This is a genomic window from Rhodonellum psychrophilum GCM71 = DSM 17998 (assembly GCF_000381545.1).
GTDB lineage: Bacteria > Bacteroidota > Bacteroidia > Cytophagales > Cyclobacteriaceae > Rhodonellum > Rhodonellum psychrophilum.
Genome location: NZ_KB906689.1, coordinates 57,672 through 115,342 on the forward strand (window position 1 = coordinate 57,672; position 57,671 = coordinate 115,342).

The window sequence follows — 57,671 nt, forward strand, 5'->3', positions numbered from 1 at the left end:
ATACACAAGGGATGGATCAACATCGTCAACCCCTTTCGGGGAACGCTCCTGATCGGGACACCCGGAAGCGGGAAATCCTATGGGGTGGTCAATCCCTTTATCCGACAGATGATCGCCAAAGGATATACGATGTGTCTTTACGATTTCAAATTCCCGGACTTGGGGCAGATCGCATACTATCATTACCTGCTTGCCAAGCAACACGGAAGCAACAGGGGATTTTCCTTCCATGTGATCAACCTGGATCATGTGGAACATTCCAGAAGAATCAATCCTTTAAAAAGGGAATACATCCAAACCCTTGCGGATGCCTCAGAAACCGCTGAAGCCATCGTGGAATCGCTGCAAAAATCGGAATCCTCGGGAGGATCTGACAAATTCTTTACACAGTCAGCCGTTAATTTTCTGGCCTCCTGCATTTACTTTATTTCCCGACATGATCATGGCGCTTGTTCCACATTTGCCCATCTGCTGGCCTTTCTGAACAGGACCTACGTGGAGATATTCACCTGTCTTTCGGCTTATCCAGAACTGGAATCTTTGCTGAGTCCCTTCCGAAGTGCCTTGGAAAAAAGGGCTTATGAACAATTGGAAGGACAGATCGGCACCTTGAAAATCTTCATCTCAAGGCTGAATACCAAGGAAACGGCTTGGGTATTTTCCGGAGATGACTTTAACCTTAAAATCTCCGATCCGCTCTCCCCTTCCCTATTGGTATTGGCAAACAGTCCTGCCACACAAAACATCAATTCTACCTGCTATTCCGTGATCGTAAACAGGTTGACCCGGCTGATCAATGACAAGGGCAATCTGCCGGTGGCCATTATCGCAGATGAAGCCCCAACGCTGTATATCCACAGGGTCGAAAATCTGATTTCCACAGCCAGGAGCAACAAAGTCGCGGTGCTTCTGGGGCTGCAGGAATTGCCGCAGTTGAAGCAGCTCCAGGGAAAAGACACTGCCGCAACCATGACAGCGGTCATTGGCAACGTGTTGAGTGGTTCGGTCAGGAACAAGGAAACACTGGAGTGGCTGGAAAGAATGTTTGGCAAGAGAAAGCAGTTGGGGGAAAGTGTTTCCATCGACCGTACCAGGACCTCCGTCTCCCTGAACGAGAGGTATGAGCCCTTGATCCCTGCCGGAAAAATCGCAGGTATGCAGACAGGGGAAATGGTAGGTCTTCTGGCTTTTGAGGCAGACAAATTTGATGGGAAGTACAAGACGGCCAATCTCCATTGCAGGATAAACCTTGATGGGAAAGCGCTAAAAAGAGAGGCGGAAAATTACCGGCCGCTTCCTAAATTCTTTGATTTCAATGGAGACAAGGAAAATATTCTAAACCAGAACTTTATGAAAATAAGGAATGAGGTCGAGCAGATGGTAATCGCATACTCCACGATGGAGTAATGAAGAGAAATTCGCCACACCACCATAGGAGACAAGGATGAAAGCATTGACAATTTTTTTCTGCCTGTTAGCAGGCCTTTCGGAAACCAAGGCCCAGGAATTCCATACTGTTGATCGTGGCTTCAACCCAAAGAAAGTCAATCTCCATCGGTCCGAATTTGTTTCTGAAACAACTGAAACCCCTGTGATCAATCCAATTGTCCTTGCAGATTCAGAGTCAGATTCAGGCATGGCCGTTTTGTTCAGCCCGCCATTAGATAGGATGGTTGCCACTTCGGGTTTTGGATACAGAAAAGACCCATTTGTGGGTTCAAGGCAATTCCATTCAGGCATTGACCTTCAGTCCAACAAAAGTGAGGTGTATGGGATGCTTCCTGGAAAAGTTATTGAAACCGGATATGACTCCAAGCTTGGCCGATATATCAAAATCCGGCACGGCCAATACTTGGCGATCTATGGCCATCTGAATTCCATTTTTGTTTCTCCGGAGGATTTCGTGAGACCCGGAATGTTGATCGGGATTACCGGCAGTACCGGAAGATCCACGGGAGACCATCTGCACCTCAGCATCAAAAAAGGGGACCAACCCATTCACCCCCTCCTGTTTTTAAAGGCCATCCACATGGTCAAGTCCAAAGAAGATTTACTTAACCTTTTAACCCCATAAACATGAAAACAACTGCAGAAAAAACGATGAAATCCCTGATGCAAAAACTCGATCAGGCCGAATCCGGGATGGAGGTTCAACTTTCCAAAGAGGAAGGAGAACTGTATAGGATCGATACGATGGACGAACTGCCCTTGGAAGATCTGATCGATAAGGACCATGCTGATGACTTAAAGGACAACTGAGATGGCAGCGGAACAGAAGAAAATGCACGAAATCGTGGCTGAGAAAATCATTGATCAGCTGAAAGAAGGCACTGCTCCCTGGCAGCTGCCATGGGAAAAATCGACCTCGGCTTCTACAAAGCCCTACAATGCGGTGACCAATCAGGCCTATAAAGGATTGAATTCCCTGTACCTCCAGATGTTTACCCCTTTCGAGGATCCAAGATGGGCAACCTTCAAACAGGCACAGTCCCAGGGTTGGCAGGTAGAAAAAGGAGCCAAGGGGATGTTTATCAATTTTGTGAAAACCCATGAATATTATCCCAAAAGAGATGAAAAAGGAAGACCTGTCCTGGATGAAAAAGGCATGCCGGTTAAGGTCAGAACCGAACTCACCAGTCCCATTATCACCAAAGCCTGGGTATTCAATGCCGAACAGATCAAAGGAATTGCCCCATTGGCCAATAAAGAAGAAGTAAGCACCTGGGAAAAAATCAGCAGGGCGGAAAACCTGATTCAGCATTCGGGGGCAAGGATAGAGCATGTTCAGGGAAACAATGCCTACTACTCTCCTATGGCGGACAAAATACGAATGCCTGAAAGAAGCCAATTTAAATCCTCTGACAGGTACTATTCCACGCTCTTGCATGAACTGGGACATTGGACGGGCCACAAAGAAAGATTGGACAGAAGTATGATGAACACCTTTGGCACTGCGGATTACGCAAGGGAAGAATTGCGGGCTGAAATCGCCAGCATGATGATCGGGTCTGAGCTGGAAATCGGCCACGATCCCAAGCAGCATGTGGCTTATGTGGACAATTGGATCCAAATACTGAAAGAAAAGCCATTTGAAATCCACCTGGCCGCAGCGGATTCCCAAAAAATATTTGATTTCCTGATGACCTATAACCGGAAAAGGGAACTGAATCAAAAGGGAGAAATAAAGCCTGTAGAAGGAACGGAAATGCAGAAAGAACAGGAATTGAACACGATTGAAACAGAACAAACCCTAAAAAGAGGACGATGAAGACAGACAACATATTGCCCATGAAGGATTTGAAAATCTTCGGGATTTATAAAAATGGTCAATTCACCATCCCGGAAGAGCAGGTAACGGCATTGAAAAACGGGAAAATGACTGATGTGGTGGAATTGAAAAACCTCAAGGGAAAGGACATGGAAATTGAGTCCCTCCCGGCAAGGCTTTCCATCGTAAAGGGTGAGGACGGCTTGCCTGCCTTGCGCATTGATCCTGTCTATCGGGAACCCAATTCCCACCCCAAACTCTCCATGGAGGAAAGGCAAAAACTTATCCGGTCTGAATTGGCCAATCTCAGGAAAAGTTATGTAGACAATAACGGCAATGTCCAAACCGAAATCATAGAATATGACCAGGACACAAGGCAGTTTATGAGCTATAATCCAAGGGCAGTAAAAGCACCGGAGGCAGTTGATGGCCAAACTTTGTCCCCCGAACAAAAGAAGAAATTCAGGGAGGGTGAAAAGGTACAGCTAGAGGACGGGACGGAATTCCAACTCCATACCAGCAGCAAAAGCGGATTGAGATCCAATCGCTCCGGCTTGGTATTGTCAGTCATCCTCGATGGGGGAATATCCTATCTGTTGATTACGGGTTTGAAAACGATGCTGGGAAAGAAAAGCGAAGTGGAGCAATCCTATTCCAAGGGGTATCAGGATGGAATCAGGGAGGTCCAAAAACAGATCGAAAGAAGGATCGCCTCAAACCCCAGGGACAAAGATGCCATTCGGGACATGAACGTAGTCAGGCAGGAATTATCCAAATTGGTCCCCAACCAATCCATCCATTACAAAAGGATGGATTACGATGATGCCAAACGGTTCAATTCCATTGATACCGAGGAAGGCCGAAACCCAAAACTGAATCAGGAAAGGGATGAAAACCGTCAAAGAAGGATTTGACCTGCTGGATTTCAAGGGTGTTGACAGGGAGGTTCAACACCTTTTTTCAAATGTCTGGACGGAAGATGAATTTGGAAGATTGAAGGCAGACTATCTGGATGCAAAGGGAGAAAAAGTGGACGAAGAAATCCTTTATGTATCGGGCTTGAAGTTTTCCGCCCAGGGCATTCTACATTTTGCAACAGCAGACCCGAGCATGGTGAAAACCGTTTTGATCTCGGATGCAGTTGCCAATCTGGTGTTTTTTGCCAAGGCCTTCCATCAGCGCCTGCGGCTGGACTACTGCAGCTTTATTGCTACCGGCTGCCTTCCGGACAAAAACATGTTCTTGAAAACCCTAAATCATTATCCATTTGCGAATAAATTCCATTCCATTTTCGGAAACTCCCTTTTCGGAAAAGTCAGGGACTGCAAGATCCAACATTGGATTCAGGGGAAAGATTGTTCATTCAGGATTGATGGTGAAAAGGTGATCGCGCAATACCTAAACCGGGAGTATAGCCTTCCAATAAAGGAATTTTCATTGCGGAATCATTTGCGACAGCTTTCGGTAAGACAAAGCCTGTCCACATATAAGCCCGGGAAATCAAGTTTGGAAAATTATTGGGAAATAAATCTATAAAAAAGGGAATAAAAATTTACATAAATAAAACGGTTTTGCTATTTTTATGTATATAAAAATATACAGTTTAACAAGCTAGGGTTTTGACTACCTGAATCTTAACCAGTTTTTGCAAGATGGAAATTTAAACTACACCCCCTTTGTCATCATATTTTTAACCTAAAACCTTTTTTAACCATGAAAAACCTAACTCCTTTATTCGTGCTTGCATTTACGCTCCTCCTGTTTTCATGTGGCGAAGACGCTGATGAGCCTACCCTTGTTGAAAAAGACGTTCGGATTGAAATAGATTTTGAAGGCAGCGCAGACAAGTACCTCATCACTTTTGGTATTCATACCCTGAACAGGGGCATCAACGGATTTGTCACCCCCATCATCACGCAACCCGCCAACTTGCAATGGACCCAGATCATCCCGCAAGCAAATGGTTACAACCTCACCAGCGATGGGAGCATCGGAAACCTGATCGTCACATCCGACCAGCCCGCCCATACCGTCGGTTTTATTTTCAATGCCACATATAAAGGAGGAATTCCCGACACAAATTTCCAGGTATTAAAAGCATCCATTAGGTTATTTGGAAACAATACCGAGGTGAAACGCTACAATTTTCAGGCAAGACCGATTGGGGAGGTTTCGGTGCCGATAAGTGAAGTGGTGAGGTTTTGAGTGGTGGGGGTATTTATATCTAAACACCCTAATCATAGCAAAAATTAATTTCAAATATATTGGGTTAATACCGAAGTCGTAGTATTTCAACTATGCCTGATGGAGATTTCACAGGAATAGATATCGACCTATTTACTTGGTTAATAACCTCAAAGATCAAGGAAATGCATGAAAATTTGGGGAATTTAATTCATTTTAAAATCCACCAACGAGCTTTCGCGTCTTCACAAATGAGGGCCAGGAATTAAGCATTTCAACTACTTTTATTTTGAATGAGGAATAGAAAAAAGTATCTTTAAACAATTAGGTAAACATAGGATCCTTTTTAAAACATTGTCAGACAACTTTTGTCATTATTTCTATTCCTTTCCTTTTTTAGATTAACTTACTTCATTGAGACAACAATGGAAAAGAACGAAAAATAAATAATGCTATTTCAAACTTTCTTCATCAACTCCATCACTTCCCAAAAAACAGAATAAAAAGTTGAATCCATAATGGCTTGTTATAAACCTCCAAAATTTTTACCCTAATTATCACTCTATATTTATATGAACATTTACAAAATCAAATCATTATTATCGGGAATTCGAGAAATAAAAAAAAAATCAGAGGAACTGTGCAAACTTAAAGGAGAGAATTTTAATATTTTTAAACTTTTGAATCTTGGATGGTCTGAAAACTTCCATTCAAAATTTATAGCAGAACTTCTTGACCCAAATGGGTCTCATGGACATGGGGATCTTTTTCTAAAAGCTTTTATAAAACAGTTGAATGAAGAAATTGGGCAAGATCTGCCTAGCACCTTTTTAGTTGTTGGCGACGGAGTAAAGACTGAAAAATACATTAGCCCTATCAATTTCGATTCTGCAGATGGAGGTCGGTTAGATATTCTCATCCAAACAGACAAATTTGTCATTGGTATTGAAAATAAGATCTACGCCGGAGATGGTTACCTTCAGCTTGAAAGGTACAAGAAATTTATGACGACCTTTTTAAACTCCAGAACTCTACTACTTTACCTAACCCTTGATGGAAGATTGCCCAAATCAAGTGAATTAAGAATCAATGAAGATTACCATTGCATATCCTATGAAAATCTTATTGGTAAATGGATTATGGATTGTCAGGCAATCGCAAATGACTCACCTATCCTTCGGGAAACCATTAAACAATACTTAATCAATTTAAAATCTCTCTCCAAACTTTTGACTACCCAACAAATGGAAAAAGACCTTATTTTACTGCTCAATGAATATTATGATGAAGCCCACCTTGTTGCCAGTCATATCGGAAAACTGCAAAACAGGAAGCTCATAGAACTTTACGGCCTCATCAAGGAAAAAGTCAAGCAGAAACTCCCTGCAGGTTGGATCATGAACATGAGCCTGGAAATTCTTGAAAATGAGTGGCATCAGTTCTCTTTCAGGCAAGATTGGATTGAAGGACTTAGTGTTTCCTTTGAGGGAACAAGTCGATTTGTTGACGGAATTGGACATGGGATTCTCTTTTCATCAGACAAACATGATAAAAATCAAATTAAAAGAGACCTTGCTAAGAAGTTCAAAATGAGCAAGAGAACAAACAGCTGGATGACATATTCTTCAGGAAGATATACTAAACTAGCAACCCACTTGAATGGATCAATTGAACTTGATCAACTTGCAGAAGAAATAAGCGACTACATGATTCAGGTATTAGAAAGAGAAAAGCTTTCCTGTCAAATTATCAATCAGCACTTGAATTCGAAAGGGATGACCAATGGGAAATAAGGTGATGAATTACATTTGTTGACTACATGCCTTGAATTAAAGAATAATATAATTCTTCCATTTATAATTTTTGAAAAACTCTACAAAGAAAAAATTGTGTTATTAATTTATTAGTCTTATCTTGCGGAGGCTATGAATCAAAATATAATGACGGTAAGACTTGAGGAAATATCAGATTTACGCTTTGGCTATTACACCAAACCAAAGGAAAAAGGGGAAATCGCCTATTTACAGGCAAAAAATTTTGATGAAGTAGGAAACTCTAAGCAGGATTTAGATAATTTTTTAGATCCGGACCCGAAAAATCGATTGCATCTTTTAAATGAAGGAGACATTTTATTGATTGGAAAAGGAAATAAAAATTCAGCTTGGGTTTATAAAAACGAGTTTGGCCCTGCGATAGCGTCTTCCATTTTTTTTGTTATCAGGCCCAATCAAAAAAAAGTGCTTCCTGAATATCTTACCATTATATTCAATACCATACAAACTCAAACCTATTTCCAAGCATTGGGAGCAGGAAGTTCTATTCCCTCCATCAGGAAGTCCGAACTAGAGGCATTTACTTTTATCCTCCCTCCTTTGGCGCTACAGGAAAAAATTGTAGGCATCAAAAGGTTACAGAACAAAGAACTGCAGCTATGCAAAATAATTATAGCCGAAAAAGAAAAGCGCAACAGTGCAGTAATTAATAAATTAATCAACGAAGAAATTAAATAAATATACATACAGCATCATGTCTACTAAACCAATCACCCAGAGCGAAATCAACAATATTGTTTGGAAAGCCTGTGATACTTTCCGTGGCGTCATAGACCCCTCCCAATATAAGGACTATATCCTAACCATGCTTTTCGTCAAATATGTTTCAGATGTATGGAAAGACAAGCAGAACGTGTATATGGAAAAGTACAATCAGGATGAAATCCGAGTTGACCGTGCTTTACGTAATGAGCGGTTTCAGGTACCGGCTTCCTGTACCTTCGAGCATTTGTTTGAAAACAGGAACGAGGCAAACCTTGGTGAACTGATCAACACAGCTTTGGAAGACCTGGAGGACGCTAACAGAAGCAAACTGGAAAGGGTGTTTCGTAATATTGATTTCAATTCAGAAGCCAATCTTGGCCAGACCAAAGACCGTAATAGAAGACTGAAGAATTTACTGGTAGATTTTTCCGCACTGGATCTTCAGCCTTCCCATCTGGCGGGCAATGATATAATTGGAGATGCTTATGAGTATCTTATTGAACGTTTTGCCAGTGATGCAGGCAAGAAAGCAGGAGAATTTTATACACCTTCCGGAGTATCCACGCTTTTAGCCAAGTTAATAGATCCACAACCTGGAAATCGGATCATCGACCCCACTTGCGGATCAGGCTCTTTATTGATCAAAACAGCAAGGGAAGTGGGGAGCAATAACTTTTCACTTTACGGACAGGAAATCAACGGCAGTACTTGGGCACTGGCAAGAATGAATATGTTCCTGCATGAAATGGATAACGCCAATATAGAATGGGGGGATACCTTAAACAACCCTAAGTTATTGGAGGGAGACAGTTTACTGAAAGCCCATATCGTGGTGGCCAATCCTCCCTTTTCCCTGGACAAGTGGGGAGCAGACAATGCCGCTGCTGACCAGTTCAACCGTTTCCACAGGGGTATTCCGCCAAAGAGCAAGGGAGATTATGCCTTCGTTACCCATATGATCGAATCCACTTATGAGGATATAGGTAAAGTAGGGGTGATACTGCCGCACGGTGCTTTGTTTCGTGGCAGCAGCGAAGGCAAAATCAGAAAGCAATTGATTGAAGAAAACCTATTAGAAGCTGTGATTGGCCTGCCGGCAAACCTTTTCTTCGGCACGGGAATTCCGGCTTGTATCATGATATTCAACCGGGCCAAAGGGGAAAATAGAGATATACTTTTTATCGATGCTAATAAAGGCTACGATTCAGGAAAAAACCAGAACCGTCTTAGCGATACCCATATTAAAAAAATCGTCAACACCTACCAGAGTTTCAGAAACGACGCTCCACTTACAGCCACAGAAGGCAAGGTACTGGAAGAAAAATACGCCTATCGGGCCACCATTCAGGAACTGGAGGAAAATGAATACAACCTGAACGTTCCCCGCTATGTGGATACTTTTGAGGAAGAGGAGCCAGTTGACATTACCGCTACGCAGACTGAAATCAATAGGCTCAAGGGAGAGCTGTCAGATGTAGAAAAGCAAATGGAAAATTATTTAAAAGATTTGGGGTTTTAGGATGAACACTTCAGACATTATATTTTACTCAGATCCGGATGGCCATGTCAAGGTCGAGGTCTATTTTGAGGAGGAGAGTTTTTGGCTGTCACAAAAGCGGATGGCAGAATTATTTGGTAAGGATGTACGCACAATCAATGAGCACCTAAAAAATATATTTGATAGTGGTGAGCTGAATCCTGATCCAACTATCCGGAAATTCCGGATAGTTCAAAACGAAGGAAACAGAGAAGTTTCCAGGGAAGTAGACTTCTACAATTTGGATGCTGTCATCTCGGTGGGTTATCGGGTCAATAGTTTTCAGGCTACACAATTTAGAATCTGGGCGACCAAGACCTTAAAAGAATATATCATCAAGGGTTTTGTGATGGACGATGAAAGGCTAAAACAGGGAAGCCGTTTCGGTAAAGATTACTTTGATGAGCTTCTTGAAAGGATCAGGGAGATCCGGGCAAGTGAAAGGCGTTTTTATCAAAAAATTACCGACATCTATGCACAGTGCAGCATCGATTATAATCCTAAATCAGAGGTCACTAGAGAATTTTATCAGACTGTGCAGAATAAGCTTCACTGGGCCATCACGGGCCATACAGCAGCTGAACTGATCGCGCAGCGGTCAGATGCTTCCAAACCGAAGATGGGTTTAACCAACTGGAAAAACTCCCCTGAGGGAAAGATCATAAAATCGGATATAGCCATAGCCAAAAACTACCTTTCTGAAAAAGAAATTTCAGAACTGAACAGGGTGGTGACCATGTATCTGGATTATGCGGAAAATCAGGCAGCTCGGCAGGTCCCAATGAAAATGACCGATTGGATTGGTAAGTTGGACGCATTTTTACAGTTCAACGAATACAACCTGCTCACAGATGCAGGCAAGATGTCCCACAAGGTGGCATTAAAACTGGCCAACAAGGAATTTGACGAGTACCGCGTTACACAGGATAAGCATTACGAAAGCGATTTTGACAAGGAAGCGAAAAAGCTTAAAAAGAAGAAACCATGAGTATAAGTCAGAGTGGATTGATGGAAGAAAAAGAAAAGGTTCCGGCTGGATATAAGAAATCTTCTGTTGGAATTATCCCGAAGGAATGGGAGGTTGTCAAATTGGATCAAATTGGAAGCTTTTTAAAGGGAAAAGGAGTTCCAAAAAGTGAGATTATCGACAATGGTCTGCCGTGTTTAACTTACGGTGAACTTTACACAAAGCACCATGATATAATACAAAAATTTAATTCCTATATAAACACGCAATCTTCAAAAAACAGCAGGGGTTTACATTATGGAGATATTCTATTTGCAGGATCAGGTGAAACTTTAAAAGAGATTGGTAAAAGTGTAGCATTTGTTAATGATCATGAAGCATATGCAGGAGGAGACATAATAATATTAAGACAAGTAAAGAATAATCCACACTTTTTAGGGTACTTTTTAAACCATCAAATTGTAAATAGACAAAAATATCGATTAGGTCAAGGGCATTCGGTTGTACATATTTATGCCAGTGGTCTAAAAGATTTGAAAATCCCTCTTCCCCCCCTTCCCCAGCAGCAAAAGATAGCGGAAATCCTCAGCACCTGGGACAGGGCAATCGAGCATACCCAAGGGATAATCGACCAATTGAAGGTCAGGAACAAGGGTCTTGCCCAGCAGTTGCTGACTGGGAAGAAAAGGCTGAAGGGGTTTGAGGGGGAGTGGAATGAAAGCACTCTAGACTCCATAGCTCAACGGGTCACTAGGAAAAATGAAGAATTAGATGATACCGTCGTTACAATTTCCGCACAAAGGGGGCTTGTACTTCAAGAGGATTTTTTCAAAAAACGGGTAGCTAGTGAAACACTCTCAAACTACTATCTAATCCATAAAGGTGAATTTGCTTACAATAAAAGCTATTCAAAAGGATATCCGATGGGAGCATTTAAGCGTCTTGATAAATTTGATAAAGCCGTCGTGACCACTCTGTATATTTGTTTCAAATTGCGAACAAATGTCAATTCAGATTATATGACTTATTGTTTCGAAGCAGGATTAATGATTCCTGGCTTGATGCGAATAGCTCAAGAAGGGGGGAGAGCCCATGGTCTTTTGAATATTGGAATCCAAGACTTCCTAAACTTAAAATTAAATCTCCCAAATCTTGAAGAGCAAGAAAAAATCACCAAAGTACTTGGAAGTGCTTATCAGGAGCAAAAATCTTTTGAAATCAAATTGGCCACTTTAAAAGACCAGAAAAAAGGGTTGATGCAGCAGTTGTTGACGGGAAAAATGAGAGTAAAAACAGACTTGCAAGGAGACAATTAAATTTTAGCTATATGAGGTGTAGGAATATTTATATTGACGAAAGCTGCCATTTGGAACATGACGGAATGCCAGTAATGTGCCTGGGATATACCAAAATTAATACCGCGTCTTATGAAGTTTTAAAAGAAGGAATCAAGGCCATTAAATTAAAACACCATTCTCCTACTGAGATTAAATGGAACAAGGTTTCAAAGTCTAGGATTCCTTTATACTTTGAACTCATTGATTTCTTCTTCAAGCAGCCTATCCAGTTCAGATGTATCCTTGTGAAATACAAGGAGAGGTTAGATCACGAGGCCTTCAACAAAGGGGATCATGACAGCTTTTATTATAAACTCGTTTACTTTTTACTTAAATCAGCAACCAATCCGCCAGACATATTTTATCGGAGTTATATGGATATTAAGGATACCAGGGGTCAAGAAAGATTAGCGCAGATTAAGAAGGTATTCAACTCTAAATATAAAGGGAATTCTCCTTTCACCCATTTTCAGCATATCCGGTCCGAAGAAAATGAATTCCTTCAGTTGACGGATATGTTTATCGGTGCCATTACCTATAAGTCCAGAAAAGAACACCTAAAACCTGGTGCCTCCGAAGTCAAAAACCAGATCCTAAACTACCTGGAGGGAAGATCAGGCTATCAATTGGACGAAGGTACCGAGCCCTGGGAGGAAAAATTCAATATTTTCGATCATCAACCAAAAGCAAAATAATGTTGGAGTTGGATGAGTTAGAAGACCTATTTGATGATCTTGATATTGACGGGCCAACCCCAGATCAGCTTTATAAAATATATGGCATATTTCTCCGAGACTTTGACCAAAAGCCTCTAATAATTAAAGGCAAACAGCTTACTTTCAACAGAAATAGGTCCAATCACCCGCTATGTAAAGGTAAGTTTCAGTGCTTTGAGCATATCATTACACGTGAGAGTAAAATTGCAGGGAGGAGAAATTTTGACAGAGAAAGATCCAACAAGCTCCATTGGATTAGACCAATTCTGTCAAATGTTACCGATTCCAGAATTAAATGTTTTGAAAAAATAAATGACAAAAGAGAAAACCAACATTTTTATTGGTATGAGGAAAAATCGTTTATAGTTATTTTACGGGAGATAAATTCTAACTTAATGCTTATTACATCATTTTCAGTTGATAAGTATGAAAAGAATAAATTCAGAAAATGGTATGAGGAATCGAATAAAAAATAAAAAACCTCGCTTCGAAAGCGAGGAACGCAACTTAAGGCATTGCGATGTAGTGAACATGTCACTAGCCACGTCCTTTACCCTTTGGGCAATGACTTTACAAAAGTAATAATATTATTACCAAATACAAAAAACAATTGGCAACGATTTAAAGACTAATTAATACATTTTAATTCATTTAACATGCAAAAGGTCTTAAAACACATCGGTTTGAGAAGGTTCCAAAAAAACAGAGGCTTGGAAAATAAAGGAATAAACTAGGGAATAAAAAAAGCCACAATGGATATACCTTCATTTACAGAAGATCGCATTAGCCAAATCCAAACCTCAAGCTGCTGATGCAAGTGGGATGGAAAAGTTCAGAGATAGATTTTCTGATAATTAGGAGGTGAAAAAATAGTACCCTCAAAAATTGGCAAGAATGCAACGAAAATTTTGGATATGACCTAAAACAATCGGTTTGTTCCTCTACAGGAAAAGGCAAAGGAAAAAATATTAAAAGTTAAAAGGGAAAGGGATTATAACCCGAAAAGAGGGAGATAGAACTGGATATTGTGAAATAATATTAGATTAAAGATAAATCAATGGAAGCACCATCATTTAAAGAAGATCACATTAGCCAACTTTCAGCGCTAAAACTACTGATGAACATGGGCTGGAAATACCTCAGTCCAGAACAGGCATTGGAAGCTCGGGGAGGAAGGACTTCCAATGTTTTGATGGAAACCATCCTAAAAAATCAGCTCCAGGAAATTAACAAGATCGAATACAAGCAAAAAGAATTTTCTTTTTCTGAAAACAATATCAATAATTCCATATTGGCTTTACGAGATCTGCCGATACAGGATGGTTTTTTGGTAGCCAATAAGACTTTTTATGAACTCATCACTTTGGGCAAAAGCTTTGAACAATCGGTTTTGGGGGACAAGAAAAGTTTTTCGTTTCATTATATAGACTGGAAAAATTCTGATAATAATGTTTATCATGTAACCGAGGAGTACAGCGTCCTTCGCAGCGGAAAAAGCGAATCCTCTCCAAGTAGTCATTACCGTCCCGACATCGTGCTTTTCATCAATGGGATACCTGTGGTGGTAATCGAATGCAAAAGCCCCAAAATAAAGCAGCCATTGGATAAATCCATCGAACAGCACCTGCGTAATCAGCAGGAAGATGGCATCAGGGCACTATATCAGTATTCCAATATGGTAATGGGCCTTGCCTGTAATACAGCAAGCTATGCCACTACCGCCACTCCAAAAGAGTTTTGGAGTGTATGGAAGGAATTGTTTTCTAATCAAACTAAAGAGACAGCCTGGTTGGAAGAATTAAAATCCACCAAGAATAAACCTTTGCCAAACGATGAGCGGACCGTACTATTTAAGGAGCGTTTTAAAAATGTATGGACTTTATTTGAAAATCTTGAAAAAGAAGAGCAATTCATTACAGAACAGGATAAGCTCCTATTCAACCTTTGCAATCAAGATCGGCTATTGGACATCATGTACAATTTTACCCTCTTTGACGATGGGATAAAGAAAGTCACCCGATACCAGCAGTATTTTGCTGTAAGAAATACCCTTAATAAAATAGCCCAAAAAGGTCCTCAGGGAAAAAGAGAAGGCGGAGTCATCTGGCACACCCAAGGAAGCGGTAAATCCCTGACCATGGTCATGCTGGCACAACTCATAGCGACCCATCCCCTTATCAAAAACCCTAAGATTGTGCTGGTAACGGATAGGGTGGATCTGGATGACCAGATTACCCAAACCTTTCAAAAGTGTCAATTGCCAGTAGAAAACGCTTCTACCGGAACTGACCTCGTCGATCTTTTATCAAGCAGCGCTGATACTGTCATCACTACCTTGATACACAAATTTGAGGCGGCAGTCAAACAGAGTAAAAAACCTTTTACATCTTCTGAAATTTTTGTCCTGGTAGATGAAGGCCATAGAAGCCAATACGGCACTTTTAACATCAAGATGCAAAAGGTCTTTCCAAATGCCTGCTTCCTCGCCTTCACAGGTACGCCATTGATGAAAAAAGAAAAGAGTACCGCCAATAAATTTGGTGGACTCATAGATGTCTATTCCATTACTGATGCTGTTGCAGATGGTGCCGTAGTACCTCTTTTATATGAAGGGAGACATAACCTTATTGAGGTTAATGAAAAACCCTTGGACAATTATTTTGAAAAGGTATCGGAACCGCTCACTCCCTACGGCAAGGCTTCTTTAAAACGAAAATTCAGTTCCACCAATCAGCTTAATAAAGCAGATCAGGTAATCTATGCCAGGGCCTGGGATATTTCTGATCACTATGAGCAACATGTTCAAGGAATTACTTTTGGCACCCTGAAAGCAAAAGGGCAGCTGGTGGCCCCTAATAAAACTACAGCTATACGTTACCGACAATATTTGAAGGAAATCAATAAGGTTTCCTGTGAAGTACTGATCTCTGCACCTGATGTAAGGGAAAACCATGATGATGCTTTTGAGGAGAGTGATGATCTTGTCTTGAAGTTCTGGAAAAGTATGATCGACAAATATGGTAAAACAGAAACCTATGAAAAGTCTCTGATCAATGGATTTAAGAAGCAAAATGATCCGGAGATCATCATCGTAGTGGATAAATTGCTGACAGGTTTTGATGCACCAAACAACTACGTCCTGTACCTGACACGACCTCTAAAAGAACATACATTATTACAAGCCATTGCTAGGGTCAATAGATTGGCTCCCGGAAAAGAGCACGGCCTTATAATTGATTACTACGGAAATTTGGAAAACCTTGATCTGGCACTCAAAACCTATTCGGGAGATCTGAATTTTGACAAAACGGACTTGGAAGGCACGATGACCAATATTGCTGAAGAAATTAAGAAATTGCCACAGGCCCATTCAGAAGTGTGGGATATTTTCAAAACCGTTAAGAACAAATATGATGAAGCGGCTTACGAAGAGCTACTTCGGGATGAGGCTATCAGACATCAGTTTTATGAGAAGGTTTCCGTTTTTGCCCGATTATTAAAGCTTGCACTTTCAAGTATCGAGTTCATTAATAATTATACAGAAAAACATATTAAGAAGTATAAAGATGACATCAAGTTTTTCCTGGGATTGAGAATATCGGTAAAGCGTAGGTATTTTGATGATCTGGAATACAAAGAATATGAATCCCAAGTACAAAAGCTAATTGACAAGCACATCACAACAGAAGGGGATGTGCTTAGAATTACTGATCAGGTAAATATTTTTGACAAGGAACTTAGGGAAAAGGAAGTTGAAAAACTGACCAGCAAAGCTGCCAAGGCTGACCATATTGCCAGCAGGACGATCAAGGCTATCAATATAAAGATGAATGAGGATCCCGTCTTCTTCAAGAAGCTTTCCCGACTGATCAGGGATACCATAGAAGATTATCACCAAAAGAGGATTTCCGAAGTAGAGTTCCTAAACAGAGCAAAGGATTACGAAGGCCAGTTTCACAATGGGCAGAAAGATAACGTTCCGGATAATCTAAAAGGTAATGACACAGCGATTGCCATATATAATCTGGTACAGGAAATAATGGGTAAGCACATTTTAGATGAGAGTTTATCAGCCACCATAGCAGAAGGAATCGATAAACGTATCCGTTTAGGTGTGTTTGAAAATGGTACACCAATCATTGATTGGGCGAACAAAACTGATATTGAAGGCCAGATCAGAATTGATATAGATGATTATCTATTTGATATAAAAGCAAAGGAGGGAATCGATTTACCCTTTGATAAAATAGACCAGTTGGTGGAAGAGGGATTGAAGATAGCGAAAGTGAAATATGTCTAAAGTTAAAGAGGAAAGGATATTTACATTTGGTTCGAGGGAAATTACCTATGAACTGATTTATAAGGACAGAAAGTCTCTTGGGATCAGGGTTTATCCGGATTGTAAGGTTCAGGTAATAGCTCCTTCACAAACCTCAGAATCAACATTGGCAATTAAGTTGAAAAGCAAAGCCCCATGGATCCTTAAGCAGCAGAACGAGTTTCTATCCTACCATCCCCTTACCCCTCCCCGCAGATATGTGAATGGCGAAACGCATTTGTACTTAGGAAGACAATACAGATTGACTATAACTACAGAGGAAGAGGAAAAGGAAGATGTTGTAAAGCTGAAAAGAGGTCGCATGGTAATTTATACATCAAATCAGACTAAAGACCATCTGGAAGTAATATTGGAAAAATGGTACCGCATCAAAGCACAGGAGTGGTTTGAAAAGCTATTACCGATCTGTCAGGAAAAATTTTCTCAAAAACATCAGTTGGCCATTTCCAACTGCAAACTTTCCCTTCACAAAATGGCAACCAGGTGGGGAAGCTGTACACCCAAAGGAAAAATAATCCTTAACCCTGAATTAATAAAAGCCCCCAAAGGAAGTATCGAATATGTCATTATTCATGAACTCTGCCACCTCATCCACCACAACCACACAAAAACTTTTTACGAGCTTCAGGACATCATCATGCCAGATTGGAAGAAGTGGAAGGAGAGGTTGGAGAGGGAACTAGTGTAAGGCAAAAAACAATCATTCGTGAAAAATTTATTTATTTGCTAAAAACAATATGAATGCAGGTCAATTACTTCTTGATTTCTAATCCACTTCCGCAGTACCCCCCTAAATCTGATGGGCAATTCATGACTTTTTATGGGGTACACTGTTAGGTATTTAACGTTTAGTCCCTGATATTTAAAATTCTGCGGATGGACTTGCTACATTTGAAAGGACATATAGGTTAGCTCTTTTTTCAAATATGAAACAATGAGTAAAGGATAATGGAGAAATTTGAATAGACATTTAATACAGTGACCGTAGAGTAAGAATTGAGGAGTAAATTCAATACTGAAAACGGAAAGGAATTGGGGTTTGGAAACGATTTTGTCGGAAATCAGCCAGTGAAACATAAGGTGGGTGAATCAAAAGCTTTTCTGGAAACGAAAACCTGAATTTGTCATTGTAACAAATTGGGTAACCACCTAAAAATCCAAAAACCAAAATTCTCTATTCGGTTTGTATCTCCCCTCACCCTCCCATGTGCCTCCAGAAGGTTCATTCCGTTCGCTTGTGCCTCACTCATTCACCACCTTCCGGCACCGCACTGCAAGAGTAACCCACTATTCCATTCCGCCCTGCTGCATTCCATAGTGGGCTACACTTGCTTTTGCCTGCCCTCAAACACATCCGATAGCAGATTTCTTCATTGATTCTGTTTGTAGTACATTAACAGAGATGCAATAGTAAAGTGAATTTTAAAAATCGCCCTTACTTAGATCAAGGAAAACAAGCGTTTGGGAATAGCAAGATCATAGGTAAAGGAATCCGTTAATACGTTTCATTAAATTTTCAACAATGAGGAAAGATCCTTGGATACCCCTATCCTGAACCATGTAATGTTTCCAGAATCCGGATATTTCAATTTCACGGATAAAAGATTCATTTCGAGGACAAAACCAATTTTTGTGATTTCACAGCTATAATACTTTGTCCATTGTAGGAGGAGTTATTCCAGCCTGTTTTTGATGACGATTCCCTGCTCTTCAAGCTTTTTCAAACACTTTTTTAACTCAAGCTTTCCTCAATGTTGGATGGCAATTTCTACCAATTCCGCCAGTTCAATTCCTTTGGCAAGGCGCTCATGAGGGACTTTGGGAGTTTTCTGAAATATAAATACTACATTGAATTACTTAATATTTTAATAATCGATTTAATTTTTTACTGTTTTTTAAAAGCCTTAGGATTGTATAAGGTAAATAGATGAAATGGATGAAAAATTTACAAGACAATGTGTTGATTGAATTGATCAAAGAATCTAATCATTTAGCATTCCATGCATTTTATCAAAGGCATTGGGAGCATCTATACTTAAAAGCTTTTTCAATTTTGCAGGATTCGGATGTTTCGGAGGATATTGTTCAGGATATTTTTTTAGAATTATGGAACAAAAGGAACGGATTGAAAATCGAAAAACCAAGCCATTACCTTTTCACCTGTGTCAAGCATGCTGTTTTTAAGATTCTTCAAAAGCAAAAAATATCGGATAGACACCTTCAATCAATCAGTGCTATAGATTTACTTATACAGGCCGAAGCCAGTATGGATACCCATGAAATGGAACAGATGATTTTAAACCACCTCGATCGCCTACCAGGCCGTTGTAAAGAAATTTTTTACTTGAGCAGATTTGAAAATCTGGGTAACAAAGAAATCGCGCTGCAACTTGGCATTAGTACCAAAACAGTCGAAAACCAAATTTACAGGGCGATGAAATCCCTCAAAACATTGTATCCACAAATGCTATCCATGTATTTCATGTTCATTTTTAGTACCTCTCAGGTTATGGTTTCGGGTCCAGTTTTATCATATTGTTAAATCAAAGGATTCTACTTTTTTTATGTGAGTGATCGCCGTCCGATAATGCTCTTAACTGTAAATACAGCAAAAGAAGCATGGACAAAAAAAATCCATTTTACAGGTACTCTAAAAACCTACTTTCAGATTCAGAACGGAAGAGACTGGATCTATTTTTTGAAAAAGAATCATTTCGGACAAAGGAGTGGGACGAAAAGTCAATGGGTAAAAAGGATGAGGTCTCTACCAGGATATGGTCTTCTTTAAAAGTATCACAAAAGGAAAAACCAAAAAACAAATCCTTTAAAAGAATTCCTTTGGAATTTGCAGCTGTATTCATGCTGATGATAGTGGCAGGCTTATACAGTTGGATAAATGTTGGGAATCAATTGGAAACAGGTTCTGGTAACGGGAAAGAATACCATACTGTTGCTGGTCAGCGATCCACGATCATATTACCCGACGGAAGTACGGTTATTCTCAACTCGATGAGTAAGCTTTCCTATTCCAAGAATTTCAATGGAAATAACCGTCAGGTGGTCTTGGAGGGAGAAGCTTATTTTGAAATAACCCATGACAGCGGACGTCCATTTATTGTAGTCAGCGATCAATTAACGACTCAGGTTCTTGGAACTGAATTTCTTGTTAAATCCTTCGCCAATGAGGCCAGATCGGTATCTGTGAAGTCGGGAAAGGTATTGGTTCAAAATCGGAATGACAACAATAATGAAGGAGTATCAGAACAAATTCTTTATGCAGAGGAAACTGTTTCACTTGATTTCGAAAAAGGAATACTAAGGAAAAAACCGGCAGATCTAAAAAAAGCGCTTGCTTGGATAAGTGGGGAGATTTTCATGGATAACATGTCCTTAGGGGAACTTGCTTTACTATTGGAAAGAACTTATGCCGTTAAAATCATTTTTAAAGATCCCTTATTAAAGTCCTGCAGTATTTCAGGCAAACTTGGTAAAATGAATATCTCCGAAGTCATGGATGTCATCAGCAGTACCATGGCATTGAAATACAACATTGTACATCGCAATATTTTCATTGAAGGAAATTCCTGTAAAACAAAAATGCCTATGTAATAACAACCAATTAAAAAACCGGGTGTGTTGGAGCACACCCGGAGGATGGAATTATTCAAATCCCATTTTCTAAATGTTACCATTTAAAAACAATCAAAAATATGATTTTATTTACAAAACCCGTTACAAGAATAATTTTTCTTTGTTGCACCACTTTGATTTTTGGAATGCATCAAAGTCAGTCGTTTGGTCAGGTAGCCACCAATCCAGTGAATCCATTAGACAAAACCATATCATTTGCGTCCAACAACCAACCCTTGGAAAGGGTCATTTCGCAATTGACAGAAAAATTGGCTATTGGTTTTTCCTACGATAATGCATTGAAGCCAAAACTCCAGCAAACAATATCCTTGAACTCAAGTCATCGACCTGTAAAAGCTATTTTGGATGAAGTTCTTCTTCCCAATGGACTCACCTTTCGGATAGTCTCAAACCAACTTATCATTACCGAATCCAAGCCACCGTCAGAAAAAGCAGCAAAAGGGAGCATTTCCGGATTATTATTAGGGATGCCTGAAAACATCCCTTTAGGTTTTGTGGTGGTAAATCTTCCGGAACAAAAAAAGAGTGTTCTTTCAAAAGAAGATGGTAGTTTCTATTTTGGAGACCTAGATGCCGGAGAAATCACAATTCAGGTGACATGTATGGGTTATGTACCTGTTAACTTGCGCTATTTAGTCAGTGAAGGAAACAATCCGCCATTAAGGATTCAACTTGAATCCAGTTTGAGTGAACTGGAAGGAGTTACCATAACGGGTATCAGGTTGGGAGAGGTAAAGGCACTTAGCCAGATGCAAAATGCAGAGAACATTAAATATGTAATGTCTCAGGAGCAGATTGAGCGTTTCCCTGATCTTACCGTTGGTGAGTCATTGCAAAGAGTTCCGGGAGTTGCCGTCGGTTATAGCTATGGACTTCCCAGAGATGTAATCATCAGGGGTTTGGGACAGGGATTAAGCAGTGTGACAATGAATGGCAACAGGCTTCCCTCAACCGGTGCCGGCAGTAGGTCAACCGACCTCAACGGGATATTGGCAAATTCCATAGAAAGTATAGAAGTCATAAAAACCCTCACTCCCGACAGGGATGCGGACGGTACCGGAGGGGCAGTGAACATCGTCACAAAATCGCCAAAAATGAACGAAAAGATGATTGATGCTAAACTTGCTGGGGGCTACAATGGGCTTCTTGGAAAAGGAACCTATGATTTGGGATTGACTTTTGGAGATAGAAAAAGCAAGTGGAGCTACCTGGTTGGCGCCAGCTATTCAAGAAACTGGAGAGCAGAAGACCGTGTTGACAAAAGCTATTCTAACTATTCCATCAATGGGGAAAACAGGTTGATGCTAAGCAATCTTGACCTGGATGGATATGAAATCAAAAGAGATAATCTTGCGCTGAATGGGGAACTGAAATACTATGCTTCCGAACGCTCCTCTTTTTATTTCAGAGCCTCTTACAACAAATATTATGAGATCCAGAATAGATTGGAACGCATCATTAACATCCGATCCTACGAAAACGAAAGCCAGTTGAAAGATGTGAGGATCACGCAATCGGGAAACTGGAGAGATTATCACCGGGATCTTTTTCAGGCCTCTATAGGAGGGTTGCAGTTCTTTAAGGACTGGAAACTGGATTACGATTTGACTTATTCATTGGGGAAATATGACCAACCTACATATTACAGTGCTGCTTTTGTAAGAAATGGTTTACAAGGAACACTTGATTTGAACGACCCCAGGGCTCCCCAATTTAATTTCGAACAGGAAAACCCCTTCGATCCTTCACTTTATACCACAAATCGATATATCAACAGACATGACACCTCAACGGATAGAGATGGCCAATACTCCATTAACCTTCAAAAAGGTATCAGAATCGGAGAAATCATTGGCAACTTAAAATTTGGCAGTAGGGGAAAATATAAATATAATGACCGTTTTAGGAATTATTTCCTGCACGATCTGAAATCAGGTCAATTCTTACTTTCCGACCACCTTTCTTCTTACCAAAAGGACGACCATTACCAAGGGGCTTATCAGATGTTTAATTTTCCTGAGGCAAAATCCTTGGAAAGATATTATCAGGAAAACAAAGGATTGTTTTCAGTCAACGACACATACACCAGGCAAAACACAGATCCGGATTCTTTCACTGGAAATGAGTATTTGCTTGCCTATTATGCCATGTCTGAATTAAACTACAAAAAACTGAAAATAATCGGTGGGTTAAGATATGAAACTACAGGTTTTAAATACAATGGAAACCAAGTGAACTTTGACGACAGAGGCCAATATGTCAATACGGTTCCGGTAAATACCGATAAATCCTTTAATGGATTTTTTCCATCAATAAACTTAAAGGTTGCCATGACGCCTCATACCAATTTTAGGGCAGCAATAACCCGTTCTTTGGCAAGGCCAAGCTATTATGATTTGGTTCCATGGGAAGAAATAGAGACCAACAGATTGCGGATATCAAAGGGAAACCCTGATTTGGTTCAGGCGACTTCTGTCAATTACGATTTACTGTTTGAACATTATTTCAAGTCTGTTGGCCTACTTTCAGGTGGGGTATTTCAGAAAAACCTCCGAAACTACCTCTATAACACTTCTTTTACGCAGGAAGGTGGAACTTATGATGGTTATTTGGTTCGGCAGACCATCAATGGTGCAGATGCACTGGTTAGAGGTTTTGAGTTTGCCTGGCAGCAGCAGTTGACCTTTCTTCCCGGTGCATGGAACGGTTTAGGGGTGTATGCCAATTTCACATATGTTCTAAGCAAATTTGAGGTTCCCGGAGAAAACTCACCTAGGACTGCAAGTCTTCCTGATATGAGGCCACACGTGGGTAACATGTCCCTATCTTATGAAAAATATGGATTTTCAGGAAGGCTATCCATGTACTTCTATGGCACTTTCAACTCGGAACTCAGTGAAGACCCTAACAATGACCTTTTAGAAAAAGGACGTCACCAGTTGGATTTTTCAGCATCCCAGAAATTAACCGGCAGGTTAAGTCTTTTTGTTGGTGTCAATAACATCACCAACCAACCCATCTCTGATGTATTCAGAGATGGACGGCCTCAAAATGACGCCTATTATTCAAGATGGGGAAATTTAGGATTAAGATTTAAAACTTACTAACATATCAAATTATGAAGAAATACCTTTTCTATATCCTAATTCCTTTCTCAGGATTCCTTAGTATCCAGTATGTAAATGCTCAAGACTATGCTCCAAAGCAAACGCCCGATAGAATTACCCTACATCTTGGAGAAAATCCGGCAACATCCTTCTCTATAAACTATAGAACTTCTTCTGAAATGGAGGAATCCTACATTCAGGTCAGTTTGGAAAATAGCAGCCCTGACTTGGAAAAGTACCTGATTACCAAAAAAGCGGATAAAAAGGTGCTTGATTCCGATGGTAGTTTGGCTAATTATTTTACTGTAAGTGTGGATGGTTTGGATCCTGAAACGCTATATGTTTACCGTATCGGAAACGATGACTCCTGGAGCGAATGGAACCAGGTAACAACTGCCTCCAGTAACTTAGATACATTCTCTTTTATTTACCTTGGGGATATCCAGAATAACATCAAATCTCTGGCTTCAAGAGTGATCAGAAAAAGTTATTCACACCTCCCAAATGCATCCTTTATACTCTATTCTGGGGACTTAATCAATAGGACTCATAATGACCAAGAATGGGGTGAGTGGTATGAAGCAGGTGGTTGGATTAACAGCCAAGTTCCTGTTTTGGCTACTCCTGGCAATCATGAATACACAAGAGATGAGGAAAGAAACCTTCAATTGGATAACCATTGGGATAAGCAGTTTAGCTTTCAAAAAAACGGGCCGGCGCCATACCAATCCTCCGTATATTATCAGGATTATGGAAACATGAGAATCATCAGCCTGGATACGCAATTGATTATGCTGGATTCAATTTCCAGACAGATTCAAAAAGAATGGCTGGACCAGGTATTAAAAACCACTGAAAATAAATGGAAGATAATCCTGATGCACCATCCTGTATATTCGGTTAGCCACAACCGGGACAACCCCATCCTTAGAGATCTTTTTCAACCCATCTTTGAAAAACATGATGTTGATTTGGTCCTTCAGGGACACGATCACACCTATGGAAGGGGGTTTAAGCCCATGCCAGACCCCGGAACTTCTAAAGGCCCCATGTATATAGTTTCCGTAGCAGGACCAAAGATGTATACACCAACCTTGGACCGATGGACGGAAAGATCAGGAGCAAATATTCAGCTGTATCAACTGATTTCAGTTAAAGGAGATAGATTAAGTTACGAAAGCTTCACGACTGATGGAAAAAAATATGATGGTTTTGATCTCTCAAAAAATCCAGGGGATAACAAATTTGAATTACATGACCATATGGGCCCGGAAAAAAATGAGTTGCCAGCCGGTAGATTGGAAAAATTAAGCCAGGAGGAAATTAATTCTTACAACAAAATATATAAAACAAATTACTGAAACAATTGAATTCCAATACAACATATAGAGCCATCGGATTATTTCCGATGGCTCTATTTACGGATAAATCAAGCAAAAGAAGTAATGATAATGTGACACTTAAATCTTAAACATTCAATAAAATTAACCTTGGGTATTATTTTCTCAGCAGACAATATTATAATAACTTAAACCCAAATTGAGCATAAAATATTCCATTCTAGCATAAAAATACTTCATAATCAGTCTTTGTTATTTGTTTTTGACTTCAGCAGATCGGTACTTTTCCTTTTTCTCCAAATAGCCTGATTTTCATGCAGTTTCTAACCCATTGGGAATTCTAGTGTATGTTTCCATCAAACTTGTATCAAGTCAGCAGCTTTACATTACTTTTCCTTTGTTTTAGAATTCGGGTTTAAGGCCCAAAGCCAGGACTTTGATGATTTGTCAAAAATTAAACGTCTACCATGGGATAAATTTCACATTGATAAGTAGACCTTTCTAATAACACAAAAACACCTTTCTCCCCCCCCTTTTTTTATTGCATATTTTTTGGAACCCTACTTTTTTATCGGTCTTTGGGATTTTCCAAAAACCGTTAACCTGAACGACCAACTCAATGACTATCCATCTGCTCCACTCCTCCCCTTTTAAAATCCCATCCCGTTCAAACGCTCAGGCTTATCGATATTAATACTCTAAATGCACCCCAATCCGATGAAATTATTTCAGAGTCATACCTGTTCCGTTCCCGGTTATAATTATGATCTATGCAAAGATGGGGGTTCGGTCCACATGCCAAGGGTGCACCCTGCCCTGACAAAAAAATAGGGTTTTCCTAAAGGAAGCCTTCCACGATTTTTCTTTTATGCCCTTGTCTCAAGTGGCCTATTTCACCCCTCAGTTCTCCGGCATAATCAAATTTTAAACCTCTAAACAATACAGTCATGTCACAATTTGAAAAAACCTACATCGGAAAAGGAAGCAAAGTAAACGGCCTTGATATCATCAGGGTATCCATCGCAAGAGAAACCCTGGAAGGGATCCTGAAAAGCCAAATGGTGGATTTTGAAGGAAATGAATACTTCGTCTTCGAAGTGGCCGCTCTCAAAGAAGCAGACACCTACGGAAAGACCCATACAGCCTACATCAGCAAAAAAGTCCCTGCCCCAAAAAAGAAAATGGCCAGGAAATAGGATGTTCAAAAAAAGAAAAGGCCCTTCGGGGCTTTTTTGGTGGTTCTGGATGGCTATATATGTAGGTATTTGTATAAACGGTTTTCCACACATAAATGTAGGCACATATGTGGATGCATCAAGTTTAAGTTGGATAATTTTGACTGCTTTGTTCTCCAGTAAAACACCACAAATCTGAAAATGGCATTGGTATTTGGAGCAGTATTCCTTTTTTAGGAATTGAAAAATAATTTTGGGAATCAATGGGATAGTGAAGGAGATCATTTATAAATTAGCTAGCTTTTGAAGCACTTATGGTTCAAATACATGTATGAACACGTTTCTGAAAATCTTACACTGGATGGACTTGCCACATTTGAAAGGGAAATATGACAAACCCATTTTGCCTCAGTTTCCAATTCAGTGATTGTGGTGGTTCGAAAACCGCTCAAGAATTTTCCATAAAAAAATCCATTGACCAGCCGAAGTACAATATTCAGGTGAAGTGGCTTGGTGAACATGTTCAACCGGATTCATAGGCACAGTTAATTATTCTTTTCCAAACCTGATTTTCTATCCACTACCATTCCAAGGACAGCCATTGCCGCCCAACATAGATTGATAAACACACTGGGAAATGAGGTGTCATACAGGGTATTCACCACCAAAAACAGGGCTCCAAGGAGATTGGCAAGATGATACTTAAAACTGCTTGATTTCCACTTTTTGGTTATTAAAAGGTAGTAAGATGCCAGAAAGCATACTGCTCCCAGCCAACCCAACCCATCCATCCAGAATTTTAAATCACTCATTATTTTTTGGCATTACAAGCCATTTATTTACGGTATTGTGCTTCCCTTTAAAAACAACTTTCATTTGTGGCGCTTTAAATTTTAAAGGACTTTCAGACCAACTTTTTTGATTTCCCTTTACAGTTGCTAGAAGTTTATATCGATCAGCCTTTCCGGTGGTCCTGAATTTATTGGAAGCTGAAGCCCAAATTTCAATTTCATCATCGTCCTCTCCCATAAACTCCCAAGAAAACACAATATTCTGGATATTTCTTTTTACCTCGGGATGGTAAACTGAAAGAAGACCAATCAAAGGCACTCCATCAACTTCCTGAAGATTTTTTTCAGGAACGGGTATCTCCAAATGCCTGATCAAAGTTGGTAAAATGTCAGTTATAGCCACTGTCTGCAGATGGAAATAAGCATTGAGATGTGGGGAGTTGGTAGAAATCCATATATCCCTTTCCCTTTCAGATTGTCCTCCATGATGGAGGCCTGTTTCCGGCTCACGGCCATGGTCTGTGGTGACTATAATGAGCCAATCCTCTCCCATTCTGATCCTGCTCAAGACAGCGTCATAAATTAAGCCTGTTTGTCTATCTGCCTCTTTGACGGCATCAAACAGTTGGGGACTATCTCCATATTGATGTCCCATGTCATCGGGATACTCTAGATAAACCCAGCTGAGGTCAGGACCGTTATCGTGGATATACCTGGCCGCTTCCTGAGAAACATGTTCATCAATGTCAGAAATGTATTGTTTTTTGGAGTCATGTGGAAATGCAATACTGTCCAATTCAAAACCATCAAAGGCATAATCGATCTTTAGGCCTCCAGTGGCTTCCAATCCTTCGCCTACCAGTTTGGTTCTGTTGTCCAACCAGGAAGAAAAAACCGCCAATTTGGCTTCAGGGCGAGCCTCCCTCAAATATCTGAAAATGGTCCAATAATTATAATTTGGTCTTCGGATGTTGTTCCCATGGACGTTGTGTTTATTGACCCAAGTACCCGTAAGTAGGCTGTTGTATCCAACTGCTGATATGGTCGGTGTTTGGGAATAGGAACCTTTCTCCCCTCCAACATAAGCTCTTGAGAAGCCTCCGGCATCCGATATCCGATCTATATTTGGTGTCTCAACCTGCTTGATGACATCATATGCAATTCCATCCAAGATGATAAACACTACCTTCTTTGGAGAATCTTGTGCAAACAAAGGAACTGCAGCAATTAAAACCCCTAAACTCAGTAAAATTATTCTTTTCATTTTTTTAAGTATTTTGGGCGGTATATTTCAACCGCCCATTTTATTTAATTATTAAGGTTTCAGAAGCCACATCACCGCATTCACATCATCCTCTCCTCCGAACTGCCTTTGCAGCGCCTCATTCATGTTTTTCAAATTGAGCTGTATTTCATTTTGAGGATACATCCATCTTTTGGGAATCCCCTCTGGGTTGATGATTTGATTTGATAAGCTGAATGCAGGAATCCCTGTTCTTCTTTGGTTGTAAAAAGCCTCCCATCCGGTATTCATAAAAAATGAGGTATGCTTTTCTTCCAAAATCTGTCTCATCGCGTTACCCGCTTGCAATTGAACAGATTCGCGGTTCAAATAATTGTCAACATCTGAATCTGTGAGCTCATTGAACAACATGGAAGCCCTGATTCCTTCTTTATAATAAACCTCCGGATCTACATTGACCCAACCTCTGGCCGCAGCTTCGGCTATTGTAAATGCAAGTTCCGAATACCCCATCAAAAGAGAAGGTTGATTTTCGGGGTCACTGTGATATCTGCTGTCAATCGGTGAACCATTTCCGAGCAAAATCTGATTTGTGTTATCCGCCAAAGGTTCTGCTCCTCCAAGTCCGAGGTATGCGTCAAAATTATTATCCGCCAATGCCCTTCCATTTGAAGTTTTGTCTGCATATATAAAAAGTCTTGGGTCTCTATTCTGTTTCAATCTATCAACAAAAGACATTTCCATATAATATGCCGTTCTCAGTTCATTTGAATTGAAGAAAGGGTATCTGTTCCCTTCCAAATCCAAAAACCTGAGTGCGCCATTATCTGCATTGTTTCGCATGATTGGGTAAATGGAAGGATTGTTTAAGATTTCACCAAACTTGGATTTGATATTGAGGTTTGTGTCATTTTCCTTGATTGACAAGCTCATCAAAACCCGGAGAGTAAATGAATTAATCAATCTTTTCCACTTGTCCTGATCTCCATTAAATATGATATCACCCAAAATTTCGCCGCTATCTGGTCCAATCAATGTATTGGCTTCTCGTAGATCTTGTAGCACCCGAACAAATATACTTTCCTGCGTGTCATAAATGGGTGAAAAGTCACCTTCAATTCCTTTGACAGCAGTGCTGAAGGGAATATCTCCAAAAGTATTGGTCAATTTAATGATATAATAGGATTGAAAGAACAAGGCTAATGCCCGATAACTATTGTTTTCTGTTCTATCCGCCTCGTCTTTCAACTTCAGAATTTGTCGGAGTTGGTCATAATCACCAAATCCAGATCTCTGCCAACCGTAGTACTGATTGTCTGTTGCCGAGTTGGTGTAAATCAGCTGCCTAGATGCCAATGCTGCTCCGGCATTTACCGTGGAGAATGCATTTGCCTCCACAGCGGTCAAGATAAGGCTTGGCTCCGCTTGTACAGGTCTGTTGGGATCCAGCTGAAGATCTTCAAAAGACTGGCAAGATACCAGAAAGAAACCTGTAAGAAGTATTGGAATTATATTGTTTAGTTTCATCTTATTTAGGTTTAAAAGGTAACATTGATATTGAATCCTATATTTCTTACCGAAGGAGCCTGAAGATTGTCCACTCCCGAATCCGGATCGATATTTTCCACATTTGACCAAAGCATCAAATTCCTACCCACCAGAGAGACCGAAGCCGCATCCACAGAGATCTTATTTAGAAATTTATTCGGCAATTGATACGTAAGGCTTATTTCTCTCAGTTTGATAAAGGAGGCGTCAAAATAATGTGTGTATTCGGCATTGAGCGTGGTTTTATTCCATGCTATATAATTTACTGCTGTTTCATTTTCAGCAAATGTTCTGGTGTCTTCCGAGATATTCCCAAAGTCATCATAGTTTACACTACCACCAGTCACGACCACACCATCAGCGACATAGGTCCTCAGTCCATTGTTTGCGTCATCTCTGAATTGGTTGACGGTCCCTGGATGTGTACCGCCCCACCACATTTTCTCGTGTGTTTGGGAGTAAATCGTTCCTCCTATCCTACCGTCGAATGAAAAACCAAGCTGGAATTGTTTGTGATTAAAAGTGTTTTGAATCCCGAAGATGTAGTCTGGATTTTGGAATCCCATCGATCTCTGATACGGATCTCTTATTGGAAATCCATTTTGACCGATGATCAACCTTCCTTCCGAATTTCTCTGGTACTGGCTATTGGAGAATAATTGATCTGTTCTTTCACCAACTTGGATATTTCCAAATCTATCCGAACCGTCAAAACTTTCGGTAAGGATTCTTTTATAAGTACTAAGGTTTAATCCAATATTCCAGCTAAAATCCTTTCTGCTGACTGGTTTTGTATTCAACATCAACTCCCAGCCTTTCCTAGTAAATTCCGCCCCATTTTCCAATCTTGAAGTAAAACCAGAAGCTTGGGAAACAGGGACTGAAATCAAATTGTTGAAATCCTTTATTTGAAAATAGGTAAGGTCTAAACCCAGTTTTCCTCCAAAAAACCTGGTATCCAAACCGATCTCATAGCTATCAGAGGTTTCAGGTTTGATGTCAGGATTAATCAAAGCCGCCGGAAAAACCAAAGAGGGGCTTCCTCCCCAGTTGACTCCGGGGCTGTATGCCTGAATATGGCTATAAGGATTTGAACTGATTCTTCCATCAGATACTCTTGACCAACCCGCCCTTACTTTGACAAAATCGATTGGTTTTGGCATAGAGATCATATCCGAAAGGATTCCCGCCAAGGTCAATGAAGGATAAAAGAAAGAATTGTTATTGACCGGCAAAGTGGAAACCCAGTCATTTCTTCCCGATGCCGTAAGAAATACCGAATTGAAAAACTCAAAATCAACTGTTCCGAAAACAGATTGAATCTGTTCTCTGGTAAGTCGGTTTGTTCCGCTCAGAGGTTGTTCCGAATTAGCAACATTGTAGAAATTGGGTATTGCAAGTCCATCTGTATTCAAGCTTTCACTTCTAAACCTTATGAAGCGACTTGATCCTCCTGCATTGGCATTGATGGCGAAATTTGGACTGATCTGTTTCTTATAATTTATAATCAGATCAGTATTCATGTTGATCTGGGCTGAATTGTAGATGTAAAAGTTACCTCTTGAAACCCGACCATATTTCACATAGCTTTTGGGTTCTTTATCTGTCCGATCCAGGGCATAGAGATTCATACCACTTCTGATCGTAACCATCAAATCATCACTTACTTTGTAATCGAGCTTAACCTGCCCGAAAGTGTTGTCTTTGTAGTAACCTCTCTGATATTCATAGGCTTGAAAATAGGGATTGTTGTAATATGAATTATTGAAATGCTTCTGTTGAAAGCCTTCTTGACCTCTAACCCAATAGTCTCTTAGATCCCTTACGTCTACGTCGGGCCCAGTCCACAGCACAAGATTGTAAAGATAATTCTCTGGCCCATAGGGTGTTTCCGGGAAATTGTCTGTGTATTGTCTGTTGTAATTCAAAGAAGCATCTATGTTCAGTTTTTCGGAAAGCTTGTAGCCTCCTGCCACTGAAAATGAAGTATTGTTTAAATCGGTATTGGGAACAAGCCCTTTCTGATAAATATGGGAGGCTGAAATCCTGAAATTTCCCTGATCATTTCCGGAAGTCACATTCACATTGTTAGAGGATATCATTCCCCTTTGGAAAAAGTTGCGGATATTATTCCCCCCTCTTGAAATAAAAGGAATGGGGATTCTTTGCCCAGTTGCAGGATCGATGGGACTGTTGTATTGGGGTCTTTCTACATATCCACTTGCAGTATTTGGATCAGCAACGTCCAACCTAGGACCCCAAATCCAACCAAACCCTTCAGTACCTCTTCCGGATCCATCAATATAAGCGTATTGGCCATTGTCCCCGTTGCCATATGCGGTCTGGACTTCGGGAATCACCAAGTAACTTGGCTGAAACATCGTCGATGAATTTACCTCGACTTTTGTCCCTTTATCTCCTCTCTTTGTAGTGATCATCAGTGCACCGTTCCTGCCGATTGCACCATACAAAGCAGAAGCGGTTGCTCCTTTCAGAACATTGATGCTTTCAACATCATCGGCATTGATCTTCCAAAAATCATTTTCTGTACTTGGTATCCCATCAATTACAATCAAAGGAACCGCTCCCCTGAGTCTAATGACGGGATCTTGAAACAGTGCAGTGGTATTGTTAACTTGCAATCCAGCAATCTGGCCTGTGAGTGAGTTGATAAGGTTGGGCTCCCTTGCTTTGGTGAATTTTTCTCCGTCTACCTTTTGAACAGCATAACCAAGGGATTTAACATTCTTTTCAACTCCAAGAGCAGTCACGACAACACTTTCCAAGTCTGTAACATCCGGAAAAAGTTGAATGTCAATTTGGGATCTAGAACCGACTGTTTCTTCAATACTTAAGTATCCGACATAAGAAAATCTCAATATATTGAATGCATCAGGGATTGAAATGCTATATTTCCCATTTATATCAGATACGACGCCAGTTGCAGTATTTTTTACCAAAACTGTCACGCCTGGTATGGGCTCCCCCATGTCGTCAGAAACTTGACCTGAAACCACTTTGGTCTGCGCCAATAGGAATTTAGGCTGGATGATGGCCCAAGCTGCCATAATCCATAGAATTAAAACACCTTTGTAAATAATTTTCATATGCCCTTTGTTTTGATTTAAATTCAGGACAAATTAACCGTACAGATATTACTTTATAAGGAAGCGATTTTTACGTTTTTATTAATTAAACGTACAATCAGTTAATTTAATGTTAATTCAACTTATTGAACGGTTATTCAATAAATTTCAAAGTGTTTTTTTGTTAATTTGCAGGCATGGGACTATCAAACATTTCAGCGATAAGGAAAAAAGAAATTGTCGAAGCCTTCTACAATACAGCTATCAAGGAGGGTTTGGAAAGCACCTCAATTGCCAAAATCGCTAAATCCTTGGACATACAGCCTAGTTTGATTATTCATTACTTTAAATCTAAGGAGGAGCTTGTAACTGCATTAATAGATCATTGTTTGGAGCTTTACCTTCGGATTTTTGAAAAAGCCTACACGCATAGGAGAAACTCATCTGATGTGCTTTATGCCTTGGTTCAAAGAATGTTTTCCAAGGATTGGAATGATCTTTTCGACGACGGGGTATATTACAGTGCTTACGCATTGGTTTACCGTGAACCACAGGTAAAAGAAAAATTCAACAAAATACACAAGACACTCAGGGCAAAATTCAGCAGTCTTTTGAAGGAGTGTGATGCGTTCGGTCATATTAATTGTAAAGAACCCGACCAAACCTCCAACCTGATCTTTTCTCTCTTGGATGGGACCTATTACTTTATCAACATGTTGGATACAGATACAGAGCAAAAAGAACATCTGAAGCAGAGTGAAGAACTTGCTTTCAAAATATTGGGATTGCACAAAAACCCAGAAAACTAGAATTTCCAACTACCGGTGTGGGGTCCTCTCTGGAATTTTTTTGTCAGAAAAAAAATCCTTAAAAGTCAAATAAAGAGATGACGCTCCCATTTTGACACTAATCGGAACCTACCCGAGCATAAAAAATTTACCAAAAAAGCCAAAGAGCTTGTTTTTATTCAACTCTTTGGCTTTTTTGGTCTGTTTCCGGAAAATTTTTTACCTAAATCCCTGTTTTACATTGCCCATTCTCTATCAGCCTGAAATTGGGGAATAACCTTCAGTTGTTAAGCGTTTTTGACTTCATCCTATCGGTTACATGTCTTATTTTTCAAATCGTCTGAATTTCTTGCCGTTTCAACATCCATAGTGAGTCTCAGTACGCAATCGGATTAAACTGCCACAAACTCATTTCTATTGACTCCAGCTGCCTCAAGCATGAAATTGTGTAATTCGTGATTTTTCAAAAAACCAGGCAAAGTTTCACTTCCGGGACCGAATGCAGCAAGCTCCACAAAGTCTGCAGAGTGATTTGAGTGTGCCCAACTGACTGCATTGTGTCTTGACAGTATTTTTCCATACACTTCCATTGGCAGTTTATCATAATCGTACAGCCCATTTTCGCCCAGAAAAAAGCTTTTCAGCAATAGATTTGCTTCTTCATTGTCCAAGGTCACATTTTGATAATGATTGATCATATCGATCGCTTGAGAGGTAGTGGTATCTATTTTCATTTGGCTCAATAGCCATTGATTGGATGCTTTTGACTCAAAAACACTTTCAAATTTTATATTCTTTGGTCCGGGGTTAAAAATGCCTGGATTTGAATTTCCGTGATCAGTGGTAATGATGACAAGCGTATTTCCATCCTTGAGTGCGAAATCAATTGCTACACCCACGGCCTCGTCAAAATCAACCTGATCATATAACAAAGCAGTTGCATCGTTGCCATGTGCTGCCCAATCAACCTTCCCTCCTTCCACCTGCATCACAAATCCATTTTGACTTTTGTTCAATATTTCAATCCCTTTCTTGGTCATTTCCGCAAGGCTTGGAATGGTGTTTTTCAGCTCAAGGTTGTTTTCCCTGTCTATTGCATATGGTAATCCATCCTCTGAGAAAACCGCAATTACAGGTTTTGTACCGGAAACAAGGAGCATTTCAGCTTTGTCTTTCACCACTTGAAAACCATTCTGTTCAAATTCCAAAAATAAATCTCTTCCATCGGTCCGTTTGGAAGGATCAAAGAATTCTTTCCCCCCACCCATCATCACATCAAATTTCAGCTTGAGATAATCTTCGGCAATACGTGGCATTGCATTTCTGCTACTCTGATTTACACAAAAAGAAGCCGGGGTAGCATGTGTAATCTGAACTGATGTAATACAGCCAACGGCTTTGCCTTCATCTTTGAATTTTTGAAAGATCGGTTTGTGAACTTCACCCTCTGGCCCGATATTGAGTGAACCATTATTGACTCTATGTCCTCCACCCCATGCGGAACCCGCCGCTGCTGAGTCAGTTACATAAGAATTTGCAGAAGCTGTATCCATTAATGCTCTTTTTGCAGTGCCTGATTCGTAAAGTGATATCCAATTTGATGCTCTCCCCAATTTCTGCCGCATCAATATATCCGTCATATTCAAGGTTCCCGAACTCATACCGTCTGATACAAGGAATATAATGTTTTTTGCTTTTTCAGATTTATGAGAATTGGCGAGAATAGGTCTCGAGCCCAGAACGCTTAAACCTACTGTAGTCAGTAGTCCATTTTTAAAGAAATCCCGTCTTTTCATTGGATAAATGTTGAGGTAATATGTTATGCTTTTTTCCGAAGGTAAAGTGAATCCCATAGAGTTCTTAAAATCCATAATTAGGAAATTGTTAAGAATATAATGCGTTGGGAACCATCCGACATTGTGTTTGCCAAAAACCATATATATAGAAAATCACATTAAAATTCTCCGGAGGTGATGACCGGATTCAAATTGAGGTTCACTTGAGATATAAAACTTTTTATTAATGATTACGTCAAATCCTGGGCTTGTCTCAATTGGGTTAATCTTGGATTTCTAGGTCTAGAAAAAACACATGATCCTGCACTTTTCTGGCTGTAGACCAGGGTTTTCAAATTATCGGCCTTGAGATCTGAATAACGAAGAAATCCAAAATTTTGAATTTTAATTGGTTTTTCAACTGGCCCATTGTGTCTAGGGGCTAACCAGTCAGTAAACACAACATTCATTGGAAAAAATGGAGATCGTGAATTGAGAAAAAATTACTGTTTCAACCCGTGTTATGCATTACCAATACGTTTTTTGGGTGTAATTTCTTAATAATGATGTGTTTGTATAATATTTTTGACTTCACCACATAGGTGATATGCCTTATTCCCCAAAAAGCCTTATTTTCTTGAAATTTCAAACCTTTTTAGGAAATCTACTGCATATTTCCATCTAATTTGCGTCAAGTTCGATGCTTTACGTTACTTTTCCGCTGTCTTAGAATTCGGGTTAAAAGACACAAAAACAGAAAAAACTTTCAGGCCGAAGACCTGAAAGCTGTATGTTTTGGGTAAGGAGGGATTGTTATTTTTTGGAAGCTTTTTCAGAAGCATGAATCGCCGATTCTCTAAGCTCGAGTATCAATTTGCTCATTTTTGCTTGCCATTCTTCAAACTTCTCCAAAACTGGATTTGCAGGGATTTGGCTGATCTGATCCATAAGGTTTGCAGTTTCCGCTTTGTCCTTACTTTTGGTTTTCTTGCCATTTTTGCTTTTTGGAACGAGATGCGGATTGAAAGATTTCAATTCAGATAGCCAGTTCTTTTTATCCATCAATTTGCTCAGTTTTTTGGCCTCCTCAATCGGTTTCTTGGAATTGGATTTTGCCGCCTTCAAGCTTTTAATGCTGAGGTTTTTAGCCTTGATTCCCAAGCCATATATTTCATTGATTTCGGCTAAAAAAGCATCTGAAACACCATTCAAATGAAAAAGAAAGGATTCCTGATGGGCTTTTTCACTGTCTGACCCTGATGTTTTTGGGTTTTTTAGCTCATCAAGGTAAAGCTGAGCATATCTTAATTTAGAATCCGTACGTTCTTTTAGAAGGGCATATTTCTTCATTTTCATTATTTATCTTTTTTTTTACGAAATTACCCAAAATCAAAAAGCCAAAGTCCAATGTTAAGTGATTTTATTTAAAAAAAACAAAAGCTTATTGAGGCATGCTTTTTTTGATTAATGAACTGTTAAAATGTAGTATTGCACAGCACAAAAAGACTGCAATTTGGTAACCTTAAAGATGGAAGATTTATAAAAATGAGCAGTAAATTTGTAATTCATAATCATAGGTACTTTTAGGCTCCTCGGCAAAATAGGCACTGCTTTTGGCAGTGCCATTTTTTATATTCGAAATACCAATCTCTTATAAATGTTATTGTATCCATTGACCTTGGTGGCAAATACCTTTAGGAGTGAGCAAATATTATCAAGCTCTGGCCACTCTATACTTAGTCATAGGTAATCCAAATAAACACCGATGCTGGGCAAAAACATTCAAATAACCACCTTAACCGCCCTTTAACATTAATGACTTTTTTTCAGCTGGCTTTGATTCATTTCTCAGCATCCTCCTTCCAATGATATTTCGGATGTCAATTCTCCATGCATCCTTACCTCATTCAAACCAATCTGATCATTGAAAAAAAAAACTTAATTCAATTTGTTTATTTTTCAAGGTAATTCAGGAGTATCGAATTCGGGAATTTCTCTACTTTATCTATGGCTTATTGGTTAAGTTTTTTCCCCTATGTCATCTCAACCCATTTGATTCTTGATAACTCTGATCATGAATTCAACCTTAAAATCCTCTTTTCATTTATCTTTTCTGATTCCGCAGGCAACCTCCTATCGTTCTTTATGTTCCTAATCCTGGTTTTTTCCAAATTACCCACTGAGACTTTTGGTCCAACAAATGGTGATTTTTCTAATTTCCCCATTTTCAGCAGATGCAAGGAGTAAGTAGCTACAGCAATAAGGAATCAACGGATATTTTCATCGGTTATCAAATATGCTGAACACGGATTTTTCCTTGGAGGAAAAACAACATCAAACTTTATGGATAAAAGAATTAAAGAGTCGCTTCCTGGTAAAAATTTTGATTAAATATTGGCGTAAATGTATTCTGGAGGATAACCTCGTTTATGGGATAAAAACATGTGGATTTCAGGTACGCATGCCGCAGTCTGAACGGCGGCTTAGTAGGGTGTTTAATTTTTCCAATATGTTTACTATTTATATACTTTTTTACTTAACAAACACCTAACCTTTCCTAAACCCTAGGATATTTTTATTCAAACACACCAAGCATTAAAATAGCATTTTACGCTTAAATTAAAGTTTTTTAGAAAATTAACAGGAAATTAATTAATTGTAAATTAACTTTTGCTTAACTGAAAATAAAAATCTGAAGTTTAGTTTTGTTAAATATTTTTAAAAGGTTTTTACTTAGTCCAACAAACAAATGAAAATTTCTACAACAAAAAAATTTGGATGGTTGCTCTCCTTGCTTTTGGGGATTAGTCTGTCTGCTTTTGCCCAGGAAAGAAGGGTGGAAGGAAAAGTCTCCGATTCCAGTGGGCAACCTCTTCCTGGAACCAGTATCCTGGTCAAAGGAAGTAACAAAGGAACAGTTACGGATTTGGATGGTGTTTATAGTATTATGGTCAATTCAGGTGACACTTTATCTTATTCTTATATAGGTTTCGAAAAACTGGATCGGCCCGTGGGAAATTTCAATAAAATAGATGTCATCCTTAAAGAGGGAATCGAAATCGCTGAAGTTGTCATTACTGCACTTGGGATGGAAAGAGATGTCAAAGCGCTGGGCTATTCTGTACAAACAGTGAGTGGTGACAGATTTACCGAAGCGCGTGAAACCAATGTCTTGAATTCCCTAAGTGGTCGGGTTGCCGGAGTACAAATCACCAATGGAGCAAGTACTTTGGGAGGTTCTACGCGGGTCACCATCCGTGGAGAGTCCTCTCTAAACATCAATGCCAACCAGCCTTTATTTGTAGTGGATGGAATCCCCATCAGCAACAATATCATTGGATCCTCAGGAAGTGGCGGACAGGAAGTGGATTATGGAAATGCAGCCGGAGAGATAAATCCGGATGATATTGCTTCCATGACTGTCTTAAAAGGCCCCGCGGCTGCGGCACTTTATGGATCACGTGCTGCCAATGGCGCAATTTTGATTACCACCAAATCAGGAAAAGGTAAAAGAGGTATTGGAGTTACTGTAAATTCAAACACCACTTTTGAAAATCCCCTCGTCATGCCCCAATGGCAAAACAAATATGGGCAGGGCAATAATGGTCAATTTGGATTTGTGAATGGTGCAGGCGCTGGAAATGCAGATGGAGTAGATGAAAGCTGGGGACCGGAACTGAACACGGGGTTCCTGACCCCACAGTTTGATTCTCCAAGAAATGTTCCCGGATTTAGAGGAGGCGATTTGAATGCGCCCTCAGGAAGTACCATCACCCCTACTCCTTGGGTTTCTCAACCCAACAATATCAATGACTTTTTCAGAACGGGTGTCACTTTGGCCAATAATGTTTCTATTTCAGGGGACAATGAAAAGGCAAATGTCAGATTTTCCTGGACAAATCTTGATCAGAAAGGAATCGTACCCAATACTGACCTGAAAAGGAATACCCTGGCTTTGAACTCAACCATCAATATCATTCCAGAGAAATTATCCCTGACCACAACTGTCAACTACCAAAACAGCAGCTCAGGAAACCGGCCCAATATTAGCTATGGCACGGAAAATCTTATGTATCTGTGGATTTGGTATGGAAGACAGATAAACACCCGAAACCTTCGTGATTATTGGATGCCTGGTTTGGAAGGAACCCAACAGTTTAACTACAATTACAATTACCATGACAATCCTTATTTCAGTGTTTATGAAAACACCAACGGTCAACAGAAAAACAGGATATTCGGGAATCTTCTGTTAAACTATAAGTTCAACAATAAGCTCAATCTGATGGTAAGGACGGGTATGGATAATTACAATGAACTCAGGGATAGAAAAAGGGCATTTTCTACACAGCGATTCCCCAGAGGTAATTATAGAGAAGACAATGTCAATTTCAATGAAAGAAATACGGACTTTTTGCTCACGTATTCAGAAACATCAAAGCAAAATTGGTCTTACAATTTGGCATTGGGGGGAAACCTGATGTTTCAGGAAAACAAATTCCTGCAATTGGTGGCTCCAGAATTATTGATCCCAAACATCTATAATTTCACCAATACCGCGGTTGCCCTTCAAACCGAACAATTCAACAGTAAGAAGAAAATCAATTCCCTGTATGGATTTGGGCAAATAGGTTACAAAAACATCCTGTTCTTAGATATTACTGGTAGAAATGACTGGTCCTCGACACTTCCTGTGGACAACAACTCCTACTTCTACCCTTCCGCAACTTTCAGCGCGATCATTTCTGACATGGTCGATCTTCCGAGAAACATTTCCTTGATCAAGGCCAGGGCAGCTTACGCAGAAGTGGGCAATGATACCTCTCCATTTAGCCTGACGAATGTCTTCAACAACCAGATTGCTTGGGGAAGCGATCAGGCAAAATCTGAATCCTCAGTATTGTCCAATGCTGAATTAAGACCCGAAAGAACTGCCTCTACAGAGTTTGGCTTGGATTTAAGGTTCTTTCAGGGAAGGTTGGGATTGGATTTCACCTATTACAACAATATTACCAGGGATCAGATCATCCCCATTACCCTTGATATCGCCACAGGTTACAACAGTCGGATCATCAATGCAGGAAAAATCCAAAATCAGGGAATTGAAATAGTGGCCTTAGCCAACCCAATCCGGAGAGACAACGGATTTAGATGGGACATAGTAGCCAATTTCACCCGGAACCGTGGAAAAGTCATTGAGTTGACCGAGGGTCTTGACACCTACACCCTAACTGAAAGAAACGGAGCATTTATTCAAGCAAGAATAGGTGAAAGAATGGGCAATATGTATGGAGTCGGTTTTGCAAGGGTAAACGATCCCAACAGTCCCTACTTTGGAGAAATCATTCACAATAGCACTGGAACGCCGTTAAGAGATTCTGAATTGGTATTTCAGGGAAATTACAATCCCGATTGGATGCTGGGTATCCAAAACAGTTTGGCATACAAGAACTTCACATTGGGATTCTTATTCGACATTCGCTATGGGGGCATTGTGGTATCACGGACCAAAACTATCGGATCCACATCCGGCCAACTCGAAGAAACCTTATTCGGTAGAGCAAACGGCTATGATATGACACTGGAAGGAAATGGGATTATCAGCCCGGGTGTTATCGCCAATGGGGACGGAACTTTTAGGCCCAACGATGTTAAAATCACCTCCAGAAACTGGCACAACAGGTATTATGAGCGCAATAATGTTGAGGCGGCAAAATATGATGCTTCCTATGTCAAACTGAGAGAGGTCACTTTGGGGTATAATCTGCCCAAAAATTGGTTGAGCAGGGTTCCATTTGAAGATGTAAGGGTGTCACTGGTAGGAAGAAATCTTGCTTTATGGACAGAAAATCCGCATTTTGATCCTGAGACGCTTTCCATGTCCGGTGGAACTTTACAACCAGGAGTGGAAAACATGGCTTTCCCTTCTACAAGAAGCATCGGATTCAATGTCAACCTCAAGTTTTAACTCCTACTCCTAAAATTTCTAAATCATGAAAATCCATATCAAAAAATTATTCATCACTCTGCTTTCCATACAGGTGGGATGGTTTGTAGCCTGTACGGGAGATTTTGAAGATCTCAATTCAAACCCCAACTCTCCTGAAGTAGTCCCCTCATCACTTTTGCTACCCACTGTTTTGAGAAGCACTGCCAATCAAGTTGCCGGGCAGGCTTGGGGAATAGGCAATGTGGTCATGCAGTATACTGCCAAAATCCAGTTTACAAATGAGGACAGATACAACTGGGGTCCTTTTGGAAACCCGTATGGTACATTTTACAATTCACTCAGGGACATCAACAACATCATTTTGATTTCTGAACCACAGGGACAAAACAATTATGTGGGTATTGCCAAAGTAATCCGTGCCTTCCAGGTCTCTTTTATGACCGATGCTTATGGGGAACTGCCTTTTTCTGAGGCCATAATGGCAAAAACAGGTATAAACTATCCTGTTTTTGATTCCCAGGAAGCCATTTATGAGGGTATTTTAAGAGAGTTGAGAGAAGCCAATGAGCTACTTGGATCCAGCAATGAAGCTGTAAGAGGAGATATTCTGTTTGATGGGGATATTTCCAAATGGAAAAAATTTGCCAATTCCCTTCGCCTAAGGGCTTTGATGCGGATCTCTTTGAGAAAAGATCCTTCATCAGAAATGCAGCAGATCCTTTCCAATCCAAATCAGTTCCCGATTTTTACCGGAAACAACGACCATGCTTTACTTCAGCATTTATCAGATATTCCCAACCAACATGATCTTTATACCACCCGTTCCGGATCATTTGATGAATACCGACTAAGCAAAAACATGGAGGTGACATTAAAAGACCTCAACGATCCGAGGCTGTTTGCCTATGCCCAACCTACCAATGATTCAGGTGCCGGGATTATCGGAGGGATCAATGCTTATCAAGGGGTGCCCAATGGCTTATCCGATGAGGAGGCACTTCAATATTCTCCAACGGGGCAGGCCGCAAAAGGGGGGTCAAATTTCATCTCTAGGATAGGTTTTCTTTGGTCCTGTTCTGCCTGCACTTCCCTGGCAAATCCGATAGGTTATCAAACGATCCTGATGAATTATTCAGAGTTGCAGTTTATCCTGGCAGAAGCCCGGGAAAGAGGGTATATCACCACTGGGAATACTGAAGAATATTACCTCAATGGCATAAAGGCCTCCTTTAGTTACTATGAAAGCAGATATCGGTTGATCAATCTCCCGCAGATTGCCGATAAATTAATTGTGGGAAATGACTATTTTCAACAGACTAATGTAGCCTATACCGGAGGTCAGGAGGAAAAGTTGGCGAAGATCGGGACGCAAAAATGGTTGTCACTATTTTTCTCCGGCTTGGAAAACTGGTATGATTGGAGAAGGACGGGATTTCCCAAAATAAACCCAGGTCCTGCTGCATTTGAACCGAATGTTCCCAGAAGGTTTATGTACCCATCCAGTGTACAAGCCCTGAATGAAGATAATTACAGGGCAGCCATTACCCGTCAGGGTCCGGATAGGATATCCACCAGAGTATGGTGGGATTTGCCGAAATAGCCGATCTAAATCAATAAATTACCCTGCCTGTCTGCCACAAGGAGATGGGCAGGTTTTAAACTTTATGAAGATGAGCAACAGAAGAGAATTTCTCAAGCAAGCAACAATTTTTTCCGGCGGAATGGCTCTTTGGGGCGGTATTCCCCAAGCCATACAAAAAGCCATGGCCATCATCCCTGCTCCCGGAAGCACTTTTTATGATGCAGACCATGTCGTTTTTCTGATGCAGGAAAACAGATCCTTTGATCATGCTCTGGGTGCATTGCAGGGAGTCAGGGGATTCAATGATCCAAGAGCAATCAAGCTCAAGGATGGGTTGCCTGTTTGGCTTCAGAAAGACAAGCAAGGAAATACCTTCAAACCCTTTCACCTGGATATCCAAAATACAAAAGCCACTTGGTTGGGGGATATTCCACATTCCTGGGAAAATCAGGTAGATGCGCGCAATGGCGGCCAATATGACGGCTGGATTGAAGCCAAAAGACCCGGAAACAAGGACATTAAGCACGTTCCGCTTACCATGGGGTATTATGACAGATCCGATATCCCGTTTTATTATGCCATGGCTGATGCATTCACAGTTTGTGACCAGCATTTTTGTTCAGCCCTAACAGGAACCACCACCAACCGGATGTTTTTTTGGACCGGAAAGAGCAGGGACCCCAAAACAGGACATTCTGTTGTCAGAAACTCGGAAGCGACCTACAGTAAGGAAGTAGATTGGAAAACCTATCCCGAAAGATTGGAAGAAAACGGGGTTTCCTGGAGAGTGTACCAAAACGAAATCAGCCTGCCCACCGGATTAGAGGGTGAGGATGAAAGTCTTCTGGGTAACTTTACCGACAACAACCTAGAGTGGTTCAAGCAATACCATGTCCGCTTTGCAAAGGGCCATTATCCTTATTTGGAAAAAATGGAAAAACAGTTGATTCAGACCATTTCCGACCTGGAAAATGAAAAAACACAGCCTGCCAATCCGGGAAAGGAAAATGCACTGCAAGAGAGCATTGCCAAATTGAAAGCAGTCCAGGATTCGCTCATCACCTACCACCCGGATAATTTTGATAAACTTCCGGATAATGAAAAAAACCTTCATCAAAAGGCATTTACTGTCAATGATGCGGATACGGATTTTCATGAAACCGAGTGGTTGGATTATGAAAAAAACGGTGAAAATTTTCAGACCAAAATTCCCAAGGGGGATATCCTTCATAAATTCAGGAGCGATATCAAGGAAGGTAAACTGCCTACCGTATCCTGGCTGGTCCCTCCCCAGAAATTTTCGGACCATCCTTCCGCTCCCTGGTATGGGGCTTGGTATCTTTCAGAGGTGATGAATATCCTGACCGAAAACCCGGAAGTCTGGAAAAAGACAATTTTCATATTGAATTACGATGAAAATGACGGATATTTTGATCATGTACCCCCTTTTGTAGCACCCCATCCAACAGATACCCAATCAGGTAAATTCACTTCGGGAATCAATACCAAGGATGAGTTTGTCACCCGGGAAGAAGAGCTTTCCAAACCTGGAATGAAACCGGAAAATGCCAGACAAAGTCCGGTAGGCCTTGGCTACAGGGTTCCCCTCATCATTGCATCACCATGGACAAAAGGAGGCTGGGTCAATTCAGAGGTCTGTGACCTGACCTCATCCCTGATGTTTTTGGAAAAATTCCTAAAACACAAAACCGGAAAGGATATCAGGGAAGAAAATATCAGTAGCTGGAGAAGGACAGTCTGTGGGGATCTCACTTCTGCATTCCGGCAGAATGATGGGGAGGAAACCACTTTCCCACAACCCGTACAGCAAAAAGCATTTATGTCCATGATCCATCAGGCAAGTTTTAAAGATCTTCCCAACAATTTCACTCCCTTGACTTCCCAACAGCTCAAAACAATCAAAAAAAGAGGTGTTAAATCCTCCATATTACCCAAACAGGAAGCTGGGATCAGAAACTCATCTGCGCTCCCTTATGAACTTTACCTTGAAGGAAATCTTAACGGAAACCGGCAAAGCTTTGAAATGGTCTTTCATAACAGTCAAAAGAAATTCGGATCCAAAACTGCAGGGGTTCCTTTCCAGGTTTATTGCCCAAAAAAATATCTTGAAAACGGTATTTGGAAAACTTTGAAATCATGGGATTTCGCCTTGGAGGCAGGTACTGAACTTGATTACCAATGGCCTATAGCTAACTTTGAAAATGGCCTTTACCATTTGGATGCCTATGGACCCAATGGTTTTTATCGGGGGTTTAAAGGACAAAAAGAGGAGCTGACCTTGTCGGTTAAAACAAGTTATGAGATGACGGATCCAAAAAAGCCACAGTTACTTCTTCGGATCCAAAATATAAATTCCAGCACCATAATTTGTGAGTTGGAAGATCAAGCTTATGGAAAACCCCAATCCGAAATCGGATTAAAATCCATGGAGGAGAAAACGATTGCTCTTGATACTGAAAAGAGCTTTGGTTGGTATGATTTTGCGTTGAGGATTAAAGGGAGCCACACCTTTGAAAGAAGGATGGCCGGTAGAATCGAAACCGGATTACCCTCGAAAACCGACCCCCAAATGGGGAATATATCGATCGAAGAAGAAAATGGGAATGCCTAAGTCCTTCCATTTTACTTTGCATATTCCTCCTGCTTTTACCAAAACCATATCAGCTGTTTTGTTTATGACCCTCTTGGTTTCCTGCCATAAAATAGAATTCAAGCCTTCCTATTCCGCCCCGGCATTCCAATACCTGAACCAGGTGATGAAAACCATTTTATTGAATGAATTTTCAGATGGGGAAAAATTGGATTTAGCTGAGGGATGGCAATTCCATGGTTGGGACACACTAGCAGGAAAAGAACAGGCATTTCCTGATTTCTTAGTAGGAAATCCAGTGAAACTCCCGCATAGGATCACCCAGCCCAACAGCAATATTTGGTATTCCGGCGTGTTTGATCTTGCGGAAGGATATTTGAAGATAAACGGAGATGACGGTACCCAACTTTGGTGTGATGGAGAAAGGATTTACCAAAATGAGAATCAGCTTTATCCAGTTGGGAAAATTTCTGAACAAAGTATAAAACTGAGCATCAGGGTGATCAACAATGCCGTTTCAGGTGGTTTGAAGCAAGTCACTTGGGTGAGCCGGGGTTCATTGGAGGACTTATCCAAAAGAAAAAAATCAGCTTATGATTCTGCCGTCCATGAAGCAAAAAAAGCTCTATGGCTAGAAAGTGATTTTCCAACGGATTGGAAAGACTATCCAATTTGGCTGACTGACCCTGTATTATTGCCCCATACAAAAAAGGACAGCTTAACCATTCGGTGGCTTGGAGAGAAAAACGCTATTTCTAAGATACATTATGGCCGTGAACCCGGTTTGATTTTACAATCGGCCAAAGCCCTTGAGAAAGATGGGATTTACACCGCAGTTGTTCCCCGCCAGAATTGCAGCTACTATTATTTTGAAATGGACAAAACACAATCCCCGCTTTTTACAATGAAAAAAAACATTTCCCAAAAAGAGATTTCCTTTTCGGTTTGGGCTGACAGTCAGGGAGGATGGGAAACATTTAGCAGGATCATAAACCAAATGAAAATCAACAATCCGGACTTCACCATAGGTGTTGGGGATTTAGTAGGCAATGGGGCTCAACCCTGGCAGTATATCAGATTACTTGACTATTTGTCTAAGATACACGTTCCTCATCGTCTTTTTGCAGGAAACCATGATTATGACGGAAGTTATGATGATTGGAACCCCATTCATTTTAACCGATACCTCAAGACGAAAAACGAGAAAACCTATTCTTTCTGGCGAGAAGGACCCTGTGCCTTTATTGCGCTTGATCCCAATGCCCATTTCCCGGTTTCGATTCCGGAATCCTCTTCCCAGTTTAATTGGTTCACCAAAACCATCCAATCAGAAAGTTGGAAAAGTGCACCATGGAAAATAGTACTGGTTCATCAACCTCCATACAGCCAAGGCTGGATAGATTATCAAGGTGAAAAAAGTATCCGGGAGCTATTAAAGCCTTTTTGGGAATCGGGATTGATTGATCTGGTCATTTCAGGTCATACCCATGATTATGAAAGATTGATAATTCCTCATGAAAAAGGAAAAACAGCCTTCGTAATCGTCGGAGGTGCGGGAGGAGGATTTGAGTCCGATGATCTGCTTGAATCTTTACCAGAGATGGACACAGTGCTAAGAACACACCATTTTGGATGGATAAAGGCGGGAGAAGAGCGTTTAGAGTTTCATGCGATGGATTTAGAAGGGAACCGTGTTGATGGTTTTACACTTTTGAAATAAGTGTGTAAGCCATCTTTTTATATCGATCCAGATCAGCCAAAGGCTTTTTTTCTTCCTTCGCCATTTCATCCCAGTTACGCATCTTCAGCGAAAGCTCAAACAGTTCATCATTTTCAAAATCTTCAGCTTCTTTTAAGCTCATTATCCCACCCTGATATTCAAGTGTTTGATGACTGGCATCAGAAAGCTTACTCAAATATTCTGGATATTTAAAAGTAAGGTATCTTTTGGCCTGTACATGATTTTCAACGAGTTTAGATATTTTTTCAGGAAAACCCATAGCCCGCAAAAAATCCGCCCCTATTTTTTCATGGCGCAATACGCCATATCCACCCATATTGTCAAGATTCTTTTCCAAGGCAAAAAGATGGCCGATATCATGAAAAAATGCCGCCAAAATAACCTCCTCATCGTACCCCTGATTTTCGGCAATCTGGGCAGCCTGGCTCATATGCTCGATTTGTGATACAGGCTCCCCTATATAATCCTCCTGCCCATGCCGCTCGTAAAGAGAAAAAATCTTCTCTACCCTTTGCCATACTGTCTCCATATTAATTTCCTTTTTATAATCATGACGAATATAGGGCAAACTTATCAATGTCATGAAAAAAATATGTTAACAAATAATTAACCACTCATCTTTTGGTCAGCACCTTTTTAATAACTTTCAAGATTCATAAATATGAATAATAGTAGCTTAAATTAACATTAATAAAATATAATTAACAGAAGCATAACCAAAACCATGACAACCTGAAAAGTAAAAAAGTTTATTTTTACTAAACATTATTAAATCACCGCGAAGAGTATCTTAAAATCCTGCGCAAAGGACCCATATCCCTCCCACTATGATCCAGATTAATAAAACCATAAAGCTTGCCGTTTTTGATATGGCAGGCACCACCATCAAAGACAATAGCAATGTTGCGGAAGCCTTTCAGGAAGCCTTTCTCATCCATGGATTTGGGCAGGTGACCTTGGAAGAAGCCCAGGAAAAAATGGGGTATCCCAAACCAATGGCTATTCGGGAGATATTGGGAAAACATATTTCCAATAGATTTGAGATTAGAGATGAATTGGTGGATGCGATTCATACCAGTTTTGTCAGCAGCATGATGGCCTATTATCGGGATGCTGAAGGAATTGCTCCGATGGAAGACGCAGAGGAGGTATTCAGGGAACTTCAGGAATTAGGAATCATTATCGGTTTGGACACGGGTTTCAGCAGGGATATTACAGATGTTATCCTTGAGCGGGTCGGGTGGAAAAACACGCCGCTGTTGGACATCACAGTTTGTAGCAATGAGGTAGAAAATGGTCGGCCTTATCCCGACATGATCCATACCATGATGGAGATGTTTGATATCGTGGATCCCCAGGAGGTCATCAAGATCGGAGATACAGAGGTAGATGTCAATCAGGGCCTTAATACAGGATGCCTGATGAGTATTGCAGTGACCACCGGAGCATTTAAAAGAGAAGAATTGTCAAAACATCATCCCACCCATATCATCAATTCATTGAAGGAGATTTTGCCTTTGGTCAAAGCTCATATTTTAGCAGTAGCAGAAAGTAATCAGAAAAATCCTGGATCCATAATTTAATTCTTATGGTACAGATTCCATTTCTGCAAACAAAACTTAGCAAATGCAGCGATTTTACCATGAGTCTTTTTGCTGCAACGATGGCTTTTCTGACCTACAGCAGCATGTATGCCTTCAGGAAACCGTTTGCGGCAGCCACGTTTGAGGGGGAGATATTTTGGGGTTTGGATCTGAAGGTTTGGCTGATATTAGCCCAGACTTTTGGATATATGGCCAGCAAGTTTTATGGAATCAAAGTAATTTCGGAACTTAAACCTGAAAAAAGATCGGTTTCGATTCTGGCACTGATCGGGATTTCATGGTTGGGCTTATTTGGGTTTGCTGTTCTTCCCACCCCGATCAATATACTTTGCATTCTGATCAATGGCTTTCCTCTTGGCCTGATTTGGGGTTTGGTTTTTCATTATCTTGAAGGCAGACGGTTTACCGAGATGATGGGAAGCATTCTGGCGGTGAGTTTTGTTTTTTCATCCGGATTTGTCAAATCCATGGGGAAATACCTGATGGATGAATGGCAGGTTACCGAACTTTGGATGCCGTTTTTTACCGGTGGATTGTTTGTTCCGTTGTTGGTGATCACTGTCATCCTGCTGAATCAGATTCCTCCACCCAATAAAAAGGATATCGCATTGCGATCCCTCAGGACTCCCATGTCCAAAAAAGAAAGGAAGCTGTTTTTTAAAGAGTTTACACCTGGTATTATTCTATTAGTCTTGGTTTATGTGGTCCTCACAGCACTCCGCGATATCCGGGATAATTTTGCCGTGGAAATATGGGAAGCCATGAAGATTCCGGTCCATCCCGAACTGCTGACAGAGACTGAAATCCCCATTACCTTGATTTTGTTGATCATGATGGGGCTTTTGGTCCTGATCAAAAACAATAAAAAAGCGCTTTATCTTTACCATTGGATCATCATTGCAGGCATGTGCTTGGCAATCGGATCCACGGTTTTGATGCAACTCAACATTATTCCACCTTTCCTCTGGGTGGTATTGACCGGAACAGGCATTTATATGGGTTACATCCCGTTCAATTGCCTGCTTTTTGACAGGTTGATTGCCTCTTACAAATCAGCCGGAAATGTGGGTTTTCTGATGTATCTGGCAGACAGTTTCGGCTACCTGGGCTCTGTCAGTATAGTTGCCATAAAGCAGTTTGGTATGCTTCAGGACATGAGCTGGCATCTGTTTTATACACAGGGAATCCTGATTTTACTCAGCATTGGAATGGGAATGATGCTGTTCACCTTAGGTTATTTCAAAAGAAAAGCCACAAATTTTTCCAAAAAACCAACTCCCCAGCTGGTTTTTAACCATTCAGTTTAAAAAATACAGAGAGAAATTAAATGAAAAAATCAGCAATAGTTATCGGTGCAGGTATAGTCGGACTCGCCATCACAAGGGCACTTTCCAATAAAGGTTGGCACGTCAAAGTCATCGAGCGAAACCCCAAGCCTATAGGTGCTTCTATCCGCAATTTTGGGATGATCTGGCCCGTAGGTCAGCCACAGGGAGCAAGTTATGAAAGGGCAATCAGATCAAGAGAAATCTGGCAAGAAATGAGCAAAAAGGCTGGTTTTTGGGCGGAAGAAACCGGTGCATTGCATTTGGCCTATACCGATCTTGAAAATGAAGTGGTCAGGGAATTTGTCTCTGCAATGAGAGGCATCAAATCCGCACATCACCTTAATCCCCAACAAACCCTCCAAAAAAGTCCTGCCGCAATCGGAAAAAGCCTAAAGGGTGCTCTTTGGACCCAAGAAGAAATTATTATAGATCCCCGTGAAGCGGTTTGGCAAACTGCATCCTATCTTGAATCGTTGCCCAATATTTCCTTTGTCTATAATAAGGTTGTGAGCCAAATTGAAGGAAATAGAGTGTTTTCCGGAAAAGAAAGCTGGGAGGCTGATCTAATTATGGTCTGTAGCGGTGCGGATTTTGAAACCTTATATCCGGAAATATTTACCCGGACTGATATTACCAAATGCAAACTTCAGATGATGCGTCTTGTCAAACAACCCGATAACTGGCGGATCGGACCGCCACTTTGTGCGGGTTTGAGCTTTATCCATTATAAGGGTTTTGAAGTGGCCCCCTCACTTGGTAAATTGAAAGCATTTTATGAATCCCAATATCCGGATTTATTGAAAATGGGCATCCATGTGATGGTTTCCCAAAACGGTTCGGGTCAGCTTACAATTGGAGATAGTCATGAGTACGGATTGCACCTTGACCCATTTGACAGACAGGACATCAACATAAAAATCCTTGATTTCCTAAAAACCTTTGCTGCATTCAAAACCTGGGATCTTGAATCTTCCTGGCAGGGTATTTATCCGAAAATGAAAAACGGAGAAACAGAATTTGTCCATCATGTAGCCGATGGAACTTGGATTGTCAATGGACTCGGCGGTGCCGGAATGACCTTATCTTTTGGTTTGGGGGAAGAAGTTGTGGAAAGAATTTAATGAACTTTAAGTTTAAATAGTTTTTTACCGCTAATTTCCCGCATGGAAAATGAAATCTTGGTTCAGATCAGCCAAAAAATCAAACTCATAAGAAAAGACAAGAACCTGACCATCCAAGAAATTGCTGACCGGGCAGGGGTTTCCAAAGGTTTGATTTCCCAAATTGAAAATTCAAGAACCATTCCTTCGCTTCTGGTACTGATGCAAATCATCAAAAGTTTGGAGGTGGATCTGAATTACTTTTTCAACAACCTGAGTTTGGATGGTAAGGAAGCGCCAATCCTTGTCCTAAGGAAGGAAGAATATGAAAAATTTGAAAAAGAACTCGCTTCGGGTTATCAATACGAAAGGATATTTACCCGGAAGATCAAATCAGGTATAGTGGACTTTGTTCTTCTTGAAATCCAACCAGGTGCGGAAAGGGAATTTGTGACCACGGATGCATTTGAATTCAAGTATATCCTTAATGGATCCGTGAAGTATGTATTCCGGAAACAAACCGTAGAACTGCATGAAGGAGACTCCATGCTTTTTGACGGTCGACTTGAGCACAACCCCGTCAATGAGGGGACAAATCCAGTGAAAATGTTGGTCGTTTATTTTTTCGAAAATAAGGAATGAGTGATGATTGGATCTATTATTCTTCAAATGATATTTAAAAGGTATTTATATGAAGGATAAATGTACTTTCTATGCGATATTTATAATAATCCCGGAAATTTATAGGTATGCAATTTCCATGTTTATTGCCTTTCCCCATTTTGGTTTTTCTGAGAAAAACCCGATGTCTCAAACATATTTCTGTATCAATCCCCGATTCGATAAAAATCCAGCAATTTCCCGCCTAAATCATAGGCTCTAAATTCTATCGTTTGACCAGCAATTTGGACAGTGCAGTAATGAAACCCCCGAAAGATTTTAGAAGTGAACCAGGTCCGGGTGGGAGCATTGTCTTCCAGATTCCCTCCTGTTCCACCTGCTTGCACATAAGTTATCCCATTTTTCAGATCAACTTTTCTGTTTTTGAGCGGAAGTGATCGCATGTAGCTATGTAGGTGTCCAAAAAACACCATTTTCACACCTGAATTTTCCATCAGTTTGATCAGATCCTTAAGTTCAGGGTCTCCCTGATTTCCCTGACCAGCCCACGTATTTCCATAATCATCCTCATCTGCAGAATAAGGCGCATGGTGAAGCACCACAAACTTCCACTCGGCCTCACTTTTTTCCATCTCCTCGCAAAGCCAATTATACTGCTCTCCGCCTTTCTGAAGATCATTTTTGAGGTTGCTGTTCAACATCCAAAAAGAGGCATCTCCATAATCAAACCTATAGAATCCCTGATTTCCGGTTTGGGGATGATATTGATTGTACCAAAAGAGATCCTCATCCCCGTTTCCCGGAACAGTAGCAACTGGAATTCTTGAATTAAGCGGACCGATACCCTGAAAATATTCCATTGTCCATTGGAATTTCTTGTCCCGATCCCCACCATCTGTCAAATCTCCGAGGTGAATCAAAAAATCAGGCCTTTCATCCCAAAGCATTTCTCCTACACGATGATTGATTTGTGGCCGGCTTTCCGTATCACTGATAATACCAAACATAAACGGATCACCTTTCGGCTTTGCCGTCTGAAAAGTCAGAACGGGGGACTGCAACAGCTCTCCCCTATTGGATTTCCACTCCAACTGATAATAATAGGTCGTGGATGGTTTAAGCTTTTCCAATAGTATTTTTCGAATGGTACTGGAATCGGTTTTCAAAGTTTGGCTCCGGTCCAGAGGGACTTTTTCCCCAAAGGAAATTTTGGCTTCGGAAGGTTGGTCTGTTTCCCAAACCAGTTGTGCGGAATTTTCTTCTATATGGTTTAGATAAGGTCCGGCCATCAAATGGAATTTGTCAGGGTACAACTTACCGGATTCAATCTGCTGCTTGATTTGTTCAAACCTCTTAAAGGCCACACCGGCATCAAAGGCATGTTCATAGATAGCCATCTGCTTAACCAAATCATGCAACAGCATATAAGGTTCAGCATCCAGCAAGGATTTCAGGTAAAGCTGTTGTACAGGATTATCAATTTTCCCATCGACCTCCGTCAATTTCATCCCTTGATGAAAGATTTCGAAGGTTTCACCGGTATAACTGAGGACAATATGCTTCCAATATCCTTTCCAAGGTTTACTTCCATGAATCTCATATCCCCATTCTTCAGTATCTTTTTTCCCCAACAAGATCTCTTTCCCAAATACCTCCAAAGTCATTGAAACCCGATTTCCATGAGTTAACAAAAGTTCAAATCCAACGGGTTGATTGACATGATCCAAAATCAAGAATTCCAGGGCAAAGGGTTTTGAAAAGTCTATTTCAATATCCTTAAAGGGTTGGTAAATACCAGAAATTTTGCGGTTGGTTTTGTTGGAAACAGGTGTTTCCTGATGCTGATAAAGTCTAAAATCTTCCAGAAGAACATTTTGGGACTCCGTACGGGTTTGGGCTTTTCTTGGCAAATCCCTTTGATTCCAAAACCAATACTCTTCGGCTGGCACAGAAATGCTATCCTGAACGGGATTATAGGCAAACATCTGTGTAAAAATTGTAAACATCAATAGGATCAGAGTCATCAGAAGTGCTTTTATGTTTAGTAAAACTAAAACAAACCAAATGAAGATTGATGAAGCTGATATTAAGAATGTGTCATGAAATGAGAACCTTTTGGATAGTGATGCCCTAAGCTCAAAATCCAATCCGAAAATTTAGAATGAAAGAAGTTAGAAATTTTTCATAGGGCTTTGATCTTTTGAAATCTTAAAAAAAACCTTTAAGGTGTTTAAAAGATCGGATTGTCTAAACAAACAACCCTAAAACTTCCTCTTTAGAGCATTGTGTATCCGTAATTTTCGCTAGAATATCTATACAACGGTAAATGGCCAAATCCAGTAATCTGTGGTAAGATATCAAAACCCTCAACCACCATAACCGCACATTCAAGGCTTCCTGCTGTGGCACCAATGTCTGAGACAACCCTGAGCATTTGACGATTAAAACCATGGCAGGATCCCATAGTTCAAAATATCCCCAATTCATAAGAATCAATCCCCTACCCCAATCTATCACTTAAATGAGTAAAGCATTCATTTTGGATACCTGAGTCTCAGAGACAGAAGAGACAGAACTAAGTCTGTCTCTTCTGTTCTTCTGAAAATCAATACTCAAAGATCAGAATCCCCATCGGGATCAGCATGCATGAGAGGCGGAAGAAATATATCTTCATATTCCTTTGCGTCAAAACCAAAGGAATATCCGCGATTAAATAACTATCATCTGTCCTTTCTCAGAAAACTTCCAGTTACTGGTAAATGATCACTGATCATTCGCATGGTATCGGCAGAGAAAAAAGCATCAACTTTAACCGTATTGTCGATCATCTCGCTAAACATATTCTTATTGACCAGCATATAGTCCAGTCTCCACCTTGGTGCATTTGCGGGATGTGAATGGACTGCGGTATCTATCGGATCAATGAAGTTATTTTTTAATTTATTATTCGCTGTCAATATGCGTAATTCCTCACTTGTAGGAACTGCGTTCAAATCACCCACCAACACCATATTTTTATCTAAGTTTTCTGTTAACATCCGGTTGAACTGGCTTACCAAAAAATTTAACTGCCCCTTTCTCATCGCGACATCGCGTTCACTTCTCCCTGCCTTGAGATGTACCCCTGTGAGTAAAATCTCATAATCTGCAGAAGGAAATATTTCCATGGACCACATTCGGGTGTTGATCTGGTTTTGGCTTTCCTGCTCACCTGTTTCCGTTACATAATCGGGCAATGGAGTCGTTACATTTCCATAGCCATACATGATTCCCATGGGAAACTTGCTCATGACGACTACATTCATATACCAGTTATGACTGGGGATATCGGCAAAATACCGATATTCCATTTCCGGTAATGAATCCAATGCGAGTTGCTTTAAGTACTTCGCACTTTCAAATTCCTGGAGCACAACAATATCCGCATCTGCTGTTTTCAAGGCTTTCAAGAAGAGGTCAAGTCGCAGCTTCATATTTTCCGGTGGGCTGTTTTCTCTATCGTTATCAATATAGGGATCGTCAAATTGATCTACAAAATGCTCAACATTCCAAGAGAGAATTTTAAAGGTGGAATCAGATGAATATGCAAAATCATGGGGGATGACGGTAAAAACATCTTTGGAAATGTCATTTTGAGTGGATTTGGGAGTGGATTTGGTACCTATGCAGGACATCATCAACAATACCAATAATACAGACAGCTTATTCATCGCGTTTTTTTATTGTGGGATGGTTTTAAAATAAAAAAGCGCCTCCGAAAAGGCGCTTTTAAAGTATTGATGGTTTTTAGTTAAAAATATACCTGACACCAACCTGCATTCTCCAGAGATTCCCCAAGGAATTTGAAGTTCTGAAGGTTTCATTGATCAGTTCATTTGTTCCTGGATTTGAGTTTACTCTATAAACTGGAACTCCATTATCACCAATCCTTCTCAGGTTAAGCGGATTGTTTTGCCATTCTACCTGTGGGATGCCCCAATTTGAATTGAACATATTCCCGACGTTGGTAAAATCCAATGATAGCTGGAGTTTGTTTTTTGAGTTTTTGGAGAGATTGATGTCCTGCAATATTCTCAGGTCAAAACGGTGTACCCAAGGTCTTACTGCCCCATTTCTTTCGGACACCTTACCTCTCATCTGACTTAAATAGGGATCTTGGTCAATAAACTCGTCAAAAATCCTTGCTTGATCCGCAGCGGTGTATCTGACACCATCAAGTGTGAATTCTTCAAAGGTCAATTCACTTGCGGCATTGGGTACATAGAGTAATCTGTTTGCAGCATCTCCAAATCGGATTCCGCTTCCAGAATAGGTATAACTGTATCTTCCTGCTTCTCCCCCGTCATAGAACAACCCAAGAGTGGTGTTATTTGATCTGTAGGAGATGTTTGCGATTAGCCTATTGGGTTGATCAAATCCAGCATAACTCAATTCAGGATTATTTCTATCAGATTGAACTACACTTGGCCATAAGGATCCAGCCTGAGAACCACCTGTCGCTCCTAAATCCCTAGCTCTGGATTTTGTATAGGCCACTGAAGTAAACAGGCCATTGTCAAAAGATTTTGCAAGCGATAAGGTCAATGAATAATATTCAGGTGTTTCATCTGAATTTGTGAAATAAAAGACGTTGTTGTAGTCGTTATCTCCAGAATAGGTGGTATTTCTCGTGATATTTGTACCATCAGGTCTTTGACCCGTCACTACATTTCTAGGACCCCAAAAAGGTCTGTTGTCAGGTCCACTAAGTAATCCGTCAGCTTCTCTAAGGATAACATTGTTTGCTATCGGTGAAGTGACATCCTTTGAATATATAAACTCCAACGTACCGATGATTCCAAAAGGGAGAACCTGATCCACAGCCAAATTTGTTCTCCAAACTTGTGGCAATTTGAAGTTTGGATCTGTCAAGTTCAATTCGTTTGAGGGAGCCAAACCTGGGTTTTCAGGATTATAAGCAGTTACTGATGGATTGAATACGATATTATTGGCTTCCACATCTTGGCCTTCAAAACCGTAACCACCTCTGATCACACCCGAACCATTGACCTGATTTGACATCCAAACAAATGGAACACGGCCTGAGAACACACCTGTACCTCCTCTGAACTGAGTGGTTCTGTTTCCATAGACATCCCAGTTAAACCCTACTCTGGGGGAAAATAAAGGATTCACTGTTGGAAACTGGGAAACATCAGGAGTAAACGCATTGCCGTTTACATCGGAAAATGTTTTGTTTTGTGCATCCAACAAAGGATTTCGTGGAATTTCCGTTGGGTAGAAAGGCAAATCCACCCGAAGTCCACCTGTTACCTTTAACTGAGGCGTGATCTGGAATTCATCCTGAACGTAGAGCCCTAACTGACCAAATCGAGTCGCATCTGTGGGAGGCGTGTTGGATCCATCTAGGGCATATCCTTTGGCGAAAGCATCAGGATACACATTTGGATTTCCATTCAACACGGCCTCTTCAAAATTTTCAAAACTGTTGAATCTGTAAAAACCGTTGAAAACAGGATTAAAGGCATTGTCAAAGGTCATGTACTCAAAATTACCTCCAAATGTATAGGTATGCCTTCCTTTATACAACGAGAAATTATTGGTGATATTCAATACATTGTTTTCAAGAAGGTTACCCACCGTGAAAAGCTCATTTCCCAAGGTCATGTAGTATTGTAAATTTCCTCCTGCATCAGGCTCCAACACTTCAATAAAAGGAAACTCCTGTCCGCCAGGAATCCCTCT

General features: G+C 40.5%; 41 protein-coding genes (2 of these 41 cut by a window edge). 30 read left to right on the plus strand and 11 right to left on the minus strand.

Annotation, left to right across the window (positions count from 1 at the left end):
- The 21 genes from F824_RS0120070 to F824_RS0120195 form a co-directional block, all read left to right on the plus strand.
- Positions 1-1,407: the 3' portion of a type IV secretion system DNA-binding domain-containing protein gene (locus F824_RS0120070; protein WP_019599731.1), read on the plus strand. Its footprint begins 576 nt before the window's first position; the window shows 1,407 of its 1,983 coding nt (coding positions 577-1,983); the start codon falls outside the window, past its left edge; its stop codon occupies positions 1,405-1,407.
- Positions 1,408-1,444: 37 nt separating this feature from the next.
- Positions 1,445-2,074 (plus strand): M23 family metallopeptidase, encoded by a 630-nt coding sequence (locus F824_RS26995; protein ID WP_019599732.1) that lies wholly within the window; start codon positions 1,445-1,447, stop codon positions 2,072-2,074.
- A gap of 2 nt (positions 2,075-2,076) precedes the next feature.
- Entirely contained in the window at positions 2,077-2,259 is a 183-nt protein-coding gene (locus tag F824_RS0120080; RefSeq protein WP_019599733.1) for a hypothetical protein, read from the plus strand.
- A gap of 1 nt (position 2,260) precedes the next feature.
- Positions 2,261-3,268: an ArdC family protein gene (locus tag F824_RS26310; protein WP_019599734.1), complete on the plus strand. Its 1,008-nt coding sequence runs from the start codon at positions 2,261-2,263 to the stop codon at positions 3,266-3,268.
- Positions 3,265-4,182 (plus strand): DUF4099 domain-containing protein, encoded by a 918-nt coding sequence (locus tag F824_RS0120090; protein WP_019599735.1) that lies wholly within the window; start codon positions 3,265-3,267, stop codon positions 4,180-4,182. The genes F824_RS26310 and F824_RS0120090 overlap by 4 nt, the downstream gene beginning before the upstream one ends.
- The gene (locus tag F824_RS0120095; RefSeq protein ID WP_019599736.1) at positions 4,157-4,804 is read left to right on the plus strand and encodes a hypothetical protein; all 648 of its coding nucleotides are present in this window, start codon (positions 4,157-4,159) and stop codon (positions 4,802-4,804) included. Before F824_RS0120090 ends, F824_RS0120095 begins: the two co-directional genes overlap by 26 nt.
- A 177-nt stretch (positions 4,805-4,981) precedes the next feature.
- Positions 4,982-5,473 carry a hypothetical protein gene (locus F824_RS0120100; RefSeq protein ID WP_019599737.1) on the plus strand — a complete coding sequence of 164 codons (492 nt, stop codon included), beginning with the start codon at positions 4,982-4,984 and terminating at the stop codon, positions 5,471-5,473.
- Positions 5,474-6,024: 551 nt separating this feature from the next.
- Positions 6,025-7,245: a PDDEXK-like family protein gene (locus F824_RS27000; RefSeq protein ID WP_019599739.1), complete on the plus strand. Its 1,221-nt coding sequence runs from the start codon at positions 6,025-6,027 to the stop codon at positions 7,243-7,245.
- A gap of 132 nt (positions 7,246-7,377) precedes the next feature.
- The gene (locus F824_RS0120115) at positions 7,378-7,962 is read left to right on the plus strand and encodes a restriction endonuclease subunit S (RefSeq protein ID WP_019599740.1); all 585 of its coding nucleotides are present in this window, start codon (positions 7,378-7,380) and stop codon (positions 7,960-7,962) included.
- Between the two features lie 16 nt (positions 7,963-7,978).
- On the plus strand, positions 7,979-9,508 hold the full coding sequence (locus tag F824_RS0120120) for a type I restriction-modification system subunit M (RefSeq protein WP_019599741.1): 1,530 nt from the start codon (positions 7,979-7,981) through the stop codon (positions 9,506-9,508).
- Position 9,509: 1 nt separating this feature from the next.
- Complete coding sequence (locus tag F824_RS0120125; RefSeq protein ID WP_019599742.1) at positions 9,510-10,514, plus strand: virulence RhuM family protein; 1,005 nt, start codon at positions 9,510-9,512, stop codon at positions 10,512-10,514.
- A complete protein-coding gene (locus tag F824_RS0120130; RefSeq protein WP_019599743.1) occupies positions 10,511-11,809 on the plus strand; it encodes a restriction endonuclease subunit S in 1,299 nt (432 codons plus the stop codon). Before F824_RS0120125 ends, F824_RS0120130 begins: the two co-directional genes overlap by 4 nt.
- Positions 11,810-11,820: 11 nt before the next feature.
- Entirely contained in the window at positions 11,821-12,525 is a 705-nt protein-coding gene (locus F824_RS0120135) for a DUF3800 domain-containing protein (RefSeq protein WP_026333829.1), read from the plus strand.
- On the plus strand, positions 12,525-13,022 hold the full coding sequence (locus tag F824_RS0120140; protein WP_019599745.1) for a hypothetical protein: 498 nt from the start codon (positions 12,525-12,527) through the stop codon (positions 13,020-13,022). The genes F824_RS0120135 and F824_RS0120140 overlap by 1 nt, the downstream gene beginning before the upstream one ends.
- A gap of 581 nt (positions 13,023-13,603) precedes the next feature.
- Positions 13,604-16,846 (plus strand): type I restriction endonuclease subunit R, encoded by a 3,243-nt coding sequence (locus tag F824_RS0120145; RefSeq protein ID WP_019599746.1) that lies wholly within the window; start codon positions 13,604-13,606, stop codon positions 16,844-16,846.
- Positions 16,839-17,573 (plus strand): M48 family metallopeptidase, encoded by a 735-nt coding sequence (locus F824_RS0120150; protein ID WP_019599747.1) that lies wholly within the window; start codon positions 16,839-16,841, stop codon positions 17,571-17,573. The genes F824_RS0120145 and F824_RS0120150 overlap by 8 nt, the downstream gene beginning before the upstream one ends.
- Positions 17,574-18,812: 1,239 nt before the next feature.
- On the plus strand, positions 18,813-19,427 hold the full coding sequence (locus F824_RS26320) for an RNA polymerase sigma-70 factor (RefSeq protein ID WP_019599751.1): 615 nt from the start codon (positions 18,813-18,815) through the stop codon (positions 19,425-19,427).
- A gap of 77 nt (positions 19,428-19,504) precedes the next feature.
- Complete coding sequence (locus F824_RS0120175) at positions 19,505-20,494, plus strand: FecR family protein (RefSeq protein ID WP_019599752.1); 990 nt, start codon at positions 19,505-19,507, stop codon at positions 20,492-20,494.
- A gap of 101 nt (positions 20,495-20,595) precedes the next feature.
- Entirely contained in the window at positions 20,596-23,643 is a 3,048-nt protein-coding gene (locus tag F824_RS0120180) for a TonB-dependent receptor (protein ID WP_019599753.1), read from the plus strand.
- A gap of 11 nt (positions 23,644-23,654) precedes the next feature.
- Complete coding sequence (locus tag F824_RS0120185) at positions 23,655-25,004, plus strand: purple acid phosphatase family protein (protein ID WP_019599754.1); 1,350 nt, start codon at positions 23,655-23,657, stop codon at positions 25,002-25,004.
- A 926-nt stretch (positions 25,005-25,930) separates the two neighbouring features.
- A complete protein-coding gene (locus tag F824_RS0120195) occupies positions 25,931-26,179 on the plus strand; it encodes a hypothetical protein (protein WP_019599756.1) in 249 nt (82 codons plus the stop codon).
- Positions 26,180-26,703: 524 nt separating this feature from the next.
- Here F824_RS0120195 and F824_RS0120205 read toward each other — a convergent pair.
- From F824_RS0120205 to F824_RS0120220, 4 genes are read right to left on the minus strand one after another with little or no spacing between them, the layout of a single operon-like run.
- On the minus strand, positions 26,704-26,970 hold the full coding sequence (locus tag F824_RS0120205; protein WP_019599758.1) for a CBU_0592 family membrane protein: 267 nt from the start codon (positions 26,968-26,970) through the stop codon (positions 26,704-26,706).
- The gene (locus tag F824_RS0120210; protein WP_031327194.1) at positions 26,963-28,213 is read right to left on the minus strand and encodes an alkaline phosphatase family protein; all 1,251 of its coding nucleotides are present in this window, start codon (positions 28,211-28,213) and stop codon (positions 26,963-26,965) included. Before F824_RS0120210 ends, F824_RS0120205 begins: the two co-directional genes overlap by 8 nt.
- Positions 28,214-28,264: 51 nt before the next feature.
- A complete protein-coding gene (locus tag F824_RS0120215) occupies positions 28,265-29,719 on the minus strand; it encodes a SusD/RagB family nutrient-binding outer membrane lipoprotein (RefSeq protein ID WP_019599760.1) in 1,455 nt (484 codons plus the stop codon).
- An 11-nt stretch (positions 29,720-29,730) separates the two neighbouring features.
- The gene (locus F824_RS0120220; RefSeq protein ID WP_019599761.1) at positions 29,731-32,847 is read right to left on the minus strand and encodes a SusC/RagA family TonB-linked outer membrane protein; all 3,117 of its coding nucleotides are present in this window, start codon (positions 32,845-32,847) and stop codon (positions 29,731-29,733) included.
- 176 nt (positions 32,848-33,023) lie between these two features.
- Here F824_RS0120220 and F824_RS0120225 point away from each other — a divergent pair, with 176 nt between their 5' ends.
- Positions 33,024-33,635: a TetR family transcriptional regulator gene (locus F824_RS0120225; RefSeq protein WP_019599762.1), complete on the plus strand. Its 612-nt coding sequence runs from the start codon at positions 33,024-33,026 to the stop codon at positions 33,633-33,635.
- A gap of 371 nt (positions 33,636-34,006) precedes the next feature.
- Here F824_RS0120225 and F824_RS0120230 read toward each other — a convergent pair whose 3' ends face one another.
- The 3 genes from F824_RS0120230 to F824_RS27755 form a co-directional block, all read right to left on the minus strand.
- The gene (locus F824_RS0120230) at positions 34,007-35,410 is read right to left on the minus strand and encodes an alkaline phosphatase (RefSeq protein ID WP_031327193.1); all 1,404 of its coding nucleotides are present in this window, start codon (positions 35,408-35,410) and stop codon (positions 34,007-34,009) included.
- 792 nt (positions 35,411-36,202) lie between these two features.
- Complete coding sequence (locus F824_RS0120240) at positions 36,203-36,745, minus strand: DUF6586 family protein (protein ID WP_019599765.1); 543 nt, start codon at positions 36,743-36,745, stop codon at positions 36,203-36,205.
- A gap of 716 nt (positions 36,746-37,461) precedes the next feature.
- A complete protein-coding gene (locus F824_RS27755; protein WP_161629744.1) occupies positions 37,462-37,614 on the minus strand; it encodes a hypothetical protein in 153 nt (50 codons plus the stop codon).
- Positions 37,615-38,138: 524 nt separating this feature from the next.
- Here F824_RS27755 and F824_RS0120255 point away from each other — a divergent pair.
- The 4 genes from F824_RS0120255 (at position 38,139) to F824_RS0120270 (ending at position 47,252) form a co-directional block, all read left to right on the plus strand.
- A complete protein-coding gene (locus F824_RS0120255) occupies positions 38,139-41,357 on the plus strand; it encodes a SusC/RagA family TonB-linked outer membrane protein (protein WP_019599768.1) in 3,219 nt (1,072 codons plus the stop codon).
- Between the two features lie 25 nt (positions 41,358-41,382).
- The gene (locus F824_RS0120260) at positions 41,383-42,939 is read left to right on the plus strand and encodes a SusD/RagB family nutrient-binding outer membrane lipoprotein (protein WP_019599769.1); all 1,557 of its coding nucleotides are present in this window, start codon (positions 41,383-41,385) and stop codon (positions 42,937-42,939) included.
- Between the two features lie 70 nt (positions 42,940-43,009).
- Positions 43,010-45,553 carry a phosphocholine-specific phospholipase C gene (locus tag F824_RS0120265; RefSeq protein WP_033405502.1) on the plus strand — a complete coding sequence of 848 codons (2,544 nt, stop codon included), beginning with the start codon at positions 43,010-43,012 and terminating at the stop codon, positions 45,551-45,553.
- A complete protein-coding gene (locus F824_RS0120270; RefSeq protein WP_161629743.1) occupies positions 45,546-47,252 on the plus strand; it encodes a metallophosphoesterase family protein in 1,707 nt (568 codons plus the stop codon). Before F824_RS0120265 ends, F824_RS0120270 begins: the two co-directional genes overlap by 8 nt.
- Here F824_RS0120270 and F824_RS0120275 read toward each other — a convergent pair.
- The gene (locus F824_RS0120275) at positions 47,236-47,856 is read right to left on the minus strand and encodes a phosphonate degradation HD-domain oxygenase (RefSeq protein WP_019599772.1); all 621 of its coding nucleotides are present in this window, start codon (positions 47,854-47,856) and stop codon (positions 47,236-47,238) included. The two genes, F824_RS0120270 and F824_RS0120275, sit on opposite strands and share 17 nt — an antisense overlap.
- 244 nt (positions 47,857-48,100) lie before the next feature.
- Between F824_RS0120275 and F824_RS26325 the strand changes: the two genes are divergently transcribed.
- The 4 genes from F824_RS26325 to F824_RS0120295 are packed head-to-tail and all read left to right on the plus strand — an operon-like array spanning position 48,101 to position 51,947.
- Positions 48,101-48,856, plus strand: coding sequence for an HAD hydrolase-like protein (locus F824_RS26325; RefSeq protein WP_019599773.1), 756 nt, complete (start codon positions 48,101-48,103; stop codon positions 48,854-48,856).
- Between the two features lie 59 nt (positions 48,857-48,915).
- Positions 48,916-50,184: a DUF5690 family protein gene (locus F824_RS0120285; RefSeq protein WP_022582284.1), complete on the plus strand. Its 1,269-nt coding sequence runs from the start codon at positions 48,916-48,918 to the stop codon at positions 50,182-50,184.
- A gap of 20 nt (positions 50,185-50,204) precedes the next feature.
- A complete protein-coding gene (locus F824_RS0120290; RefSeq protein ID WP_019599775.1) occupies positions 50,205-51,326 on the plus strand; it encodes a TIGR03364 family FAD-dependent oxidoreductase in 1,122 nt (373 codons plus the stop codon).
- Positions 51,327-51,368: 42 nt separating this feature from the next.
- Positions 51,369-51,947 carry a helix-turn-helix domain-containing protein gene (locus F824_RS0120295; RefSeq protein ID WP_019599776.1) on the plus strand — a complete coding sequence of 193 codons (579 nt, stop codon included), beginning with the start codon at positions 51,369-51,371 and terminating at the stop codon, positions 51,945-51,947.
- A gap of 185 nt (positions 51,948-52,132) precedes the next feature.
- On the opposite strand, the gene F824_RS27005 is transcribed toward F824_RS0120295, so the two are convergent.
- From F824_RS27005 to F824_RS0120315, 3 genes are all read right to left on the minus strand, one after another.
- Complete coding sequence (locus tag F824_RS27005) at positions 52,133-53,950, minus strand: metallophosphoesterase family protein (protein WP_081625024.1); 1,818 nt, start codon at positions 53,948-53,950, stop codon at positions 52,133-52,135.
- A 696-nt stretch (positions 53,951-54,646) separates the two neighbouring features.
- Complete coding sequence (locus F824_RS0120310; RefSeq protein ID WP_019599779.1) at positions 54,647-55,636, minus strand: endonuclease/exonuclease/phosphatase family protein; 990 nt, start codon at positions 55,634-55,636, stop codon at positions 54,647-54,649.
- A gap of 76 nt (positions 55,637-55,712) precedes the next feature.
- Positions 55,713-57,671 carry the 3' portion of a TonB-dependent receptor gene (locus tag F824_RS0120315; protein WP_019599780.1) on the minus strand. 1,362 nt of this gene lie beyond the right edge of the window, so 1,959 of the gene's 3,321 nt are visible here — the last part of the coding sequence; its start codon lies beyond the right edge, outside the window; its stop codon occupies positions 55,713-55,715.

Excerpts from the sequence above, each read along its gene's own strand:
- F824_RS26995 (WP_019599732.1), top strand. The coding sequence starts at position 1,445 with ATGAAAGCATTGACAATTTTTTTCTGCCTGTTAGCAGGCCTTTCGGAA.
- F824_RS0120080 (WP_019599733.1), top strand. The coding sequence starts at position 2,077 with ATGAAAACAACTGCAGAAAAAACGATGAAATCCCTGATGCAAAAACTC.
- F824_RS26310 (WP_019599734.1), top strand. The coding sequence starts at position 2,261 with ATGGCAGCGGAACAGAAGAAAATGCACGAAATCGTGGCTGAGAAAATC.
- F824_RS0120090 (WP_019599735.1), top strand. The coding sequence starts at position 3,265 with ATGAAGACAGACAACATATTGCCCATGAAGGATTTGAAAATCTTCGGG.
- F824_RS0120095 (WP_019599736.1), top strand. The coding sequence starts at position 4,157 with ATGAAAACCGTCAAAGAAGGATTTGACCTGCTGGATTTCAAGGGTGTT.
- F824_RS0120100 (WP_019599737.1), top strand. The coding sequence starts at position 4,982 with ATGAAAAACCTAACTCCTTTATTCGTGCTTGCATTTACGCTCCTCCTG.
- F824_RS27000 (WP_019599739.1), top strand. The coding sequence starts at position 6,025 with ATGAACATTTACAAAATCAAATCATTATTATCGGGAATTCGAGAAATA.
- F824_RS0120115 (WP_019599740.1), top strand. The coding sequence starts at position 7,378 with ATGAATCAAAATATAATGACGGTAAGACTTGAGGAAATATCAGATTTA.
- F824_RS0120120 (WP_019599741.1), top strand. The coding sequence starts at position 7,979 with ATGTCTACTAAACCAATCACCCAGAGCGAAATCAACAATATTGTTTGG.
- F824_RS0120125 (WP_019599742.1), top strand. The coding sequence starts at position 9,510 with ATGAACACTTCAGACATTATATTTTACTCAGATCCGGATGGCCATGTC.
- F824_RS0120130 (WP_019599743.1), top strand. The coding sequence starts at position 10,511 with ATGAGTATAAGTCAGAGTGGATTGATGGAAGAAAAAGAAAAGGTTCCG.
- F824_RS0120135 (WP_026333829.1), top strand. The coding sequence starts at position 11,821 with ATGAGGTGTAGGAATATTTATATTGACGAAAGCTGCCATTTGGAACAT.
- F824_RS0120140 (WP_019599745.1), top strand. The coding sequence starts at position 12,525 with ATGTTGGAGTTGGATGAGTTAGAAGACCTATTTGATGATCTTGATATT.
- F824_RS0120145 (WP_019599746.1), top strand. The coding sequence starts at position 13,604 with ATGGAAGCACCATCATTTAAAGAAGATCACATTAGCCAACTTTCAGCG.
- F824_RS0120150 (WP_019599747.1), top strand. The coding sequence starts at position 16,839 with ATGTCTAAAGTTAAAGAGGAAAGGATATTTACATTTGGTTCGAGGGAA.
- F824_RS26320 (WP_019599751.1), top strand. The coding sequence starts at position 18,813 with ATGAAATGGATGAAAAATTTACAAGACAATGTGTTGATTGAATTGATC.
- F824_RS0120175 (WP_019599752.1), top strand. The coding sequence starts at position 19,505 with ATGGACAAAAAAAATCCATTTTACAGGTACTCTAAAAACCTACTTTCA.
- F824_RS0120180 (WP_019599753.1), top strand. The coding sequence starts at position 20,596 with ATGATTTTATTTACAAAACCCGTTACAAGAATAATTTTTCTTTGTTGC.
- F824_RS0120185 (WP_019599754.1), top strand. The coding sequence starts at position 23,655 with ATGAAGAAATACCTTTTCTATATCCTAATTCCTTTCTCAGGATTCCTT.
- F824_RS0120195 (WP_019599756.1), top strand. The coding sequence starts at position 25,931 with ATGTCACAATTTGAAAAAACCTACATCGGAAAAGGAAGCAAAGTAAAC.
- F824_RS0120205 (WP_019599758.1), bottom strand. The coding sequence starts at position 26,970 with ATGAGTGATTTAAAATTCTGGATGGATGGGTTGGGTTGGCTGGGAGCA.
- F824_RS0120210 (WP_031327194.1), bottom strand. The coding sequence starts at position 28,213 with ATGAAAAGAATAATTTTACTGAGTTTAGGGGTTTTAATTGCTGCAGTT.
- F824_RS0120215 (WP_019599760.1), bottom strand. The coding sequence starts at position 29,719 with ATGAAACTAAACAATATAATTCCAATACTTCTTACAGGTTTCTTTCTG.
- F824_RS0120220 (WP_019599761.1), bottom strand. The coding sequence starts at position 32,847 with ATGAAAATTATTTACAAAGGTGTTTTAATTCTATGGATTATGGCAGCT.
- F824_RS0120225 (WP_019599762.1), top strand. The coding sequence starts at position 33,024 with ATGGGACTATCAAACATTTCAGCGATAAGGAAAAAAGAAATTGTCGAA.
- F824_RS0120230 (WP_031327193.1), bottom strand. The coding sequence starts at position 35,410 with ATGAAAAGACGGGATTTCTTTAAAAATGGACTACTGACTACAGTAGGT.
- F824_RS0120240 (WP_019599765.1), bottom strand. The coding sequence starts at position 36,745 with ATGAAAATGAAGAAATATGCCCTTCTAAAAGAACGTACGGATTCTAAA.
- F824_RS27755 (WP_161629744.1), bottom strand. The coding sequence starts at position 37,614 with ATGGGGAAATTAGAAAAATCACCATTTGTTGGACCAAAAGTCTCAGTG.
- F824_RS0120255 (WP_019599768.1), top strand. The coding sequence starts at position 38,139 with ATGAAAATTTCTACAACAAAAAAATTTGGATGGTTGCTCTCCTTGCTT.
- F824_RS0120260 (WP_019599769.1), top strand. The coding sequence starts at position 41,383 with ATGAAAATCCATATCAAAAAATTATTCATCACTCTGCTTTCCATACAG.
- F824_RS0120265 (WP_033405502.1), top strand. The coding sequence starts at position 43,010 with ATGAGCAACAGAAGAGAATTTCTCAAGCAAGCAACAATTTTTTCCGGC.
- F824_RS0120270 (WP_161629743.1), top strand. The coding sequence starts at position 45,546 with ATGCCTAAGTCCTTCCATTTTACTTTGCATATTCCTCCTGCTTTTACC.
- F824_RS0120275 (WP_019599772.1), bottom strand. The coding sequence starts at position 47,856 with ATGACATTGATAAGTTTGCCCTATATTCGTCATGATTATAAAAAGGAA.
- F824_RS26325 (WP_019599773.1), top strand. The coding sequence starts at position 48,101 with ATGATCCAGATTAATAAAACCATAAAGCTTGCCGTTTTTGATATGGCA.
- F824_RS0120285 (WP_022582284.1), top strand. The coding sequence starts at position 48,916 with ATGAGTCTTTTTGCTGCAACGATGGCTTTTCTGACCTACAGCAGCATG.
- F824_RS0120290 (WP_019599775.1), top strand. The coding sequence starts at position 50,205 with ATGAAAAAATCAGCAATAGTTATCGGTGCAGGTATAGTCGGACTCGCC.
- F824_RS0120295 (WP_019599776.1), top strand. The coding sequence starts at position 51,369 with ATGGAAAATGAAATCTTGGTTCAGATCAGCCAAAAAATCAAACTCATA.
- F824_RS27005 (WP_081625024.1), bottom strand. The coding sequence starts at position 53,950 with ATGACTCTGATCCTATTGATGTTTACAATTTTTACACAGATGTTTGCC.
- F824_RS0120310 (WP_019599779.1), bottom strand. The coding sequence starts at position 55,636 with ATGAATAAGCTGTCTGTATTATTGGTATTGTTGATGATGTCCTGCATA.